57 protein-coding genes and 2 tRNA genes (2 of these 59 only partly in view) are annotated in these 57,671 nt (G+C 30.1%); 25 read left to right on the top strand and 34 right to left on the bottom strand.

Features of this window, described 5'->3' with window-relative positions:
- The 9 genes in view from B5L73_RS00925 to B5L73_RS00885 are tightly spaced (at most 53 nt apart) and all read right to left on the bottom strand, a layout consistent with a single transcriptional unit that may run on beyond the window.
- Positions 1-363, bottom strand: the 5' portion of a protein-coding gene (locus B5L73_RS00925) for a hypothetical protein (RefSeq protein ID WP_085146892.1). The gene continues 429 nt to the left of window position 1, outside the view; only the first 363 of its 792 coding nucleotides appear in the window; it begins with the start codon at positions 361-363; its stop codon lies beyond the left edge, outside the window.
- A 2-nt stretch (positions 364-365) separates the two neighbouring features.
- On the bottom strand, positions 366-2,171 hold the full coding sequence (lepA, locus tag B5L73_RS00920) for a translation elongation factor 4 (RefSeq protein ID WP_085146890.1): 1,806 nt from the start codon (positions 2,169-2,171) through the stop codon (positions 366-368).
- A gap of 7 nt (positions 2,172-2,178) precedes the next feature.
- Positions 2,179-4,584 carry a phenylalanine--tRNA ligase subunit beta gene (gene pheT / locus B5L73_RS00915; RefSeq protein WP_085146888.1) on the bottom strand — a complete coding sequence of 802 codons (2,406 nt, stop codon included), beginning with the start codon at positions 4,582-4,584 and terminating at the stop codon, positions 2,179-2,181.
- A complete protein-coding gene (gene pheS / locus B5L73_RS00910; protein ID WP_085146886.1) occupies positions 4,581-5,648 on the bottom strand; it encodes a phenylalanine--tRNA ligase subunit alpha in 1,068 nt (355 codons plus the stop codon). Before pheS ends, pheT begins: the two co-directional genes overlap by 4 nt.
- A gap of 43 nt (positions 5,649-5,691) precedes the next feature.
- The gene (rplT, locus tag B5L73_RS00905; protein WP_085146884.1) at positions 5,692-6,048 is read right to left on the bottom strand and encodes a 50S ribosomal protein L20; all 357 of its coding nucleotides are present in this window, start codon (positions 6,046-6,048) and stop codon (positions 5,692-5,694) included.
- Between the two features lies 1 nt (position 6,049).
- Positions 6,050-6,256 carry a 50S ribosomal protein L35 gene (gene rpmI, locus B5L73_RS00900; protein ID WP_085146883.1) on the bottom strand — a complete coding sequence of 69 codons (207 nt, stop codon included), beginning with the start codon at positions 6,254-6,256 and terminating at the stop codon, positions 6,050-6,052.
- A gap of 53 nt (positions 6,257-6,309) precedes the next feature.
- The gene (gene infC / locus B5L73_RS00895) at positions 6,310-6,855 is read right to left on the bottom strand and encodes a translation initiation factor IF-3 (protein WP_085146881.1); all 546 of its coding nucleotides are present in this window, start codon (positions 6,853-6,855) and stop codon (positions 6,310-6,312) included.
- Entirely contained in the window at positions 6,856-8,775 is a 1,920-nt protein-coding gene (thrS, locus tag B5L73_RS00890) for a threonine--tRNA ligase (RefSeq protein WP_085146879.1), read from the bottom strand. It abuts the gene before it with no gap.
- The gene (locus B5L73_RS00885) at positions 8,776-9,930 is read right to left on the bottom strand and encodes a glycosyltransferase family 4 protein (RefSeq protein ID WP_085146877.1); all 1,155 of its coding nucleotides are present in this window, start codon (positions 9,928-9,930) and stop codon (positions 8,776-8,778) included.
- A gap of 42 nt (positions 9,931-9,972) precedes the next feature.
- Between B5L73_RS00885 and B5L73_RS00880 the strand changes: the two genes are divergently transcribed.
- Positions 9,973-10,719 carry an alpha/beta hydrolase gene (locus B5L73_RS00880; RefSeq protein WP_157101063.1) on the top strand — a complete coding sequence of 249 codons (747 nt, stop codon included), beginning with the start codon at positions 9,973-9,975 and terminating at the stop codon, positions 10,717-10,719.
- On the opposite strand, the gene gltB is transcribed toward B5L73_RS00880, so the two are convergent.
- On the bottom strand, positions 10,712-15,217 hold the full coding sequence (gltB, locus tag B5L73_RS00875; protein WP_085149559.1) for a glutamate synthase large subunit: 4,506 nt from the start codon (positions 15,215-15,217) through the stop codon (positions 10,712-10,714). The genes B5L73_RS00880 and gltB overlap by 8 nt on opposite strands.
- The gene (locus B5L73_RS00870; protein WP_085146875.1) at positions 15,217-16,656 is read right to left on the bottom strand and encodes an NAD(P)-dependent oxidoreductase; all 1,440 of its coding nucleotides are present in this window, start codon (positions 16,654-16,656) and stop codon (positions 15,217-15,219) included. Before B5L73_RS00870 ends, gltB begins: the two co-directional genes overlap by 1 nt.
- A gap of 183 nt (positions 16,657-16,839) precedes the next feature.
- Between B5L73_RS00870 and B5L73_RS00865 the strand changes: the two genes are divergently transcribed.
- Entirely contained in the window at positions 16,840-17,613 is a 774-nt protein-coding gene (locus B5L73_RS00865) for an undecaprenyl-diphosphate phosphatase (RefSeq protein ID WP_085146873.1), read from the top strand.
- On the opposite strand, the gene B5L73_RS00860 is transcribed toward B5L73_RS00865, so the two are convergent.
- From B5L73_RS00860 to B5L73_RS00845, 4 genes are all read right to left on the bottom strand, one after another.
- Positions 17,587-18,483 carry a DMT family transporter gene (locus B5L73_RS00860; RefSeq protein WP_085146871.1) on the bottom strand — a complete coding sequence of 299 codons (897 nt, stop codon included), beginning with the start codon at positions 18,481-18,483 and terminating at the stop codon, positions 17,587-17,589. The two genes, B5L73_RS00865 and B5L73_RS00860, sit on opposite strands and share 27 nt — an antisense overlap.
- Positions 18,484-18,491: 8 nt before the next feature.
- Complete coding sequence (locus tag B5L73_RS00855; RefSeq protein ID WP_085146869.1) at positions 18,492-19,757, bottom strand: 2-oxo acid dehydrogenase subunit E2; 1,266 nt, start codon at positions 19,755-19,757, stop codon at positions 18,492-18,494.
- Complete coding sequence (aceE, locus tag B5L73_RS00850; protein WP_085146868.1) at positions 19,757-22,795, bottom strand: pyruvate dehydrogenase (acetyl-transferring), homodimeric type; 3,039 nt, start codon at positions 22,793-22,795, stop codon at positions 19,757-19,759. The genes B5L73_RS00855 and aceE overlap by 1 nt, the downstream gene beginning before the upstream one ends.
- A 212-nt stretch (positions 22,796-23,007) precedes the next feature.
- Positions 23,008-24,183 (bottom strand): acetyl-CoA C-acetyltransferase, encoded by a 1,176-nt coding sequence (locus B5L73_RS00845; protein WP_085146866.1) that lies wholly within the window; start codon positions 24,181-24,183, stop codon positions 23,008-23,010.
- A gap of 72 nt (positions 24,184-24,255) precedes the next feature.
- Here B5L73_RS00845 and B5L73_RS00840 point away from each other — a divergent pair.
- The 6 genes from B5L73_RS00840 (at position 24,256) to B5L73_RS00815 (ending at position 29,052) form a co-directional block, all read left to right on the top strand.
- Positions 24,256-24,332 (top strand) — tRNA-Arg (locus B5L73_RS00840).
- Positions 24,333-24,452: 120 nt separating this feature from the next.
- Positions 24,453-24,857 (top strand): PaaI family thioesterase, encoded by a 405-nt coding sequence (locus B5L73_RS00835; RefSeq protein WP_085146864.1) that lies wholly within the window; start codon positions 24,453-24,455, stop codon positions 24,855-24,857.
- A 175-nt stretch (positions 24,858-25,032) separates the two neighbouring features.
- Positions 25,033-27,510, top strand: a complete 2,478-nt coding sequence (locus tag B5L73_RS00830) for a helicase-related protein (RefSeq protein WP_085146862.1) — start codon at positions 25,033-25,035, stop codon at positions 27,508-27,510.
- Between the two features lie 4 nt (positions 27,511-27,514).
- Positions 27,515-27,919 (top strand): tellurite resistance TerB family protein, encoded by a 405-nt coding sequence (locus tag B5L73_RS00825; RefSeq protein WP_157101062.1) that lies wholly within the window; start codon positions 27,515-27,517, stop codon positions 27,917-27,919.
- A gap of 1 nt (position 27,920) precedes the next feature.
- Positions 27,921-28,247, top strand: a complete 327-nt coding sequence (gene fdxA, locus B5L73_RS00820; protein ID WP_085146858.1) for a ferredoxin FdxA — start codon at positions 27,921-27,923, stop codon at positions 28,245-28,247.
- Complete coding sequence (locus B5L73_RS00815) at positions 28,204-29,052, top strand: CarD family transcriptional regulator (RefSeq protein WP_445082224.1); 849 nt, start codon at positions 28,204-28,206, stop codon at positions 29,050-29,052. The genes fdxA and B5L73_RS00815 overlap by 44 nt, the downstream gene beginning before the upstream one ends.
- A 338-nt stretch (positions 29,053-29,390) precedes the next feature.
- On the opposite strand, the gene B5L73_RS06505 is transcribed toward B5L73_RS00815, so the two are convergent.
- The 3 genes from B5L73_RS06505 to B5L73_RS00805 all read right to left on the bottom strand — a co-directional run bounded on the left by B5L73_RS06505 (position 29,391) and on the right by B5L73_RS00805 (position 31,187).
- Positions 29,391-30,068, bottom strand: coding sequence for an AMP-binding protein (locus tag B5L73_RS06505; protein WP_250638077.1), 678 nt, complete (start codon positions 30,066-30,068; stop codon positions 29,391-29,393).
- Complete coding sequence (locus B5L73_RS00810; RefSeq protein ID WP_250638076.1) at positions 29,953-31,098, bottom strand: AMP-binding protein; 1,146 nt, start codon at positions 31,096-31,098, stop codon at positions 29,953-29,955. Before B5L73_RS00810 ends, B5L73_RS06505 begins: the two co-directional genes overlap by 116 nt.
- A 4-nt stretch (positions 31,099-31,102) precedes the next feature.
- Positions 31,103-31,187, bottom strand: a tRNA-Leu gene (locus tag B5L73_RS00805).
- A 58-nt stretch (positions 31,188-31,245) separates the two neighbouring features.
- Between B5L73_RS00805 and B5L73_RS00800 the strand changes: the two genes are divergently transcribed.
- The 3 genes from B5L73_RS00800 to B5L73_RS00790 are packed head-to-tail and all read left to right on the top strand — an operon-like array spanning position 31,246 to position 32,843.
- Entirely contained in the window at positions 31,246-31,851 is a 606-nt protein-coding gene (locus B5L73_RS00800; RefSeq protein WP_085146852.1) for a YqaA family protein, read from the top strand.
- A complete protein-coding gene (locus B5L73_RS00795; protein WP_085146850.1) occupies positions 31,844-32,329 on the top strand; it encodes a disulfide bond formation protein B in 486 nt (161 codons plus the stop codon). The genes B5L73_RS00800 and B5L73_RS00795 overlap by 8 nt, the downstream gene beginning before the upstream one ends.
- Entirely contained in the window at positions 32,313-32,843 is a 531-nt protein-coding gene (locus B5L73_RS00790; RefSeq protein WP_085146849.1) for a demethoxyubiquinone hydroxylase family protein, read from the top strand. Before B5L73_RS00795 ends, B5L73_RS00790 begins: the two co-directional genes overlap by 17 nt.
- 2 nt (positions 32,844-32,845) lie before the next feature.
- Here the strand turns inward: B5L73_RS00790 and B5L73_RS00785 are convergent, their stop codons facing one another.
- Together B5L73_RS00785 and B5L73_RS00780 are read right to left on the bottom strand one after the other, a co-directional pair.
- Positions 32,846-33,415, bottom strand: a complete 570-nt coding sequence (locus B5L73_RS00785) for an HNH endonuclease (RefSeq protein WP_085146847.1) — start codon at positions 33,413-33,415, stop codon at positions 32,846-32,848.
- 45 nt (positions 33,416-33,460) lie between these two features.
- Entirely contained in the window at positions 33,461-34,114 is a 654-nt protein-coding gene (locus B5L73_RS00780) for an alpha/beta hydrolase (protein WP_085146843.1), read from the bottom strand.
- 49 nt (positions 34,115-34,163) lie between these two features.
- On the opposite strand from B5L73_RS00780, the gene B5L73_RS00775 reads away from it, so the two are divergent.
- Positions 34,164-34,367 carry a twin transmembrane helix small protein gene (locus B5L73_RS00775; RefSeq protein WP_085149556.1) on the top strand — a complete coding sequence of 68 codons (204 nt, stop codon included), beginning with the start codon at positions 34,164-34,166 and terminating at the stop codon, positions 34,365-34,367.
- On the opposite strand, the gene B5L73_RS00770 is transcribed toward B5L73_RS00775, so the two are convergent.
- Positions 34,364-34,846, bottom strand: coding sequence for a TlpA family protein disulfide reductase (locus B5L73_RS00770; protein ID WP_232309669.1), 483 nt, complete (start codon positions 34,844-34,846; stop codon positions 34,364-34,366). The genes B5L73_RS00775 and B5L73_RS00770 overlap by 4 nt on opposite strands.
- A gap of 51 nt (positions 34,847-34,897) precedes the next feature.
- On the opposite strand from B5L73_RS00770, the gene argH reads away from it, so the two are divergent.
- Genes argH through B5L73_RS00755 form a run of 4 tightly spaced genes read left to right on the top strand, consistent with a single transcriptional unit; the run spans position 34,898 to position 38,344 of the window.
- Positions 34,898-36,289: an argininosuccinate lyase gene (gene argH / locus B5L73_RS00765; protein WP_085146839.1), complete on the top strand. Its 1,392-nt coding sequence runs from the start codon at positions 34,898-34,900 to the stop codon at positions 36,287-36,289.
- Positions 36,286-36,420: a hypothetical protein gene (locus B5L73_RS06515; protein WP_257788356.1), complete on the top strand. Its 135-nt coding sequence runs from the start codon at positions 36,286-36,288 to the stop codon at positions 36,418-36,420. Before argH ends, B5L73_RS06515 begins: the two co-directional genes overlap by 4 nt.
- On the top strand, positions 36,417-37,631 hold the full coding sequence (lysA, locus tag B5L73_RS00760) for a diaminopimelate decarboxylase (RefSeq protein WP_085146837.1): 1,215 nt from the start codon (positions 36,417-36,419) through the stop codon (positions 37,629-37,631). The genes B5L73_RS06515 and lysA overlap by 4 nt, the downstream gene beginning before the upstream one ends.
- A gap of 11 nt (positions 37,632-37,642) precedes the next feature.
- A complete protein-coding gene (locus B5L73_RS00755; RefSeq protein ID WP_085146835.1) occupies positions 37,643-38,344 on the top strand; it encodes a lysophospholipid acyltransferase family protein in 702 nt (233 codons plus the stop codon).
- Here B5L73_RS00755 and dnaN read toward each other — a convergent pair.
- The 4 genes from dnaN to mutM form a co-directional block, all read right to left on the bottom strand.
- On the bottom strand, positions 38,341-39,453 hold the full coding sequence (gene dnaN, locus B5L73_RS00750) for a DNA polymerase III subunit beta (RefSeq protein WP_085146833.1): 1,113 nt from the start codon (positions 39,451-39,453) through the stop codon (positions 38,341-38,343). The genes B5L73_RS00755 and dnaN overlap by 4 nt on opposite strands.
- Positions 39,450-40,850, bottom strand: a complete 1,401-nt coding sequence (dnaA, locus tag B5L73_RS00745; RefSeq protein ID WP_085146831.1) for a chromosomal replication initiator protein DnaA — start codon at positions 40,848-40,850, stop codon at positions 39,450-39,452. The genes dnaN and dnaA overlap by 4 nt, the downstream gene beginning before the upstream one ends.
- Positions 40,851-41,122: 272 nt before the next feature.
- Positions 41,123-41,383, bottom strand: coding sequence for a 30S ribosomal protein S20 (gene rpsT, locus B5L73_RS00740; RefSeq protein ID WP_085146829.1), 261 nt, complete (start codon positions 41,381-41,383; stop codon positions 41,123-41,125).
- 51 nt (positions 41,384-41,434) lie between these two features.
- Positions 41,435-42,298, bottom strand: coding sequence for a bifunctional DNA-formamidopyrimidine glycosylase/DNA-(apurinic or apyrimidinic site) lyase (gene mutM, locus B5L73_RS00735; RefSeq protein WP_085146827.1), 864 nt, complete (start codon positions 42,296-42,298; stop codon positions 41,435-41,437).
- A gap of 33 nt (positions 42,299-42,331) precedes the next feature.
- Between mutM and ubiE the strand changes: the two genes are divergently transcribed.
- Genes ubiE through B5L73_RS00705 form a run of 6 tightly spaced genes read left to right on the top strand, consistent with a single transcriptional unit; the run spans position 42,332 to position 47,435 of the window.
- Positions 42,332-43,036: a bifunctional demethylmenaquinone methyltransferase/2-methoxy-6-polyprenyl-1,4-benzoquinol methylase UbiE gene (gene ubiE / locus B5L73_RS00730; RefSeq protein WP_085146825.1), complete on the top strand. Its 705-nt coding sequence runs from the start codon at positions 42,332-42,334 to the stop codon at positions 43,034-43,036.
- On the top strand, positions 43,036-44,601 hold the full coding sequence (gene ubiB / locus B5L73_RS00725; protein WP_085149551.1) for a 2-polyprenylphenol 6-hydroxylase: 1,566 nt from the start codon (positions 43,036-43,038) through the stop codon (positions 44,599-44,601). Before ubiE ends, ubiB begins: the two co-directional genes overlap by 1 nt.
- An 8-nt stretch (positions 44,602-44,609) precedes the next feature.
- Positions 44,610-45,809: a bifunctional phosphopantothenoylcysteine decarboxylase/phosphopantothenate--cysteine ligase CoaBC gene (gene coaBC, locus B5L73_RS00720; protein ID WP_085146824.1), complete on the top strand. Its 1,200-nt coding sequence runs from the start codon at positions 44,610-44,612 to the stop codon at positions 45,807-45,809.
- A complete protein-coding gene (gene dut / locus B5L73_RS00715; RefSeq protein ID WP_085146822.1) occupies positions 45,809-46,246 on the top strand; it encodes a dUTP diphosphatase in 438 nt (145 codons plus the stop codon). Before coaBC ends, dut begins: the two co-directional genes overlap by 1 nt.
- Positions 46,243-46,980 carry a HesA/MoeB/ThiF family protein gene (locus B5L73_RS00710; RefSeq protein WP_085146820.1) on the top strand — a complete coding sequence of 246 codons (738 nt, stop codon included), beginning with the start codon at positions 46,243-46,245 and terminating at the stop codon, positions 46,978-46,980. The genes dut and B5L73_RS00710 overlap by 4 nt, the downstream gene beginning before the upstream one ends.
- Positions 46,981-46,994: 14 nt before the next feature.
- Positions 46,995-47,435, top strand: a complete 441-nt coding sequence (locus tag B5L73_RS00705) for an SH3 domain-containing protein (RefSeq protein ID WP_232309667.1) — start codon at positions 46,995-46,997, stop codon at positions 47,433-47,435.
- A gap of 32 nt (positions 47,436-47,467) precedes the next feature.
- Here B5L73_RS00705 and B5L73_RS00700 read toward each other — a convergent pair whose 3' ends face one another.
- From B5L73_RS00700 to B5L73_RS00680, 5 genes are all read right to left on the bottom strand, one after another.
- Positions 47,468-47,647 carry a hypothetical protein gene (locus B5L73_RS00700; protein WP_085146817.1) on the bottom strand — a complete coding sequence of 60 codons (180 nt, stop codon included), beginning with the start codon at positions 47,645-47,647 and terminating at the stop codon, positions 47,468-47,470.
- Between the two features lie 119 nt (positions 47,648-47,766).
- Positions 47,767-48,009, bottom strand: a complete 243-nt coding sequence (locus B5L73_RS00695; RefSeq protein WP_085146815.1) for a DUF2061 domain-containing protein — start codon at positions 48,007-48,009, stop codon at positions 47,767-47,769.
- Complete coding sequence (locus B5L73_RS00690) at positions 48,009-48,605, bottom strand: aspartyl/asparaginyl beta-hydroxylase domain-containing protein (RefSeq protein ID WP_085146813.1); 597 nt, start codon at positions 48,603-48,605, stop codon at positions 48,009-48,011. The genes B5L73_RS00695 and B5L73_RS00690 overlap by 1 nt, the downstream gene beginning before the upstream one ends.
- Before the next feature lie 23 nt (positions 48,606-48,628).
- The gene (gene katG, locus B5L73_RS00685; protein ID WP_085146811.1) at positions 48,629-50,866 is read right to left on the bottom strand and encodes a catalase/peroxidase HPI; all 2,238 of its coding nucleotides are present in this window, start codon (positions 50,864-50,866) and stop codon (positions 48,629-48,631) included.
- A 96-nt stretch (positions 50,867-50,962) separates the two neighbouring features.
- Positions 50,963-51,361, bottom strand: a complete 399-nt coding sequence (locus tag B5L73_RS00680; protein WP_232309666.1) for a Fur family transcriptional regulator — start codon at positions 51,359-51,361, stop codon at positions 50,963-50,965.
- 93 nt (positions 51,362-51,454) lie between these two features.
- Between B5L73_RS00680 and fabA the strand changes: the two genes are divergently transcribed.
- From fabA to B5L73_RS00665, 3 genes are read left to right on the top strand one after another with little or no spacing between them, the layout of a single operon-like run.
- Positions 51,455-51,955: a bifunctional 3-hydroxydecanoyl-ACP dehydratase/trans-2-decenoyl-ACP isomerase gene (gene fabA, locus B5L73_RS00675; RefSeq protein WP_085146807.1), complete on the top strand. Its 501-nt coding sequence runs from the start codon at positions 51,455-51,457 to the stop codon at positions 51,953-51,955.
- Positions 51,955-53,166 carry a beta-ketoacyl-ACP synthase I gene (fabB, locus tag B5L73_RS00670; protein ID WP_085146805.1) on the top strand — a complete coding sequence of 404 codons (1,212 nt, stop codon included), beginning with the start codon at positions 51,955-51,957 and terminating at the stop codon, positions 53,164-53,166. The genes fabA and fabB overlap by 1 nt, the downstream gene beginning before the upstream one ends.
- A 2-nt stretch (positions 53,167-53,168) precedes the next feature.
- The gene (locus B5L73_RS00665) at positions 53,169-53,954 is read left to right on the top strand and encodes an enoyl-ACP reductase FabI (protein WP_085146803.1); all 786 of its coding nucleotides are present in this window, start codon (positions 53,169-53,171) and stop codon (positions 53,952-53,954) included.
- A 138-nt stretch (positions 53,955-54,092) separates the two neighbouring features.
- Here the strand turns inward: B5L73_RS00665 and pnp are convergent, their stop codons facing one another.
- The 4 genes in view from pnp to infB are tightly spaced (at most 57 nt apart) and all read right to left on the bottom strand, a layout consistent with a single transcriptional unit that may run on beyond the window.
- A complete protein-coding gene (gene pnp / locus B5L73_RS00660; protein ID WP_085146801.1) occupies positions 54,093-56,165 on the bottom strand; it encodes a polyribonucleotide nucleotidyltransferase in 2,073 nt (690 codons plus the stop codon).
- 57 nt (positions 56,166-56,222) lie between these two features.
- On the bottom strand, positions 56,223-56,471 hold the full coding sequence (rpsO, locus tag B5L73_RS00655) for a 30S ribosomal protein S15 (protein WP_075485648.1): 249 nt from the start codon (positions 56,469-56,471) through the stop codon (positions 56,223-56,225).
- 12 nt (positions 56,472-56,483) lie between these two features.
- Complete coding sequence (gene rbfA / locus B5L73_RS00650) at positions 56,484-56,852, bottom strand: 30S ribosome-binding factor RbfA (protein WP_075485631.1); 369 nt, start codon at positions 56,850-56,852, stop codon at positions 56,484-56,486.
- Positions 56,852-57,671, bottom strand: the final stretch of a protein-coding gene (gene infB / locus B5L73_RS00645) for a translation initiation factor IF-2 (protein WP_085146799.1). Its footprint extends 1,352 nt past the window's final position; 820 of the gene's 2,172 nt are visible here — the last part of the coding sequence; the start codon falls outside the window, past its right edge — the gene reads right to left on this strand; it ends in the stop codon at positions 56,852-56,854. The genes rbfA and infB overlap by 1 nt, the downstream gene beginning before the upstream one ends.

The following is a 57,671-nucleotide window of genomic DNA, read 5'->3' as shown; positions in this document are numbered from 1 at the left end:
TCTTTTATCTATAAGCACTTGGTTAATTTCTTCCAAATTTGGTATTTCATCAATGTCTGAAATAATTATGTAATCTTCTTGATGTGTATTTTCTAAAGCTTTTAAAATATAATTTCGATGATAATTCTCTCTTTCCCAATTATTAAAACCATTTGGAAAATCTTCTAATTTTAAATAAATGATTTTTTCTTTAAACTTTTTAAAGTTTTCTATATTGAAATTATAATTTTCTTTTATTACTCCACTGTGATTATATCTTGCCTCAATGATCACAAACTTATCAATATGTTTATCTAATAAATTTAACCTTAATTCTAATATTAGATCCTCATTATTATAAAGAAAACAATCTATGATATTCATTTTCAATCTTTGTTGATTTTTAAAACTCCTATAAAAGCTTCTTGCGGTATCTCTACTCTACCAAACTGTTTAGATCTTGCCTTTCCCTTTTTTTGTTTCTCCAATAACTTTCTTTTTCTGTCAATTGCGCCTCCCCCATGAATTTTAGTTAATACATCTTTCTTAAATCCCTTGATTGTTTCTCGCGCAATAATTTTGCCTCCTATAGCTGCTTGAACTGGTATCATAAAATTATGTCTAGGTATCAAATCTTTAAGTTTCTCACATACTTCTCTTCCAGTTTTTTGTGCGAAATCTTTATGTATCATCATGGCTAAGGCATCTACTGGTTCACCATTTACTAAAATTCCAAGTTTGACTAGATCACCTTCTCTATGATTAATAATCTCATAATCAAAACTTGCATATCCACTAGTCATTGATTTTATTCTATCATTGAAATCAAAGACAACTTCATTAAGAGGTAATTCATAATTTATTACAGCTCTATTCCCCGAATAAGAAAGGTTTGTTTGAATACCTCTCTTATCCTGACATAACTTAATTAGTGAACCTAAATATGTGTCTGGAGTTATAATTGTGGCTTTAATCCAAGGCTCCTCGATTGACTTGATTAATGTGGGATCTGGAAGTGAAGTGGGATTCTGTAAATCTATACTCTTTCCATTATTCAAATTCACTTTGTATACAACACCTGGGGTAGTTGTTAAAAGATTTACGTCAAATTCTCTTTCTAATCTTTCTGATATTATCTCCAAATGAAGCAATCCCAAAAATCCACATCTAAAACCAAGTCCTAAAGCTGATGAGGACTCAGGTTCAAAAGAAAAACTTGCATCGTTAAGTTGTAATTTAGCTAGACCATCTTTTAGTTTTTGATATTCAGAACTATCTACCGGAAATAAACCACAAAACACAACTGGTTTGCTGGGTTTAAAACCTGGCAAAGGATCTACCAATTCTTTGGTAGCATCACAAATAGTATCACCAACTTTTGTTTCTGATAAAACTTTAATTCCAGTTGTAATGAAGCCTATTTCACCAGTATTTAGTTCATCTATATTTTTTGCTTTTGGAGTAAATACTCCAACTTTTTCAACAATATAATCTTGATTTGTAGAAAGCATTTTTATTTTCATATTTTTTTTTAGTCGACCATTTATAACTCTTACCAAAATTACAACACCAAGATAAGTGTCATACCAGCTGTCAACCAGTAAACATTTTAAATCTTTATCAATTTCTCCTTCAGGACCAGGAAGTTGGTTAATTATTTGTTCTAAGATTTCACTTATACCTTCTCCAGTTTTGCCAGAACAAGGGACTGCTTTATCAGTATCAATCCCTATAACATCTTCAATTTGCTTTTTAGTTCTGTCTAGGTCTGACGCTGGTAAATCAATCTTATTAAGAACTGGAATAATTTCATGATCAATGTCTAAAGCTTGATATACATTAGCCAATGTTTGAGCTTCGACACCTTGTGTGCTATCAACAATTAATATTGATCCCTCACATGCATATAACGATCTACTCACTTCATAGCTAAAATCGACATGACCTGGTGTATCAATAATATTTAATATGTAATTTTTTCCATTTTTAGATTTATAATTTAATTTAACAGTTTGGGCTTTGATTGTAATTCCTCGCTCTCTTTCGATATCCATTGAGTCTAGAACCTGCTCTTTCATTTCCCTCTCTGTCAGGCCTCCACACTTATGGATAATTCTATCTGCTATCGTTGATTTACCGTGATCGATGTGCGCAATTATTGCAAAATTTCTAATATTATCAATAGTGCTCATTTGAGTATTAGGATCGAATTTTAGCGCCAGTTTTATTTTCAACTGTCTTTATTATCAAGTTATTAATTTGTTCTAAATCAGCCTCATTTAAAGTTTTTTCAGATGACTGTATTGTTACACTGATTGCAATTGATTTTTGGTTTTCGGGGATATTATCACCTTGATAAAGGTCAAAAACTTTAACATCTTTCACTAAACTTTTATCAATATTAGAAATACAATTTATCAAATCTTGGGCATTCACATCTTTGTTTACTAAAAATGCAAAATCTCTTTCTGACTTTTGATAGTCAGAAAACGAAAATTTTACTTTAAGATCATTTAGAGTTTTCTCCGGTAATTTTAAATTATCCATAAAAATCTCAAAACCAACTAAAGCCTCAGTTTTCATATCAATCTGCTTTAAAATATTAGGATGTATTTCTCCAAAATATGCAGCCATTTGATCTTTTCCATTATCTAAAAATAATCTTCCTGATTTACCAGGGTGATAATAATCAGGTGTTTTGTTATCAACAAAAAATTTTTGAGAGTCATAACCAGCTTCAACTAAAGTTTGGATTACGTCTCTTTTCGCATCAAATACATCTATGTTTCTATCTTTTTCAATCCAAGATAATCTTGATTTTTTTCCTGCTGACAAACCACAGATTACTGTATTCTGTTCACCAGGATTAAGACCGTTAAAAATAGGGCCTATTTCAAATATTGATAAATCCTTAAAACCTCTATCGAGATTTTTATTCATGTACATGATTAAATTAGAAAATATCGAATTCCTTAAAACTCCTAATTCCGAACTTATAGGATTAATAATTTTAATCTCTTTTTTTGTATCTCTAAAATAGTCATTATAACGTTGGTCTGTGAACGACCAAGTGATTGTCTCCAAATAACCTTTGGAGGCAATTGATCTTTGTAAAAAATGAAATAATTTCTGAAATTTATTTAAAGTAGGTTTTTTTCTTTGTTTAATTGGCTCTATATACTTTATCTTTTCATAACCACTTATTCTTACCAACTCCTCAACAATATCTACTTCCTGTGAAATATCTGGTCTCCATGAAGGGACGGCTAATTTGAGTCTTTTCTTATCCTTTTTAACTTCAAAACCAAGATCCTCCAAAATTTTAATCATTTCTTTAAAAGAGATTTTAAAACCAGATATTTTTTCAAAAATATTTGGGTCAAATACTATTTTTTTTGTTTTGTAAGTCTCTAATTTTTGAATATCAATTTTGCTAATTTCGCCACCACAAATCTCTTTTATTAATTTCGCAGCTTTATTTAAACCATCTTCGATTGATAACGGATCTACACCTCTTTCAAATCTAAACTTTGCATCAGTTTCGAGATTCAATATTTTTGCTGTCTTTCTTATTGACCCTGGTTCAAAATAAGCTGACTCAAGTAATATATTTTTTGTATCAAGTTCTGTACCAGATCTTGTGCCACCAATAATTCCTCCAAGTCCTAAAACACCTCTATTATCGCTAATAACACACATGCCACTCTCCAATTTATAATTTTTATTATCAAGTGCTGTGAACTCTTCTCCAGGCTGAGAGTTTCGAACAATTATACCTTTTTCAATTTTATCAGCATCATAAGCATGCAATGGACGATTAATATCAAGCATAACATAGTTTGTAATGTCAACTATTGCTGAAATAGGTTTTTGACCAATAGAAATTAATTTATCTTTAAGCCATTGAGGGCTTTCTGAATTTTTTACATTTGTTATTAAACAACTTCCAAACGCAGTGCATCCTTGTCCTTTTTCTTTATTAATTTTTACATTTAAGGTGTGTTTGTTTTTTGAATGAATTTTTTTTTCATTAAAATCTACTAATTTTCCAAAACCTGATGCGGCAAGATCTCTTGCAATTCCTCTAATTCCAAGACAATCTGGTCTATTGGGTGTTATAGATAAATCAATAAGGTTTGATTTTGATTTTGAAAAATAACTTTTACCAATATTCTTTTTATATCCCATTGGTAATTCGGTAATTCCATCGCTCTGATCAGACAAATTTAATTCAGATTCAGAACAAAGCATTCCGTAAGAGGTAATACCCCTAATTTTAGCAACTACTAATTTCATCTTTGTTTTGGGTATTACTGCACCTGGAGGAGCATATATAGTAAGTAACCCCTCTTTTGCATTTGCAGCACCACATACAACTTTTTTAATTTCATTTTTTCCAATATTTACATCACACACTTTTAGTCGATCTGCATTTGGGTGTTTTTCAGTTTTTATTATTTCAGCTACTTTGAATAATTCGTTATCAGCAGAGAGATTTTCTACACTTTCTACTTCTAGACCAATATTGGTAAGTTGCTCTAAAAGATTTTTTTCTTTCAAATTTGTCTTTAAATGATCTTTTAGCCAATCAAATGTTACTTTCATCGACTAAGACCTCTGTAATTTGTAGGTACATCTAAAGGGTCAAATCCAAAATGATTTAACCATCTATAATCACAATCAAAAAAAGCTCTTAAATCGTTTATCCCATATTTCAACATAGCAAGTCTATCAATCCCAATACCAAATGCGTATCCCTGAAACTTCGTTGGGTCTACTTTAACGTTTTTTAAGACGTTCGGATGAACCATTCCACATCCTAAAATCTCTAACCATTGATTGCCTTCTCCTATTACAATTTTTCCATCCTTCATCTCATACCCAATATCAACTTCAGCAGATGGTTCTGTAAAAGGAAAATGGCTCGGTCTAAATCTCATCTTAATTTTATCTACTTCAAAAAATTCTTTGATAAAATAATTTAAACATCCCTTTAGATGACCCATATTTATATTCTTATCTATATGAAGTCCCTCAACCTGATGAAACATTGGTGAGTGAGTTTGATCACTATCTGATCTGTAAGTTCTTCCAGGTGCAATAATTTTAAATGGCGGCTTACCTTTTAACATAGTCCTTATTTGAACTGGGGAGGTATGTGTTCTCAATAATTTCTGTTTTTTTTCATCTAGATAAAAAGTATCATGCATGTCTCTAGCTGGATGATTTTCAGGTGTATTTAGTGCTGTAAAATTATTATATTCATTCTCAACGTCTGGCCCTTCCTCAACGCTAAAACCTATTTCAGAAAAAATTGATGATATTTCGTCGATCGTTTGTGAAACTGGATGAATTTTTCCTCGAACAAATGGTCTCTCAGGTAAAGTAATATCAATTTTCTCTTTTTCTAATTTTTTGTTAATTTCAGCATTTTCTACTTCATTTATTTTTGAGTTTATTAAATCTTGGAGTTCATCTTTTATAGTGTTTAAGTCAGAGGCAAATTTTTTTCTTTCTGACTCTGCTATTGTTCCAATTTTTTTAAATTGAGTTGAAATTAATCCACTTTTACCAAATAGATCAGATTTAATTTGGTTAATTTCTGAAATATCTAATTTTCCCTTTAATTTTAAGAGAAATTCATCTTTTATTTTTTTAAGATCTGACATTTTTACAGATTATTTCTTCAGAGAAATAAAACAATAGTGAAGATTAATTTAAAGCAGATTGAGCTTTTTGAACGATAGTTTTAAAGGCTTCCGGACTATCAAACGCTATCTCAGCTAGAATTTTTCGATCAATTTTTATTCCACATTTATGTAATCCGTTAATAAACTTAGAATATGTCAAACCTTCTGCTCTCACCCCAGCATTTATTCTTTGTATCCACAGTGATTTAAAATCTCTTTTCTTATTTCTACGATCTCTGTATGCATATTGCATAGCTTTTTCCATAGCTTGCTTCGCAACTCTGATGGTATTTTTTCTTCTGCCCCATTGGCCCTTAACAGCTTTTAAAACTTTTTTATGTTTTGCTCTACTAGTTACACCTCTTTTAACTCTTGCCATATTAACCCCTTAGACTGTAAGGCATATATGACTTAACAATTTTACTGTCTTGTTTCGACATAGTTGTAGTGCCCCTTAATTTTCTTATTTGAGAATTTGTTCGTTTTATCATGCCATGTCTTTTACCAGCTTGGGCCATTATTACTTTACCCTTTGCAGATATTTTAAACCTTTTTTTTGCAGAGCTTTTTGTTTTTAATTTTGGCATAATTTTGCGAGTTTATACAAAGAATGTTATTAATTTACAACTACTATTAAAGCTTATAAAGGCTGAATTACCATAATCATTTGCTTTCCATCAAACTTCGGGTGCAATTCTACCTTACCAATTTCTTTCATATCCTCTTTTATCTTAGTCATTAACTCATTGCCTAAATGTGAATGTTGAAGTTCTCTTCCCTTGAATCTTATTGTAAATTTTACTTTGTCACCTTTTGCAATAAATTTTTTTGCATTTTTGACCTTGAACTCATAATCATGTGTTTCGGTTACGGGTCTCATCTTAATTTCTTTTAGTGCAATAATTTTTTGTTTTTTTTTTGCAAGGTTTGCTTTTTTTTGCGCATCATACTTATACTTTCCCATATCCATGATTTTGCAAACTGGTGGTTTGGCATTTGGAGCTATCTCAATTAAATCTAAACCCTGATTTCTTGCCATCGATATTGCCTCATTTGTGCTTATCACACCAAGATTTTCTCCATCACTACCTATAACTTGAACTTCTGGAGACGAAATTCTGTTGTTAGATCTTGGACCTCGATCTTTAATTCTTCTCTGAAAATAATTTTGCTTAAAATCTGTCACTTAAATTGAGGGTGCTTTATTTAAAGCAGAAAATGTTTTTAAAAATTTATTTAATTCCATATTTTCTTGTTTATTAGAATCCAATCTTCTAATAGTTACCGAGTTACTGTCAACTTCTTTTTTACCACAAATTAATAAAATAGGGACTTTTGCAAGGGAATGTTCTCTTATTTTATAATTCAAATTATGATTTTTTAAATCGACTGTTGAACTCATCCCAGCTTCTTTTATTTTTTTTGAAACTTTTATTGCATATTCCTCAAAATCTCCTGAGATAGGAATTACTACTATTTGTAATGGAGATATCCAAAATGGAAACTTTCCAGCATAATTTTCAATTAAAATTCCAATAAATCTTTCAAGTGATCCAAACAATGCTCTATGTAACATCACAGGAACTTTTTTTGTTCCATCTTTATCTACATAAGTAGCATCTAATCTTCCAGGTAAGTTTAAATCTACTTGTACTGTTCCACATTGCCAATCTCTACCAATTGCATCTCTTAAAACAAATTCTATTTTTGGACCATAAAAGGCTCCTTCTCCCTTATTAATACTGTACTCTAATTTAGTTGCTTTTACTGCCTCCAGTAATGAAGCCTCAGCTTTATCCCAAACTTTATCTTCGCCCACTCTTACTTCTGGTCTGTCAGCATATTTCAAAACCACTTTTTCAAAACCTAAATCTTTATAAATATCTAAAATTAAATTAGTTACATTTAAACACTCACTAGTGATTTGATCTTCCGAACAAAAAATATGAGCATCATCTTGTGTAAAAGCCCTTACTCTTAGAAGTCCATGCAAAGCACCTGAGGGCTCATATCGATGTACTTTGCCAAATTCTGTTATTCTTAATGGTAAGTCTCTATAACTTTTTAAACCTTGATTAAAAACTTGTATATGACCTGGACAATTCATAGGTTTTATCGCAAAAACTTTTTCATCAGGAGTCTCGGATGTATACATGTTTTCTCCATATTTTTCCCAATGTCCCGATTTTTCCCATAATAATCTATCTAATACCTCTGGGGTATTTACTTCCTTATATCCTGCTGCATCTTGCCGAGCCCGCATGTAGTTAATCAATTTTTGAAATAATGCCCAACCCTTCTCATGCCAGAAAACAGATCCTGGGCTTTCCTCTCTGAAATGAAACAAATCCATTTCTTTACCAAGTTTTCTGTGATCTCTTTTCTCTGCTTCCTCAATTCTTTTTAAATAATCATCTAAATCTTTTTGAGCGGCCCAGCCAGTTCCGTAAATTCTTTGTAACATTTCATTATTTGAATCTCCACGCCAATATGCTCCAGCAACTTTTGTAAGTTTAAAAGCTTTACCAATTTTGCCAGATGAAACTAAGTGTGGACCTCTACATAAGTCATACCAAGTATCACCATGATGATAAACAGTTAGTTCTTCGCCCTCAGGTATACTCTCTATTATCTCTGCTTTATAGTTTTCACCAATTTCTTTAAAATGGCTTATTGCTTTATCTCTTTTCCAAACCTCTCTTTTTGTTTTTATATCTTTGTCAACTATTTCAGACATTTTTTTTTCTATTTTTTCTAGATCATCCTCTGTAAAGGGTTCTTTGCGAGCAAAATCATAATAAAAACCATTTTCAATTACAGGTCCAATAGTTACTTGCGTACCAGGGTATAATTCTTGAACAGCCATCGCCATGATATGAGCGGTATCATGTCTAATAACCTCAAGTCCTTCAGGGTCTTTTGCAGTAAAAATTTTTACTGAACAATCTTTTTTAATTGAAAAATATAGATCTTTTAGCTCACCGTTCACACTCATTATCAATGCTTGTTTTGATAATGACTTACTTATTTTTTCTGCAATATCTAAACCTGTAACCTCTTTTGGAAATTCAATATTTTTTCCATCTGGTAGTGTAATTATAGGCATTTAGTTTAATAGTCTTTTATACTCTGAATATGTAGAAAAACACATTTTTTCAACATTAAATTTTTTAATTATATTACTTCTTCCCTCTTTGCCCATTAGATTTATAGATGTTTCATCCATTGTTAATCCACGAATTATTTTTTTACTTAAAGACTCTGCATCTCCTGATTTAAACAAAAAGCCTGTTTTTTCATCATTAATTGTCTCGTTAGATCCTCCAATATTACTAGCTATAATTAATTTTTCCATTGATTGTGCCTCTACTGCTACTCTTCCAAAAGCTTCTGGTTCTATTGAGGCTGATATAATTATATCCGAAACTTTATAGGCTAACGCCATATCCTCACAATGATCTATAAATCTTATTTGGTTTGTTAAACGATATTGCTCTGTAAGACGAATTAATTTTTTTTTATATAGATCTCTTCCTTGATCATTTCCAAGTATAACCGCGTGAAAAGCTTCATAACCTAATTCAATTTTAACTAAGTTAATTGCCTCAATAAACAATTCTTGTCCTTTCCATGAAGTAAGCCTACCAGGCATTAGAATTATTTTTTTTTCATCATTTATATTCCATTTTTGAAGTAAATTTTTTTCATCATTTTCTAATTTTGTAGAAGAGTCAAAATAATCAACATTTATTCCTCTAAAAATAACTAAAAATTTTTTTCGGCTTGTCAAAAATTCAGAATAGTTTTCTTTAATATGAGAAAAAATAAAATTTGATCCCGCAATTATCAAATCAGATCTTACCATGACAGAATTGTAAAATTTTTTAAGCTTACCACTAAAATTGTAAGTTCCATGAAATGTGGTTACAAACTTTCTATTTGTTAACTTTGTTGCAAATAAACAAGACCAAGCTGGTGCTCTACTTCTTGCGTGAACAATTGAGATTTTAAAAAACAAAATTATCCCAATTAATAAAATTGTATTGATCAAAATCAATAAAGGATTTTTGCTGTGTACTGGAAGTTTAATTAATTTTACTTTTTTTTTATCCACAAATTTTGTTAATTCCCCTCCACTAGTTACTATAAAAGACTCACACCCATTTTCTGGTAAATAATGAGCAATATCATAACATCCAGTTTCTGCACCCCCATAACCTAATTTTGGTATCACTTGTAAGACTTTTATATTAGATGACATGTAAAAAGATTATATAATAATAGAGATAACTAATAAACTTTTATGAACAAATTCAGTTACCTTAAAATAAATAAATTTAAAAAAATCAGGTACTCAAAATACAACCAAAAAAATGCAACTTACATTGTTTTTTTACACGGATTTATGTCTGATTTAGAGGGAAAAAAACCTAAAGCATTTCTAAATTTTGCAAAAAAAAATAAACTTGGTTTTCTTGCACTAGAATACTCTGGTCACGGCAAATCGTCTGGTAAATTTACTAATGGGAACATCACAAAATGGACCAGAGAAACAACTATATTAATTAAAAAAATTGTTAAAAAAAATAGAATAATATTAGTTGGTTCAAGTATGGGATCTTGGATTTCCTTAAATCAATTTAAATTTTTTAAAAAACAAATTATAGGGTTTTTAGGAATAGGTTCTGCGCCTCAATTTTTGGATGGGTTAATGTGGAATAAATTTTCAAAAAAAATGAAAAAAGAAATAACACAAAATAAAATAATCAATTTAAAACACGGCAATTATGAATACCCAATTTCTTTACAATTAATTAAAGATGGCCGAAAAAATAAAGTATTAAATAAAAAAATTTATGACAGATTAAAAGTTACCATGGTTCATGGGGAAAAGGATGAGTCTGTTCCTATCAGTTATTCAAAAAAAGTTTTAAAGATTTTCGTTAATTCTGAAAAAAAACTAGTTATCGTTAAAAATGGTGATCACAGCTTATCTTCTTCAAAATGGTTAAATATTTTAAAAAAAGAGTTAGAAATAATTATTAACTAACTTCTTTTATCTTAGACTTTAATGTAATAGGATTTTTAAGTTTATTGATCATCTCTTTTGGACAAACTTGAACAAAATTTTTAATTTCAACTTTAAAGTTTTCAAAAATATTTTTTGATATCAAAGAACCTGTTTCTGATGAATGTTCCAAAATTAATTTCTTTAAATAACTGATCCAATAATCTGTCTCAACATTTTGCCAGATAACTGAGTCTGGATTTACTTTTTTTTCAAATTCATTAAATTTATCGTAAATAAATGCCATACCACCAGTCATACCGGCTGCAAAATTATCTCCAACACCTCCCAAAATAACCACCGTTCCCCCAGTCATATATTCACAACCATTTGAGTCACATCCCTCAATAACTGTAGTTGCACCAGAATTTCTCACGGCAAATCTATCGCCTGCTTGACCTGCAGCAAAAAGTTTACCTGATGTAGCTCCATAAAGTACTGTGTTTCCAATGATTGTATTTTCATTAGAAACTAAATTACTTTCATCTGAAAGTTTTATTGAGATTGTAGCACCTGACAATCCTTTACCCACATAATCATTTGCATCACCTTTAAGATTTAATCTTAATCCTTTCGATGAAAAAGCTCCAAAAGACTGACCTGCAGAGCCTTTAAAATTTAGTGTTAAAAAATTTTCATCTAATTTTTCATAACCATACTTTTTGTAAAGATGGTGTGAAATTCTTGTACCGACTGCTCTGTTTGTATTTTTGATAATGAATTCTTTCTCAATCTTTTGCGAATTGTCTAAAGATTTTTCAATTTCAGGCCAAATTTCTTGATCTAATGTTTCAGGTACTTTATTTATCTCTAAAGACTCACAATATCTTTTATTATTTCCAGGGTCTGCCTGAACAAATAATGGGTTTAGGTCTAAATCATCTAAATTTGGTGATGCTTTATTAACTTGCATTAGCAAATCAGTTCTTCCAATAATATCGTTCAGTGATTTAAAGCCTAGTCCAGCTAAAATTTCTCTTACTTCGGAAGCGATAAAAGTGAATAAATTAACAACCTTGTCTGGGGTGCCAGTGAATTTTTCTCTTAATTTTTCATCTTGTGTACAAACACCTACCGGACAAGTATTTGAGTGACACTGTCTAACCATTATACATCCCATTGCCACCAGAGCCGTTGTAGCAACTCCATATTCTTCTGCTCCCATCATTGCAGCCATAACAACATCTCTTCCAGTTTTAATACCACCATCAGTTCTCAATGTAACTTTGTGTCTTAAATTATTTAGTGTTAAAACCTGATTTGCCTCAGTCAAACCCATCTCCCAGGGTATTCCAACATATTTGACACTTGTTTGAGGGGTTGCTCCCGTTCCTCCATTATGGCCTGAAATTAAAATAATATCTGCTTTTGCTTTAGCTACACCTGCAGCAATGGTTCCAATTCCAGATGATGCAACTAACTTAACACCAACTCGTGCTTTTGGATTTGTTTGCTTCAAATCATAAATCAGTTGTGCCAAATCTTCTATCGAGTAAATATCGTGATGTGGAGGTGGAGAAATTAATGTTACTCCTGGTGTGGAATGTCGAAGTCTCGCTATTTCCTCTGTTACTTTAAAGCCGGGTAATTGTCCTCCCTCCCCTGGTTTAGCACCTTGAGCCATTTTAATTTCTATTTCATTGCAATTATTTAAATAATTTACAGTCACGCCAAATCTAGCTGATGCAATTTGTTTAACTCTAGAATTCGCACTGTCACCACTATCCATCACCTTAAATCTTTCTGCATCTTCTCCTCCCTCACCACTGCAAGACGCTCCTTTAATTCTATTCATTCCAATAGCAAGTGTTTCGTGTGCTTCTTTAGATAAAGCACCATGAGACATACTTCCGCTACCAAATCTTTTTAATATTTTTTCTATTGGCTCTACTTCAGATATGTCTATTGAGGGACCTAGTTTCTTTTTTCTAAAATCAACTAAATCTCTCAAATTAATCGGTGGTAAATTATAAATTCCCTCAACATATTTTTTATATGCGTCATATGAATTTGAACCTACTGCACTCTGTAATAAATGAATTAGCCTCCCTTGATATTGGTGCGTTTCTCCATTTTTTCTATATCTATAAATACCTCCAATCGGCAATACGGTTTCTGTGCTTTCAAATGCTTCTTTGTGAATTTGTCTTATTTTTTTTTCAATTCCAACTAAACCAATACCTGAAATTTTTGATGTAACTCCAGTAAAATAATCATCTACAACTGTTCTGCTTAATCCAACAGTTTCAAAATTACATCCTCCTCTATAAGAACTCAAAACAGAAATTCCCATCTTAGACATAATTTTCAACAAACCTGCATTCACTGAATTTATATATCGTTGCACACACTCATCAAAACTAAATTGACCAAAAAGTTTTTTTTTATATCTTTGATATAAACTATCAAAAGCAAGATATGGGTTTACTGTTGTTGCACCAACTCCAATTAATGTTGCAAACGAATGTGTATCAATAGCTTCACCAGACTGGACATTGATAGAAACATATCCTCTTAATTTTTTTTGTATTAAAAATGTGTTTATAGCTCCAACACATAATAGCATTGGCATTGGTAATCTTTGAGAGGAGATATTTTTATCGCTCAAAATTAACTGGGTAACACCTTGTCTAACAGCAATTTCTGAGTCTTTTTGAATCCTGTTAATAGAGTTAGCTAAATTATCGTCTTTTGAAAAAGAACAATCAATAGTCACTGAATTTTTACCAAAAAAATTAGTGAACTTATTAAATTGTGAATTAGATAAAATAGGGCTGTTTAAAACATAAATATTCTCTTTTGTTAAAGTATCAAAATCAAGAATGTTACCTAAATTTCCAAATCTAGTTTTTAAGCTCATTACTTTATTTTCCCTCAAGGAATCAATTGGTGGATTTGTTACTTGACTAAAATTTTGTCTAAAAAAATGATAGAGAGGTCTGTACTTATCAGATAGCACCGCTAATGGAGTATCATCACCCATTGAGCCAGTTGCTTCTTTTGCATCTTCTGCCATTGGATGTAAAATAAGCTCGAGATCTTCTAAACTTATTCCGAAAGTATATTGTCTTCTCCTTAAACTTTCGCCATCAAAATTATGTTTTTCATTAGAGATTGATAATTTTTCATCTAAATCAATTATTTGAGAATTAAAATGTTTAAATTCTTTTGCTAAATAATCTTTGATTTGACTATTTGAAAAAACTTTACCCTTTTCAATTCTAACTCCAATTATTTCACCAGGACCTAACCTACCTTTGGTTAAAATTTTTTTCTCATTTAGTTCTATCATTCCAGTTTCAGAACCTGCAAAAAGCATTTTATCTTTTGTTATTGCGTATCTTAAAGGTCTAAGACCATTTCTATCATTTGCAGCTATAACCCACTCATTGTCTGTGGCTGCAATGGCAGCAGGTCCGTCCCATGGTTCCATTGTGCTATTCAAAAAATTAAATAATTGTTGATGACTTCTTGATAATGTCTTATTTTTTTTTGACCATGCATCAGGTACTAACATCAATTTAGCTAATGGTGCCGATTGACCTGATTTATTTAATAATTCAAACACATTATCTAAAGCTGCGGAATCAGAAACTCCCTTTTGGATAACTGGTTTTAAATTCTCAATATTATCAAAAAGTGGGCTGCTCATCTCCTGTTCATGAACTTTCATCCAGTTTTTATTTCCTTTGTAAGTATTTATTTCACCGTTGTGAGCTATGGCTCTAAATGGTTGAGCCAAACTCCAGCTTGGAGCAGTGTTTGTTGAAAATCTTTGATGAAAAATTGCATATCTTGAAATGAATCTTGTATCATTAAGATCTAAATAAAAATCAGATATTGCTTCTGCTAAATATAGCCCTTTATAAATTATAGATTTTGAACTAATTGAACAAATATAAAAATTATTCAATGAGGCATCAAAAGCTTTATTTTCAATTCTCTTTCTTGTTTCATAAATTTTTCTTTCTAAGTTTTTATCTAATAAATTTGGATCGTTAGATTTAAAAAGAACTTGTATAATTTCTGGCATAGTTTGAAGAGCTTTTTCTCCCAAAACTTTTGGATTAACTGGCACTTGTCGCCAACCATATATACTAAAATTATTCTTTGTTAGTTCACTCTCAACAATTGTTTTACAGCTCTCTTGCGCTGAGTAGTCATTTCTGGGTAAAAAAATCATTCCTACACAGATTTCAGAATTATCATAATCGTGTCCAGTAACTTGTATTTTTTCTATAAAAAAATCTTTTGGAATTTCGACATGTATTCCAGCTCCATCGCCCGTTTTTCCATCTGCATCAACAGCACCTCTATGCCAAACTGCTTTTAGAGCTTCAATTCCATACTCAACTATAGCCCTAGATTTTTTTCCCTCTGTAGATGCGATTAAGCCCACTCCACAAGCATCATGTTCCATCTCTTTTGAATAAACATGATTTTTTGTAAGTAACTCTAAATTTTTTTTATAATTTTCCATTAAGCCACTTTTGTTTTTTTTAGTTCCATACTTTCTAAATATTTTTTTATAGAAGAGGCTGCATCTCTCCCATCTTTGATTGCCCATACTACTAACGAAGCTCCTCTTACAATGTCTCCTGCAGCAAAAACACCTTTTAGATTTGTTTCCATCGAATTAAAATCAGTTTTGATTGTTCCCCATTTCGTTACTTGTAAATCTTGTGCATCAAACAATAATGGTAAATTTTCTGGATCAAATCCAAGAGCTTTGATTACCATATCAGCTTTAACCGTAAATTCTGAACCCTCTTTTATCTCTGGTTTTCGTCTTCCTGACTCGTCTGGTTCACCTAATTCAATTCGATTAACAACTAAATTTTCAATTTTGTTTTTTCCTTTAAATTCTTTTGGACTAGAAAGCCAAACAAATTCTACACCTTCCTCCTCTGCATTTGCAACTTCTCTAGCAGATCCGGGCATATTTTCTTTATCTCTTCTATATAAACATTTTACCGATTTTGCTTTTTGTCTTACCGAAGTTCTTACGCAATCCATAGCTGTGTCGCCACCACCTATCACAACAACATCTTTTCCTTCTGCATTCAAAATTCCTTTATCAAACAACTCCACTTTATCACCCAGGCCTTTTTTGTTTGATGCTGTCAAAAATTCCATTGCAGGAAAAATATTACCTAGATCATTACCAGGTAATTCAACTTCTCTTGGTTTATATACACCTGTAGCAATTAAAATTGCATCATGCTTTTTTCGTAACTGTTCTAAGGTTGCATCTTTACCAACTTCAAAATTCTGAATAAATTCTATTCCACCATCTTTTAATAATTTTATTCTTCGCTCAACTACATGTTTTTCAAGTTTGAAATTTGGAATACCATAAATTAATAATCCACCTGCACGATCATATCGATCATAAACAGTAATTTTATATCCGTTTTTTCTTAATTGCTCAGCAGCTGCTAAACCTGCGGGACCGGCACCAATTATTCCAATACTTTGTTCTTTCTCATGTTTTAAAGAAATTGGTTTAACCCAGCCCTGTTCCCACGCTGTATCATTAATATATTTCTCAACTGCACCAATAGTTACTGTTCCATGTCCAGATTGTTCAATAACGCAGTTACCCTCACACAGTCTATCCTGAGGACAAATTCTTCCACATACCTCTGGCATATTGTTGGTACTTTGAGATAGTTCGTAGGCCTCTTTTAATCTTCCCTCAGCTGTAAGTTTTAACCAATCTGGTATATTGTTGCTTAAAGGACAGTGTACTTGACAAAAAGGAACCCCGCATTGAGAACATCTACTCGATTGTTCTTCAGCTTTTTTGGTAACAAACTCGTCATAGATCTCATTAAAATCTTCTCTTCTAGTACCAATCTTCCTTTTAGGTGGAGTTTGTTGACCTATTTTCACAAATTTTAACATTTTATCAGTCATAGAATTTTTTAATTTTCGGCAAATTATACATTGTTTTTATTAATAAAAGTATTATTTAGGTCAATAACTATGACCTATAATTAACTTTATTTAGCTAGAAATATATGAAATTTATTTTTTGCATACCTATTATGATGAAATCGAATTGTTTGAAATGAATATTTTTTGAGTTACGACGTATATATGTTTCGAGATTTTATAGAAATCCTTATTCTTTCTGCAGTACAAGGAATTTCTGAATTTTTACCTATTAGCTCTTCAGCACATCTAATCTTGATATCAAATTTTTATGATTTTACCTCAAGCTCTTTATTTATCGATATTGGCCTGCATTCAGGTTCTTTGTTTGCAATAATCTATTACTTTAGAAAAGATTTACTTAATTTAGGAAACAATCAAAAACTATTATTTTTGATTTTAGTTGGCTCGATACCCCTTATAATTTTTGGGTATATAATATATTCGACTGAAATCATTAGTCTTTTAAGAAGCATAGAAATAATTGCATGGACGACTTTATTTTTTGGTTTGCTCCTTTTTTTATCAGACAAAAGAGATATCAATCAAAATATCTCAAATAACTTAAATATAAAAACAGTATTATTTATAGGACTATTTCAAATTTTAGCTCTTGTGCCAGGGGTAAGTAGAGCAGGAATAACTTTAACAGCTGCTCGATTTCTAAAATTTAACAGAGTCGACTCAAGTAAAATCGCTTTTTTACTATCTATACCTGCCTTAGCTGGTGCCAGTTTTTTAGGTCTGAAAGATGCCGTACAACAATCTGTTGAATTCAATTATTTACTATTAATTGCAATCACTTTTTCTTTTATTTTCTCATTTTTGACAGTCAAATATTTTATAAAATACGTCAGTAATTTTTCTTTAACTGTATTTGTAATTTATAGATTATTTGTCGCTTTAATTTTATTATTGGTAATTTACTTTCCTCATTAAGGGTAAAAGTTGAGAAATTAAAACACCACATAATATAAACAAACACCCTAATATATTATTAAAATCTAAAATTTGACTTAATAAAAACCATGCTGCAATAGTTGCAAAAACACCTTCTAATGAAAAAATTATGGCTGCTGGTGCAGGTGTTATATTTTTTTGAGCATAAATTTGTAAAACGAATGCAAAACCACCCGATAAAATTCCTGCATAGAGTATAGAGTCTATCTCGTTGAGAATATTTTTAATTACAAATTCTTCATAAATCAAACCAATGATAAAAGAAAATAAAGCCACTAATAAAGTTTGGATTGCACCTAGTGTTAAGGGTAAGTTATATGTTTTAACAATCATTCCAGTAAATATAATGTGAGTACTCCAGAATAATGCTCCAAGAATAACCAATGTGTCTCCAAGTCTAACTGTGGCATCATAAAAATTGGTTAAAAGATATCCACCAATTAAACATAAAATAACTGAAGGCCATACACTCCAATGTAATGAGTCTCTCTTAAATATAAAAATGATAATTGGTACCATCGGAACATAAAAAATCGTAAAGAAAGCAGCATTAGCTACATCTGTGTATAGCAGAGCTACTTGTTGCAATGCAGATCCTAAAAATAATGATAATCCTATTAAAAAAGATAGAATAACAAAATATCTAAAACCAGTTTTAAATTCTAATTTAAATTTTTTAGTCTCAAATAACAATGCTAAAGGAAGAATTGCCAAAAAACCCACAAAAAATCTTACTGCATTAAATGTAAACGGACCAATATCATCCATGCCAGTGTCTTGAGCAATAAATGTAGTTCCCCAAATAAATGTACACAGCAAAGCACTAAACAATGAAACGCTTTTAGACATAATTTTTATCAAACGGCTAACTTATAAGCAAAATTTTTACCAAGATTTTCTTTTAAATCATTATTAAATCGAGCTGCCTCCGCACCATCAATAATTCTATGATCATAAGATAGTGAAAGTGGCAACATAGTACGCGTTACAAATTTTCCATCCATGAATACTTGTTTTTTTTCTGCTCTCCCTACTCCTAAAATAGCAACCTCAGGATAATTTATAATTGGTGTAAAAAAAGATCCCCCAATTCCCCCTAAGCTAGTTATCGTCATAGAACCTCCGAATAACTCTTTTTTATCAATTTTAAGATCTCTACATTGCTGACTGATTTTTTTTAATTCTGTGCTTATTAAAGAAATATTTTTATTATCTGCATTTCTTAATTTAGGAACCATCAAACCATGTGGTGTATCCACTGCTATGCCAACATGATAATACTTTTTAACAGTCATTTTACCGTTTTCAATTTGATCAATTGAGGTATTAAAATTTGGAAATTTTTTTAATGATGTTGTTAATGCTTTTACAATGAAAGCTAATGGTGTAATTTTTTTTTTTTCACCAGTATATACGTCCGTAAGAGAAGTTCTAAATTCCTCTAATTCGGTTATATCAGCTTCATCATGATTGGTTACATGAGGAATTTTTGTCCAAGAGTTCATTAAATATTTAGACGACAACTTTTTCACTCTAGGAATGTCTTTAATGTCTACTTCTCCAAAATCTGAATGGGAATACTCTATTTCAATTTTTTGTTCAGTTGTATTTTGATCTTTGAAATTTTTATCAGATTTAGTTGCAACAAATAACTTTACATCGCTCTCGGTAACCCTACCTTGTCTTTCACTACCTGGGACTTGGTTGATATTAACTCCAAGTTCTCTTGCAAATTTTCTAACTTTTGGTGAAGCAGAAGCTTTTGTAGAAAAATCTTTAACTATTATATTTTCAGACTTATTGGTTTTTTTTACATCATTTTTTTTTATTTCTTTTGGTAATTGACTTTTTGGTAATTCTTGAGCACTTGTTTCTTTTATTTCTTTCTCACTTTCAATTTCAATAATTTTATCACCTTCCGATACCTTGTCTCCAATTTTAACATTCAAAGAAATTATGGTTCCATCATCGGAGGATGGTATTTCCACACTTGATTTATCACTTTCTATAGTTATCAGTGGATCATTCTTTTTTATTTTTTGACCTTTTTTAATTAAAACTTCGATGACTTCCACATCTTTGAACTCACCAATATTTGGAACTTTTATATCTTTCTTTGACATTATAATTTTGTCGGCATTGGTTTATCTTTATCAATTTGATACTTCTTTATTGCCTCTTGAGCATATTTAGATGCAATTAATTGTTCTTTAGCTAAAACACTTAGTCCATATGCAACGACATGTTCTTTATCAACCTCAAAGAACTTCCTCAAATTTTTTCTGGTATCACTTCGACCAAATCCATCTGTTCCTAACGAGTAAAAGCTCTTGTTAATATAAGGTCTAATTTGGTCTGAATTCATCCTCATATAATCTGATGCAGCCAAAATTGGACCTTCAGTTTTGCCTAAACAGCTTTCAACATATGATTTTTTTGGTTCTTTTTCAGGATTTAATAAATTATATCTTTCTACCTCTAAGCCATCTCTTCTTAATTCATTGAAACTAGTTACGCTCCAAACTTCACTATCAATTTGATATTCCTTTTGTAGAATCTCCGCACCAGCTATCATTTCTCTTAAAATTGTGCCTGATCCTAGAAATTGAATTTTGGTTTTTTTATATTTGTTAAATTCTTTAATTTTATACATTCCTTTTAAAATACCTTCTTCACATGATTTTTCAGTTGGCATGGCAGGATGAGGATAATTTTCGTTCATTGTTGTAATGTAATAAAAAATATTTTCTTTCTTCTCGTGCATTCTTTTCAATCCTTCTCTAAAAATTGTTGCTAGTTCATAATGAAATGTTGGATCATAAGACTTACAGTTTGGAATAGTTGATGCCATTAAATGACTATGTCCATCTTGGTGCTGTAAGCCCTCTCCCGCTAATGTTGTTCTCCCAGCAGTAGCACCAATTAAAAACCCTCTTGATTGACTGTCTGCTCCCGCCCAAGCAAAATCACCTATTCTTTGAAAACCAAACATTGAGTAAAAAAGATAGATAGGGATCATTTCAATATCATGATTTGTGTATGAAGTGCCTGCAGCAATCCATGAAGACATTGCACCTGCCTCGTTAATTCCTTCCTCCAAAACTTGTCCGCTTTTTTCTTCTCTATATGAACTTAATTGTGCTGAGTCCTCGGGTTCATATTTTTGTCCTTCGTGAGCATAGATACCAATTTTTTGAAAAAAACCCTCCATACCAAATGTTCTTGCCTCATCAGGAATGATTGGTACTAATCTCGAGGCAACATTTTTATCTCTCAGAAGATTAGTAAGCATTCTTACTAATGCCATCGTAGTCGACATTTCTTTATCTCCTGTAGACTCTTTCATATTATCAAAAATGTTTTTCGGAGGGGCTTTAATGGGTTTTGCATAAGTAGTTCTCTCTGGGATAAATCCTCCTAATTGAAGTCTTCTTTCTTTGATATATTTTATTTCAGGTGAGTTTTGGTCTGGCTTATAATACTCAATATTTTGCACCTGTTTATCAGTTAAAGGAACATCAAACCTGTCTCTGTAATACATTAAATCGTCTATATCTAATTTTTTAGTTTGGTGAGTTGTGTTTACACTTTCTCCACTTTTACCCATACCATAACCTTTAATAGTTTTGGCTATTACAACTGTAGGACTCCCAATGTTTTTTGAAGCTTTATCGTAGGCTGCAAAAACTTTGTGTGGATCGTGGCCACCTCTATTTAATCTCCAAATATCCTTGTCTGAGAGACTCGAAACTAATTCTTTTGTCTCTTGATATTTGCCAAAAAACTTTTCCCGCACATAAGCTCCATCTCTTGCTTTCATCGCTTGATATTCTCCATCGACAGTTTCATTCATAACTTTAATTAAATGGCCAGTTTTATCGTTAGCCAATAACGGATCCCAATAAGAACCCCAAATTACTTTGATAACATTCCATCCAGCTCCTCTAAAGATACCCTCTAATTCTTGTATGATTTTTCCATTACCCCTTACAGGCCCGTCCAATCTTTGAAGATTACAATTGATCACAAATATTAGGTTATCTAAATTTTCTCTAGCTGCTAAACCGATTGCTCCTAAAGACTCCGGTTCATCCATTTCCCCATCTCCTAAGAAAGCCCAAACTTTTCGTCCTTCATCTTTGATAAGACCCCTGTTAATCAAATATTTCATATATCTTGCTTGATAAATAGCCAACATTGGTCCTAAACCCATTGAGACTGTAGGGAATTGCCAAAAGTTTGGCATTAACCAAGGATGTGGGTAAGATGACAAACCACCTGAATTGACTTCTTGTCTAAAACTATCTAATTGTTTTTCATTAAGTCTTCCCTCAAGATATGCTCTTGCGTACATACCTGGAGCGCTATGTCCTTGAAAATAAATCAAATCTCCGCCAAATTTATTATTTTTCGCTCTCCAGAAATGATTCATACCTACATCATAAAGTGTGGCTGCAGATGCAAATGTTCCAATGTGTCCTCCAAGTTCAGGAAATTTTTTGTTTGCACGAACAACCATCGCTGCAGAATTCCATCTTATAAGAGACCTAATTCTTCTCTCAATATTTTGGTCACCGTTCGACTTCTTTTCCTCATTTGCTGGAATAGTATTTATATAAGGTGTATTTTGCGTGTAAGGAATATTTGCGCCCTCCATATAAGCTTTATTAATTAATTCCTTTATTAAATAATGGGCTCTTTGATTTCCATCTTTTTCAATTACTGCAGTAAGTGATTCTAACCATTCACTAGTTTCTAATGGATCGATATCGCTGTCATTAACTACTTGAATTATCTCTGGTTTTTTTCTCTCAATATTATTTGTATGGATGATTTGTTCTTGTTTTTTTTCTAATGATTTTTCTGCTTCTTTAATCAAATTTTCAGTGTCTTTTGGAATAGTTTTTGTTGTAGAATATTCTTCATTTGACCCTAAAATATTCAAAATTAAATCACCTTTTGAAACTTTATCACCTACTTTAACTTTTATTGTCTCGATAATGCCTGATAACGTTGAAGGTATTTCAACACTCGATTTATCACTTTCTATAGTAACTACTGGATCATTCTTGGCAATTTTTTGCCCTTCTTTGACAAGCAATTCAATGACCTCTACATTTTCAAAGTCACCTATATCAGGAACTAATAGTTTTTCGCTCATTTAATATTTAGATCTTATACACTATATAATTTTACTTAATTGCTAATTTTAACACATTCTGCTCAATTTTTTGACACTCTTCTAAGTATCCTTTAAAAAATGATTAAAAAGTTATTAAATACACTCTTGCAACCAAAAGAAAGCACTTACATTGATGCTAAAATTTGGATACAAAAAATTCTACTTGAAGAGAAATTTAAAAAAATTAATTCTTAAATTCTCTCAACACATATGGCTATGCCCATTCCACCACCTATGCATAGTGTAGCGCAACCTTTATCTTTTTTCTGTTTTATCATTTCATGAATGAGAGTGACTAATATTCTAGCACCTGATGCTCCTATAGGGTGACCTAAAGCTATAGCTCCTCCATTAACATTGACTTTATTTTCATCAATGTTTAACTCGCGTATTACTGCAATGCTTTGAGCGGCAAAAGCTTCATTAATTTCAAAAAGATCTACATCATTTAAATTCCATTTTGCTTTTTTAACTGCTTCACGTACAGCCTCAATTGGTCCAATACCCATCAAAGTTGGATCAACTCCAACTGAGGCCCATGAGATTATTTTTACTAAAGGTTGAATTGATTTTTTTTTTGCCTCTGCAAAGGTTGTTAATAATAAAGCGGCAGCACCATCATTAATTCCTGATGAGTTTCCAGGTGTCACGGTCCCATCTTTTAGAAATACTGCTTTTAACTTTTCTAAATCTGATTTATTAAGATCTTTTCTTGGGTGTTCATCTTTCTCAAGATTGATACCAGATTGATTTATTTTAATTAGTTCTTCCTTAAATCTATTAGTATTAATTGCAGTTTCTGTTTTTTTTTGAGAATTTAATGCAAAGTCATCTTGTTCAACTCGTGAAATATTAAATTTCTTTGCAACATTTTCAGCAGTTACACCCATATGATAATTATTAAATGCATCTATCAATCCGTCATTTATCATTGTATCTACCAAATGTTTCTCTAAAATTTTTTTATTATCTCGATAGAAAATTGAATGTGGGGCTAATGACATATTTTCTTGGCCACCAGAAATTATATTTTTTGCCTCTCCTAATTTAATTGATTGATAACCTGAGATCACGGCTCTAAGTCCAGAACCACAAACTTGGTTTACTAGGTGGGCTGGTTTAGAAATATTAATACCCGCATTTATTGCGGCCTGTCTTGCAGGATTTTGGCCTCCACCAGCCGTGAGTACTTGGCCCATAATCACCTCATCAATGTCATCTTTATCTATTTTACTTTTTCTTAAAATTTCTTTAATGACAATTGATCCTAACTTATCAGCACTTAATTCTTTAAGAGAGCCTTTATAAGCTCCAATTGGAGTTCTAATAGCCTCTATAATTACAACATCATTCATTGAATTATTCATAATAATTTAAATTTGTCTTAGCATTAAAATACACTAAAAAATGATATAGAATAATAAATAAAATTTAAAAATGCGCCTGTAGCTCAACTGGATAGAGCGCTTGGCTACGGACCAGGAGGTTCTGGGTTCGACTCCTAGCAGGCGCACCATTAATAAGATAAATTATGATGAAATGGCTGATTAAATCTTCTCTTCAAATGTCTGTTATTTATTTTTTCGTAATTATTCTTATAGTTTTAATTATTTTAACTTTTATACTTTAACGAATTATGTCTAATTCATTTGAACAAATAAGTTTAAAACATGGGTTCATGAAACATAATGGTGGTGTTATGTTTAGAAATGTCTCTGAAAGTGAATATGAATTCAAATCAGTCATAAATGAAAACCATTTGAATGCGGCAGGTATAACTCATGGAGGATACTTGGCAGCTTTAATTGATGCTGGAGCAGGAACCGCAGCACATCGTAGTGCTCAAAATGCACCTTGTGTAACAATTTCATTAGATCTTAAATATATCGGTGCTTCAAAAATTGGTGATGAAATTATTGGAAATGTAAAAATTCTAAAAAAAACAAAAACTTTAGTATTTTTATTTTGTGAATTGAAATGTAATGACAAAATTATTACTTCTGCATCTGGAGTTTGGAAAATTCTTAAAATTAAATCTTAAAACTTTGGTTTTAATAGTAATTTGGACAAAAAATCTAATTATGTTAGACTTCACTTTTTAGGAACCTGAAATGAGAACTTTTTTTAGAACGATTCGGTCATGTTTTAGTCTATTTTTGTTCTTTACGAGCAACTACATCTTGTAGGTTAAATATTAAACATACCAAAGATAGAAAATGAATAAAAATAAAATTACAGCAGTACTCGGCCCAACAAATACTGGCAAAACCCATTTAGCAATAGAAACGATGCTTTCTTTTGATACTGGAATGATTGGTTTTCCATTAAGACTTTTGGCTAGGGAAGTCTATGACAAAGTTATCAAAAAAACTAGATATGATGAAGTTGCTTTAATAACCGGTGAAGAAAAAATTATACCTTCAAATGCAAAATATTTTTTATGTACAGTAGAGTCAATGCCAATAGACAAAGATTTAGAATTTGTAGGTGTTGATGAAATTCAAATGTGCGCAGACCATGAACGAGGGCATATTTTTACAGACAGATTACTTAATATGAGAGGAAGTAAACTTACAATGTTTATGGGTTCAAACACAATTAAAGGAATAGTTTCAAAATTAAATGACGATGTAGAGTTCATTGATAGAAAAAGATTATCTAAACTTACTTACTCAGGTCACAAAAAAATTTCACGTATAAATAGAAAAACAGCAATTATAGCTTTCTCAACTGAAGAAGTTTACGCAATTGCAGAATTAATAAGAAGACAAAAAGGTGGGGCTGCAATTGTTATGGGATCTCTTAGTCCAAAAACAAGGAATGCACAAGTAGAATTATACCAATCAGGTGATGTAGATTTTTTAGTGGCGACTGATGCAATTGGAATGGGTATTAATATGGATTTAGACCAAGTGTATTTTTCAAACCTAAAAAAATTTGATGGAAAAAAATTAAGAAAACTTAATCTATCCGAGATAGGCCAAATTGCAGGAAGAGCAGGTAGATATCTCAATGATGGTAATTTTGGTATCACAGGTGATTGTAAAGAAATTACAGCTGAAGAAGTTGAGCTTTTAGAAAATCATAAATTTGAAAATATTAAAACATTATTTTGGAGAAATTCAGATTTAAATTTTAATAACCCCACTTCATTATTAAGATCACTTGAAGAAAGGCCAAACAAAGATTGGCTTAGGAAAATTCATGAGTGTGAAGATGAGAAAGTTTTAAAGTATTTTTTAAAGAAGTTAGACTTATATAATTTACCTAATGCAAAAGAAACACTGACATTATTATGGGAATGTTGCCAAATTCCTGACTTTGTAAAAAAAACTTATGGAAATCATATTGAAGTTGTCGAAAAGGTATTCAATTTTTTAAACAGTGATAAAGGGGAAATAACAGATAATTTTATGCATTTACAGCTCATGAAACTTAATAAATTGGATGGAAATGTAGATTCTTTAGCAAATAGAATTGCAAATGTTAGAACTTGGTCATATGTTTCAAATAAAAACAATTGGGTTGAAAATCAAAATTACTGGATTGAAAAAACTAAATTCTTAGAGGATAAACTTTCAGATAGACTTCATGAAGAACTCACAAAAACATTTATTGATAAAAGAGCAAGTGTGCTTGCTAGAGGCTTAAAACAAGATATGGAATTTGATACTAAAATTTTAGAAAATAATAATGTTATGATCGATGATCAATTTATAGGTAAAATTAATGGACTTAAATTAGAACTTGATCTTAAGAAAGGAGCCCTAGAGACTGATATTAAATCTCTAAAAAAAGCTGCACGAAAAACGATAGGGCCAGAACTAGAAAAGAGAATTCAAATTGTAATTGATACAGGTCTAGTTGAGTTAAAAAATGACTCTAAGATATATTGGAATAATGCAACAATTGGTAAATTAATTCCTGGTAAAGATTATTTGAGCCCTAACATAGAATTATTAGTAGATGATATGTTAGAGCAAAATCCAAAAAGTAAATTAATTAATTTTTTAGAAAAATGGGTAAAAAATAAAATTTCATCAGTTTTAAAAAGTCTCTATGATTTAAAAGATCTTAAAGATAAGAACTCATCGATAAAAGCCTTGGCTTATCAACTTTATGAAAATAATGGTGTTCTTAAAAGAGATGAGGTATCCGAATATCTAAATAAGTTAGATCAAAATGATAGAAAAATTTTAAGAGACCTCGGCGTAAAATTTGGTAGATACCATATCTTTTTATTTAAATTGATAAAACCAGAACCAGTTTCATTAAGAACCCTTTTGTGGAAAAATTATAATCAAAAATACTTTAATTTGCAGCCCCCAACTTTCGGTTTAAATTTTTTAAATGATAACAAAATTCATAATAAAAATTTTATGTTACTTTGTGGATTTGAAAAATTTAATAATTTCTATATTAGAATAGACATTTTAGAGAGGTTATTTGTGCAAATAATAAATTCTGATACAAAAGATATGAATGAAATAAAAATGATCCCAGAAATGTTAAATTTATTGGGATGTAAAAAAGATGACTTTAAGCAACTACTTAAAGCTATGAGTTATAAGGTTTTGGAAAAAGATAAAGAAGTTTTCTTTAAATATAATCCAAAAAAGAAGGCAAAACCTCAAAATAAAGAAAATATAAAAGAAAATCCTTTTGGTGTTCTGAAAAATTTAAATCTTAATTAAAAGTATGTTTTTTAAAAAAGATAAAAACAAAAATAATAATTTCTCAAAAGTAGCCGCACTTTTAATTCATGCAGCTAAAATTGACGAAAACTTTTCAAAAAGCGAGGAAAAAATTATAAAACAAGCTCTTTTACAAATAGGTGTAAACAGTGAAAATTTAGATGAAATATTTTTAGAAGGAAAAGAAATTGAAGAAAACTCAAATCAAATTCTAGAGTTTACGAAAGAAGTAAAAAACATGGAAGAAAATGATAAGATAAAAATAGTTGAGACACTTTGGAGAATAATATACTCGAATAATGAGGCAGATATTTATGAGACGAGTTTAATGAGAAGACTAGGTGGGCTATTATATATTGACAGTAAATTAATGGGCGATATTAAAGAAAGAATTAAAAGTAAAATATGACATGACTTACATTGTAAATGATAAATGTATTAAATGTAAATTAATGGATTGTGTTGAAGTTTGTCCTGTAGATTGTTTCTATGAAGGAAAAAATATGCTTGTAATTAAACCTGATGAGTGTATAGATTGTGGCGTTTGCGAGCCTGAGTGTCCTGTTGATGCAATAAAAGCTGATATAGAGCCTGGGAGTGAAAAGTGGTTAGAAATCAATAAACAGTATTCTGAGATCTGGCCCAACATAAGCGAGAAAAAAGATCCACCTTCGGATCATGAAAAATATAAAAATGAGCAAAATAAGTTTGAAAAATATTTTAAAGAAAACCTTTAAAAAAAAAACAAAGTCAAAAGTCAAAAAAAAAACAATTAAAAAAGTTAAAAAAACAAAAATTATTAAGTTAAAAAAAGAAAAGAAAATTCCAAAAAAAGTTGAAAAAAAGAGCAAACACAAAACTGAATCTCAAAATGAAAACCTGAGAATTCCTAAGAGTAGTGAAATTAAACCTGAAATCAAAAAAGTAAAAAAACAAAATACTGAAAAAAGAGAATATAAAATTAAAGATTATGTTGTATATCCTAAACACGGTGTTGGTCAAATTACAGAATTTAAGAAAATTAACATTGGCGGAATAGATGTTGAAACCTATATTATAAAGTTTGAAAAAGACAAAGCAAACGGTATGGTACCAGTCAATAAGCAATCCCATTTACGTCCACTTTCAACAATAAATCAAGTTAACAAAAGTATTTCGATTTTAAAAAGTAAACCAAAAATTAAAAGGTCTATGTGGAGTAGAAGAGCACAGGAATATGAGACAAAAATTTCCTCTGGCAAAATTTATGAATTGGCTGAGGTGGTTAGAGATCTAAATAAGGGTGATGATCTAATGATTGATCAATCATATAGTGAAAGACAACTTTTTGAAAAAGCCTATGATAGAATTCTTTCAGAATTCCAAATTGTTTTAAATGTTTCAAGAGAAGATACACAAAAAAAACTTGATAAAGCTCTTAAAAGAAACCTTAATAATGAAGTAAAAGAAGAAAATAAAAGTACTAAAACATCAAGTACAAGCACAAGTGATTTAACTGTCGAAGAGCCGATTTCAGAGGATGATGGGCAAATAGAGGAATAAAAAAAAACGCCTCTCACACAAAAAGTTATGAGAAGCGTTTTTTATAAAGAATACTAAGTTATTATCTTCTTCTTCTTTTTTTAGCTTTTTTCTTAGCTTTTTTCTTAGCCTTCTTTGCTTTTTTTCTTCTCTTAGGCATCTTTAGCTCCCTTTTTAGTTAAACGAATCAAATTGATTCGCGATTAACTTATTTTTATTTTTTTATACACGTTATGTCAATTCTTTAATTAAAGTAAAAAATTTTGAAAAAAAATTTTATAAAAATAATATTTTTATATTTTTTTTAAGTGTAAAAAAGTTAATGTTTATGCGCTTTATAATCAAATATTATTAATAAATTAATAAAGTTTTTCTAAATCACCTTTATATTTATCCAAAATTTTTTTTCTTTTTAGTTTTAATGTTGGTGTTAACATTCCATTGTCGATTGTAAATTCTTCTTCAATTAATTTAAATTTTTTAACTTTTTCCACTAAAGATAAAGTTTTATTTATATTTTCTAAAAAAATTTCAATTTCTTTTCTATTTTCACAACTTTCAGAAACAATTAAAGCAACTAAATAAGTTTTTTTGTCTCCGTAAACAAAACTTTGTTTAATTTTTTCATTTAAACATAATAAATTTTCAATTTTAGACGGTGAAATGTTATCTCCACCAAGGCTAACTATTATTTCTTTCTTCCTATCTGTAATTTTTAAGTTTCCATCCTTTGTGATTTCCCCAATATCACCAGTATGTAACCAGCCATTTCTTATTACAGCGTCTGTTTCTTTTTTCATATTCCAATAACCAAGCATGACATTTTCACCTTTTACTAAAATTTCACCATCTTCAGCTATATTTACCTGGTTTGTTTTAAAAGGAGGCCCAACTGTGTCGATTCTGATTTTTCCAGGAATATTACAACTCACAACAGGTGAGGCCTCGGTAAGACCGTAACCTTGAAGAGTGGGTAATCCTATAGCGTTTAAAAATTCTCCAATTTTTTGGTCTAAGGCACCCCCCCCCAGATACAAAGGCCTTTAGTTTTCCACCAAACTGATTCTTAATCTTTTTTCTAACTAGTTTTTCACAAAAAAAATTAATTAATTTTTCCCTCAATGTAAAACTCTTATTATTAAGTTCTTTAGTTCCTAGTGAGATAGTTGATGATATCAATTTTTTCTTAAAACCTTTTTGCTTTGAAAAATTCATTGAAATTTTACTGTACAGATTTTGATAAAATCTAGGAACAGCTGTCATAATCGTAGGTTTTGCAATAGACATATTGGATAGTAACTTCTCTAGGCTTTCAGCATAATAAATTTTTGCACCAAGTGAGATTTGGACAAATTGAACTGCATGTTCATATGAATGAGATAAGGGTAACCATGTCAAAAAGGTGGGTTCACTATCTTGAACTAATTGATTTAATATTTCTTGGGCTCCTTCACAATTTGATAAAATTCCCCCATGACTAAGCATCACTCCTTTAGGATTACCAGTCGTACCAGATGTATAAATAATGCAGGCAAGATCTTTTCTTTCAAGATTTTGATTAAAACTTATATGAGGATTTGATTTATTTTTTTTTGAATGTTCATTGAAAATATTTTCTATGTTCTCAACTCTTTCACTACTTATTATCTTTTCAATAGAAAGAACTTTTATCTCATCAGAGATAAATTTTTCAATTTTTTTTAATTGGATTTCATTCGAGACGACGCAAATTTTCGGTTTACAATCATTAATGATGTATTCATAGTCTTTCTCTGAATAAGTTGTAAATAATGGCACTGTGACACCACCTGCATTCATTATTGATATATCAGAGATAAGCCATTCAGGTCGATTTTCAGATAATAGTATGCACCGGTCTCCTTTATTTAACTTGGTTCTTAAGTACTCAGAAAAAATTTGAATTTTTAATGCAACTTGTTGCCAAGTTAAAAAATCTTTTTCATTTTCTTTTAACCATTTTAAAAATCGCTTATCACCAACTGAGTTTATTTCCTCATACTTTGTAAAAAAAAGTTCTACTAAATTGTTTATTCTACTTAATTGCATAAAATGGTGGGCGAAGAGAGAATCGAACTCTCACTTCTTGCGAAACACGATTTTGAGTCGTGCGCGTCTACCAGTTCCGCCATTCGCCCTGATTGTTTATTAATTTATTAAATAGTATAAGAACTAAAATTATATTAAAACCAAAAAATGTTTAAAAATCTTTACAAAAAATGTTTAGATTTGGCGGGTCACAAAAGTTCTAAATATTACTTAGCGATTGTGTCATTTGTCGAAAGTTCATTTTTTCCTATTCCCCCAGACGTCATGGTTGTTCCAATGGTAATCTCCAAAAAAACTGATTTTAAAAAAATCTTTTTTATAACAACAATATTTTCAGTTTTAGGTGGTATGCTTGGTTATGTAATTGGAGCATTCTTTTTCGAATTTGGAGCACATATTATGAATTTTTATGGTTATGAGGATAAACTATATAATTTAAAAGAAAGCCTGATTAAAAATGATGGTTTTTATGCTTGGCTAGGAATACTTTTTTTAGCAGGCTTTACTCCTCTCCCTTATAAAGTTTTTACAATCGCAAGTGGTCTCATCGGATTTAATTTTGTAATTTTTGTTTTAATAAGTTTAATTTCTAGAGGGTTAAGATTTTTTTTAGTTTCATATCTCTCTTATAAGTTTGGACACTTATTTAACGAATTTATGGATAAACATGGGTCAAAATGGTTTACGATAATTGGAATATTAATTGTTATTATTGGATTAGTAGTTTATCTAATTTTTAAATCTAATGTTTGATATAAAGACTGAATTTTACTTAAAAGTAATTTTTCTATTTAGCTTTATTGTTCTAATTTCTGCTTTTTTTATAGAACATGTTCTTGGACATCAGCCATGTAATTTATGTTTAATAGAGAGAATTCCTTATGGATTAAGTATTATGATAATATTCATGATTTTTTTAATTAAAAAAAATCATGAATTCTTTCTTTTATTATTAATTCTTACTTTCATCTTCTCTTTTGCCATTTCATTTTATCATTTTGGAATTGAACAAGGTTTTTTTCAAGAGTCATCTATTTGTGGAGTAAAGAGTTTAACTGAAAGTATTACTAAAGAGGATTTACTAAAACAATTAAGTAAGAAAATAGTAAGCTGTAGAGATGTGACATTTAGGGTTTTTGGATTATCACTCACAAGCATTAATATTGTAATTAGTTTATTGTTTATTATAACGCTTTTAAAAATTTTTAATAAATATGAAAAAAAAAGATAAAAGAGTGCAAGAGTTTATTAGAGTTGATCATGCTGGTGAGAGAGGCGCTGTGAAGATCTATGAAGGTCAATTGTTAGCTTTAAATACTATTGTAAAAAATGAAAGTTTAAAAAAAACAATTGAAGATATGAAAGAACACGAAATAGAGCATTGTCAATTTTTTGAAGACGAAATAAAAAAAAGAAATATCGAACCAACAAAATTTTTGCCTTTATGGGACTTATTAGGTGTTGGATTGGGTTTCGGCTCTACTCTATTAGGTAAAAAAGCTGCAATGCTATGTACGGCATCTGTTGAAGAAGTTATTGATAAACATTATTTAGATCAAATTAATCAACTAGGTCCTGAAGAAGAAGAATTAAAAAAGAAAATAACAAAATTTAGACAAGATGAATTGGATCATAAGGACATTGCTTATGAAGAGGGTGCAACAAAAAAAGGGTTTTATGCTATAATGGATAGAATTATCAAAACTGGATCTAAATTAGCAATAAATATCTCTGAGAAAATTTAATTTTAAGCTTCTAGCTCAACATCCCAATATAAATAGTCCATCCAACTTTTGTGTAAATAATTTGGAGGGAAATTCTTTCCGTTTCTATGTAAATCTTCAGTTGATGGTTGATAAGGATACTGATTGAGCTTCATTCCTGAAGATTTTAACAATTTTCCACCTTTCTTAACATTGCATGCTGAACATGCTGTTACAACATTATCCCAGTGTGTTTCTCCACCTTTTGATCTTGGTAACAAATGATCAAAAGTTAATTCCTCTCCACTTCCACAATATTGACAAGAAAATTTATCCCTTAAAAAAACATTAAATCTTGTGAAACTTGGTTTAGATTGTGGAACTATGTAATCTTTAAGAGCAATAACACTTGGAAGCTGCATTTTGAATGATGGACTTCTTACAATTCTATCATAACTACTTACTATAATTACTCTATCTAAAAAAACTGACTTTACTGTATCTTGCCAAGACCACAATGATAAAGGGTAATAGCTTAAAGGTCTATAATCAGCATTTAAAACTAATGCAGGACATTTTTCTAATGATACATCTTGTTCAATGAAGTTGTTCATAAATTAATTTTAACTTAAATAAAAAATGATTTCAATATTAAGAACTCATTTTATTTTTTTTAAAATATAATTTAATGCTATGCTGGAAGCTTCGATTGGAATATGATGGTCACAATTCTTAATTAAATGGGTCTCTATTTCAATATTAGATCTGATAAAGAAATCTTTTGCCTCTAACATATAATTGGGTGAGACAACTTGATCAGAATCACCATGAATTAAAAGAATATTTGTTGATGTTCTCTTTCTTTGCTTGAGATCTTCTTGATTAATAATCTTGCCAGAAAAACCTACTACACAACTAAATTTATTTTTAGATGTAAGCCCTAAATTAATTGACATCATACATCCTTGACTAAAACCAGATAAACAAATTTTATCGTTTTCTAGATTATATCTATTTTTTACTTCATCTATGAATTGATTGAGTTTTTTTTCAGCCTTGATTGTTTCATCTAAAATGTATTTTGGATCATCTTTTGTAAGATCAAACCATTGATACCCAGATGGATTTATTGGACAAGGTTCATGACCATTCGGGCAGAGAAAAATTGTATTTGTAAGGTGTCTTTTCCAATTTAATGAAAGCATACTTATATCTTTGCCATCACCTCCGTAACCGTGTAGTAAAATGACTGCGTTTTCAATTTTTACATCTTTTTCTGGTTTTATAATGGTTGTATCAAGGCAAAATGTCATAGTAATTGATTTATGTTTTTTTATCTATAAAACAGCCTACTATAATTTTATGATTTCTGGAATATTAGTAAAAATTTTATCTATAATCTTACTAGTGGCTGTTGGTTTAGTTCTAATTCTTGGTATTGGAACTTTATTCAAAGGTGGAGAAACAAGTAAGAAATACTCTAATAAATTAATGCAGTTAAGAGTCTTGTTACAATTTATAGCAATTATAGCCTTAGTTGCTTTTGCATATTTTTTTAAAAATTAATTAAAATTACTTAACCACTCAATAAATTTTTCATCAACAAAGTCGATTGATCCAATTATTCTCGCAAACTCTAGTCCATCTTTGTTAAAAAGTATAGTTGTGGGAAGACCTCTTAATTTAAATTTTTTTGCCAATGTATTGGGTGAATCAAAATAAATTTCTAAATTTTTTATCTTCAAATCTTCAAAGAAAGTTAAAGATTTTTGACTAGTATCTTTACCAATATTTATAGGAAATATCTTCAGATTATCTAAATTTGGATTTTCAGCTAACAAATCTAAAGATGGCATTTCATCTTTACATGGAGCACACCAAGTTGCCCAAAAATTCAATAAAATTAGATTTCCTTTATAATCATTTAAGTTTAATTCTTTATTTTTAATGTTTAAAAACGTTATATCACTGTAATTTTTTAACTCTTTATTAATGACTAAATTTTTTATACCGGAAGCGTCACTAGCAAAAGAATTTGATAGCATTAAAATAAATATTATTAATAATCTCATGTTTAATGGGTATAATTAATTATCATGGTAAAAAATAAAAACAACCAGACAATATGGAATACAAGAATTAAAAATAATTCTTCTAATCTCTCACAAAAAATAGGTAGCTCTATTGATGTGGATAAAAGACTGTATAAAGAGGATATAAATGGTTCTATTGCTCATGTAGAAATGTTATTTAAACAAAAAATAATTTCTTTTAGAACAAAAAATAAAATTATTTATGGACTAAATAGAATTGAAAAAGAAATATCTAATAAAAAATTTGAATTTAATAAAAAATACGAGGACATTCATATTAATATTGAAAACCGGCTGTTTCAAATAATTGGTGAAGAAGCGGGATATGTTCACACAGCAAGATCTAGAAACGACCAGGTAATAACCGACTTTAAGATCTGGATTAAATCAGCAAATCAAAAAATTAGTGTGATGTTAAATAATGTAATTAAAAATTCAATTAATTTAGCTGAAAAAAATGTAGATACTATTATGCCAGGTTTTACTCATTTAAAAAATGCACAAGCAGTTTCATTTGCACACTATCTAATGGCGTACGTAGAGATGTTTAAAAGAGACAAAGACAGATTTGAGAACAATTTAGACAGTTTAAATGAAAACCCATTAGGTGTTGCTGCATTAACCGGAACTTCATTTAATATTGACAGAAACTATACGACAAAAAAACTTGGTTTTAAAAGACCTACAAATAATTCAATCGATACTGTAGCAGATAGAGATTTCGTTTTAGATTTTCTTTATAGTGTTTCTGTTTGTTCATTGCATTTATCAAGAATTTCTGAGGAATTAATTATCTGGAATTCTGACGGATTTAATCTAATTAACCTCTCAGACAAAATAGTGACTGGTTCATCAATAATGCCACAAAAAAAAAATCCTGATCTTTTAGAGCACTTAAGAGGTAAATCAGGAATTACCTTTGGCAATTTATTTTCAATGTTTACTATATTAAAGGGATTGCCTCTTTCATACTTCAAAGATCTTCAAGATGATAAAGAAATTATTTTTAAATCATATGATGTTCTGTTTGAAAGTTTAAAAATATTTAATGAAATTCTTAAAAATGTAAGTCCTAATAAAAAAAGAATGCTTGAATTAGCATACTCAGGTTACATTACTGCAACAGATTTAGCAGATTATCTTGTTAAGAATAATTCAATGTCTTTTAGGAAAGCTTACCAAAAAACAGCTTTACTAGTGAATTTAGCTGAAAAGAAAAAGAAAAAACTAAATGAATTATCCTTAGAAGACTTAAAAAAGATAGAGCCAACATTAACAAATGATGTGCTAAAAGTGTTTGATTTAAAGAATTCTGTCAATTCCAAAAAATCTTATGGTGGAACATCTTTTGATAATATCAAAAAGATGATAAGGAAATATAAAAAATTAAAATGATTAAAAAAATTACATTTGTTATTTTAGTTTGTTGTATTTTAGTTTCTTGTGGAAAGAAAAGTGACCCTGAATATAAAGCTTTAAACAAAGAAATTGAAATACCAACAATTATAATTAACAAAACTTCATGAAATATATTAATAAAAGACTAACAATGGAAAAGGTCAATTTCCAGAGAATAGCTAAAAAATTTGGAACACCTTTTTATTGTTATTCATATTCAAAATTAAAAGAAAATGTAAGTAATTTTAAAAAAAATTTTAAATCTTTTTCACCTTTAATTTGTTTTGCAGTGAAATCTAATACTAATGTTAATTTAATTAGAGAAATTAAAAAATTTGGTTTAGGAGCTGATGTAGTTTCTTTAGGTGAGCTTATGATGGCCATAAAAGCAGGAATAAAGCCAAATAAAATAGTATTTTCTGGAGTTGGGAAAACTTCTAGTGAGTTAAATTTTGCAATAAATAAAAAAATACTTCTCATTAACGCTGAGTCATTAAGTGAAATAATGGAAATCAATAGACTTGCAAAATTAAAGAACAAAAAAGTGAGAGTTGGAGTTAGACTTAATCCTAATACAGATGCAAAAACACTAAATCAAATTTCTACTGGAAAAAAAGAGAATAAATTTGGAGTAAATAAAAATACATTTCATAAAATTGTAGATTTTTGTAAAAGTTCAAAAAACATAGACTTAAAATGTTTGAGTGTTCACATAGGTAGTCAAATTTTAGATCATCGACCCTATGGAAAAATGCTAAAAGCTGTTAGTCATATCTTAGACAAGACTAATCATCAATTCGAATTTATTGATTTAGGAGGAGGTATGGGAATTAATTATTCTGATAAAAACAAAGAACTTAATTATAAAAAGTATAACACTGCAATTAATAATTTTCTCAAAAAACATAAAGTAAAAATTATTTTTGAACCTGGTAGATCTATAATTGGCAATACTGGCATATTAATTAGTAAAGTCATTTATATTAAAGACAGTGGTAGGAAAAAATTTATAATTTTAGATGCTGCTATGAATGATCTCATGAGACCCGCATTATATGGGGCATTTCATATGACATTGCCAGTAATAAAATCTAGTAAAATATCAAATAAACCTTATGAATTTGTTGGTCCAATCTGCGAAAGTACTGATAAATTTATAACGTTAAAGAAATTTCAAAAATTAGAGGAAAATGATTTAATAGCTATATGCGATGTTGGCGCCTACGGTATGTCTTTAAGCTCAAATTATAATTTAAGACCTAAGCCAATAGAATTATTAATTAAAGGTTCAAAGATTAATGTAATTAGAAAAAGACAAAAGTACACGGAAATAATCTAGCTTTTAACACAATGTTAAGAAACTTTATATTTTCATTATTTTTTTTTACTGGAATTATTATTGTTTTAATAATTTTTTTGCCCTCATTTTTCTTACCTAAGCAAGTAGTGTTATTTGGTGGTAAGTTAATGGGTTACTGGACTGGTTTTTGTTTAAAATTTTTTCTCTCAACAAAAATAATAATCAAAGGAACTGAAAATATTATTAATGATGAAAAATTTTTTATTGCTGCATCACATCAATCAATGTTTGAAACCTTCTTTCTTCAAACTTTGTTTAATTCCCCAGTATTTATTCTTAAGAAAGAATTACTTTTCATACCTATATTTGGATGGTATCTTAAAAAAATTGGGTCCATTTCAATTAAAAGGAGTCAAATTACAAAAGATAATCTTAATTTTTATGATGAAATCTCGAGTACAGTCAAAAATTCAGACAGGCCTCTAATAATTTTTCCTCAAGGAACTAGGGTTTTACCAGATGAGAGACCACCTTTCAAAAAAGGAGCCTCTAGAATTTATGAGAAACTTAAAATTGCTTGTCAGCCAGTTGCAATTAATTCTGGATATGTCTGGCCAAAATCAGGAAGAAAAATTAGCAATAAAACTATTACAATATCTATAATGCCTAAAATAAATAACGATTTAGACAAGCAAATTTTCCTCAGGACTTTAGAGGATAAAATTTATTCGGAATTAAATCTAATGAATTAGCCTTTCATGGGCATCACCACATAGATGCTATCAAAATCACTAGGATCTTTTATTAAAGCTGGAGATCCAGTATCATTTAAAAAAAACTCTATTTTTTCACCGTCAAGCTGTGAGGCAACATCGATTAAATATCTTGAATTAAAACTAATTTCTAAATCATGATCAAATTTAACACCTAGAGTTTCATTACCGTCTCCACTAGTAGTATTATTAACTGAAAGATTTAACGTATCCTTAGATAATTTAAACTTAACTCCATCTTTTTTATCTAACGATACTGATGCAACCCTATCAATAGATCCTAAAAATGATTTTAGATTCGACTCTAATTTTTTTTGGTTATTTTTGGGAATTACTTGAACATAATTTGGAAATTTTCCATCAATCAATTTAGAAATTAGAATACTATTAGTTAATTCAAACTTAATTTTTGATTTTAAGTTAGATATTTTAAGATCACCATCATAATTATCTAGTAAAGAGCAAAGTTGGAAAATAGTTTTTTTTGGAAGAATAATTGGGTCAAAATTTATTTTTTCACTTAATCTTATTTTTGAGATTGACATTCTGTGACTATCGGTTGCAACGGCGGTTAAATAGATCTTATCCTCGACTTCAGTCTGATGAAAATATATTCCGCTTAAGTAATGACGTGTTTCATCATTTGATATTGAAAATTTACACTTATTAAGTAATTTTAAAAAATGTTTGGAATTTATTACAAAAGTATTATCATTAAAATTTTCCTCAGTGAGTGGAAACTCTGAGGAATCTATACAATTTAAATTAAAAATTGATTTTTCAGACTCTAGTTGAAGTTTATTTTGACTATTCATAGATAAGTTTAATTTTTTATCTGAAGAAAATTTCCTAACAATATCAAACATGATTGAGGAAGTAGTAGTTGTATTTCCCTCTTCTAAAATTTCAACATTTTCTATTTGATGAATGAAAATCAAATCGAGATCTGTGGCTGTGATAGTTAATTTTGAATTACTTGCGTTCAGTAAAACATTAGAAAGTATTTGTAATGTGCTCCTTTTTTCTATAACACCCTGACAGTAGCTTAGGGCTTCCTGGAGCTCTTTTTGATTAACGTTAAATTTCATCCTTCTTTATTGTATAAAATAATATTTTTTAATTTATTTATATTATCATTCATATCTGGATTTTTTTCTTTTAATTTTTCTATTGTTTTCACAGAATGAATTATAGTTGTGTGATCTCTGTTTGAAAATTCTCGTCCAATTTCTGGTAATGACTTTGTAGTTAAAATTTTTGTTAGGTAAATAGCTGTCTGTCTTGGTCTAACTAAATATCTAGATCTTCTTGAAGATAACATTTCATTTTTACTAATTTTGAAAAACTTACAAACAATAGTTTGAATCGAATCTATTGTTACGTTATTTTCTGCTAGATTTAATAAATCTTTCAAAATAATCTTTGTCTCAGATAGGCTTGGTAATTTGTTGTAAATCCTCGAGAATGAAACTACACGATTTATTGCTCCAACTAATTCCCGCACATTAGTAGTAATTTTATTACCAATAAAATCTTGAATTTCGTCTGAGATATTTAATTTATCTGTATGAAGGGTCGTTAATTCATTTATCTTGTGATTAATGATCTTTCTTCTTAAGTCATACTCAGGTTTTTGAATATCTACAACTAAACCTCCAGAGAATCTTGATTTAATTCTTTCTTGAATTCTAGATAACTTATTAGGAGGCCTGTCCGCTGAAACAATTATTTGTGACTCTTTATCCAAAAGTGCATTAAAAGTATGAAAAAACTCCTCTTGCATTGCCTCTTTACCATTCATGAACTGAATATCGTCAATTAATAAAACATCTGTATTTCTAAAATACTCTTTAAATTTTACCATATCGTTAGATTTTATTGACTTTACAAATTGATACATGAAACGTTCAGCGGAAATAAACATTACTTTTTTATCTTTACTCATTTCATGGCCTATTGAATTTAGAAGGTGAGTTTTTCCTAGACCTACGCCCCCGTATATATAAAGCGGATTATAATGAGAAATATTCTCTGATACTTTTAAGGATGCCTCATAAGCAATCTTATTACTTGAACCAATTAGAAAATTTTCAAATCTTTTATTGGGATCTATTCGACTGTATTGGAGATGAGAGTCTTTGATAAATGAGATATTTTGAGTTTTGTTTATCTGATTAAGATCATTCAAATTTTCTCTATTATCGTTCTTTTTTTCTATAATTTTAAATTCTATTCTAACAATTTGTTTTTTATGTTTTTTGATAGTTTGCAGAATTTGGTCTAAATATCTTGATGTAATCCAGTCACGGATAAACCTTGTTGGAACAGTTAATAAAATATAATTATTAAACTCTTCAAGTAAATCAATTTTTTTTATCCAACTTTCGTAAACCTCTATTCCCAATTTAAGTTTTAATTCAGATTGAATTAGTTCCCAATCAAGATTAATCTTATCAAAACTTTTATTTATATGTGTATTGTTCATTTTTATGGAGAGGGTCCACTTACATCAATAATGACAGTTATTGCAACAAATTATTTTCCAAAACTGAAAATAAATTAAATCTGGGATTGTGTAAAAAATTTTTTTTAAAAATTTCTTTGACAATTTTTTTTTATGTGTATTAAAAAAAAAATAAAATTTATGATTGAATAAAATATAATATTTTTTTACTAATTCTAAATATTGTAATTAAAAATCAAACATTCATATATGAAGCGTATTCTTTTGGTTGAATCAACTTGAAGTATAAAGAATTATAAGGAACTTATTTTTTTTGTAATTCTCGATACATTTCTGGATGCATTCTGTTTTTTTATAATTCCAGTTTTGGCAATTTTCATTAACTCAGAATTCAACTTAGGTAAGAACTTTAAAGCCTCTGACTTTTTTTTATTTTCAATTAGAACGTTCATCTTTTTTAATGCAATTTTGTATCTACTTTTTCTCGCCTTGTTAACAGCGGTCTGTTTAGATATTCTTCTAATTCTTTTAATTGCCGATTTTGTATTAGCCATAATTTTGCAGGGGTATAACTACTTAAATAGGCCTAGTCAATAATATATTGATTATTTTTGACATATTTCACACAAAAATGTCGATCTATTTGATTGAGTTATTTTATTGATTGTTCCCGAACAACTAAATCTTTTGCAGTTTTGTTTATCTCTACCATAAACCTTAAACTCTTTTTGAAAATTACCTTGATCACCTTTAGTATTTTTAAAGTCTCTTATGGTTGATCCTCCTTTTCTAATAGCATTTTGTAAAATTTTTCTTGAATTTATAACTATATTTTTGCATTGATCTTGTTTCAAATATTTAGCTGATAGCGAAGGATTAATTTTTGATAAGTATAAAATTTCACTTGCATAGATATTTCCAATCCCTGATACAAAATTTTGATCTAGTAAAAAATTTTTTATACTCTTTTCTTTTTTTTTAAAATAATTAATCAAATACTTTGAATTAAACTTTTTATTAAAAGGTTCTGGACCAAATTTTTTAAATTTTTTTTTCAAACTGTTAAAATCATTAAAAATTTGAAAGTAACCAAATCTTCTTGGATCATTATAAATTAATCTCATATCCTTAAAAAAAAATTCAACATGATTGTGATTTTTAGGCAAATTTGGTGTATTATAAAAACTGGTATTGGTAGGTAGATTGTCTTTTTTATTTTTAATAATATGAATTGTTCCTGACATGCCTAAATGAACTATACAAAAATTTTTATTTTCCAATTCAATAATCAAATATTTTGAGAATCTTTTGATATTTGAAATAAATTTATTTTTTAGCTTTTTTTCAAAAGCAGTTTCTAATTTTAATCTTAAGTTTCTATTTCTAACTAAAACTTTATTGATTTTTTTGCCTTTTATATTTTTTAATAAAGATTGTCGGACAATTTCTACTTCTGGTAATTCTGGCATTTACTATTATATTAAATGAATTATTAATTAAAAATGCAACAACATCTTCAGAATAAAAAAGGGTTAGTTCAAGGCGTATTTAATCAAGTTTTTGATAAATATGATTTAATGAATGATTTTATGTCATTTGGAATACATAGGCTATGGAAGAAAAACTTAATCAATATGATGGGGCCATCAAAAAATAAAAGCTTGGTTGATATTGCCTGTGGTACTGGGGATATAGGAAAACTTTACCTAGATAACACTGATATCAATAATCATATTACTTGTATTGATCCTAATAAAGGAATGATAACTAAAGGAAAAGAAAAGTTAAAAAATTATAAAAATATAAAATGGATAATTTCCAGTGCAGAAAAGCTTCCCCTTAAAAGTAATTCGTTTGATTTTTATACGATTAGTTTTGGATTAAGAAATACAAAAGATTTAGATAAATCCTTATCCGAGGCATACAGAGTTTTAAAAAAAGGCGGACGATTTTTTTGTTTAGAGTTTTCGAAAATACAAAATAAAAACTTAGAATTTATCTATAAAAAATACTCAAAATTAATTCCTTTAGTTGGTAAATACGTTGTTGGACAAAGAGAACCCTATGATTATCTTATTGAAAGTATTGATAATTTTGTCAATCAAGAGGAACTTTTAGAATATATGAAAATGAATAAATTTCAAAAATGCAATTACAGGAACTTCTCTAATGGAATTGTATCCATACATAGTGGTTGGAAAATTTAATGATTAAAAAACTTATAACTTTATTTAAAATTGGAAGAAAAATAGCTAATTCAGATATATTAGAAATAATCTCAAAATTTCAAAAACCACCATTCGCAATAACATTACTATTTAAATTTTTATCAATATCTTTTTCACCTAAAAAAAAAAAATCAATTAAAAGTGAGGGTGAACGCTTATCAGACACCTTAGAATCTATGGGCACAACTTTTATAAAACTTGGACAATTTTTAGCTACAAGACCAGATATAATTGGGGAGGATCTCTCAAAACAATTAGAGAACCTTCAAGATAAGTTGCCACCATTTTCACTTATACAAGCTAAAGAAATCATTAAAAATGATTTAGGAAATGAGACATACGATACAATTATCAATTTAGGCGAGCCTGTTGCAGCAGCCTCAATAGCACAAGTTCACAAAGCACAAATTAACGATAATGGGACTATTAAGGATGTTGCTATAAAGATTTTACGTCCAAACATTAAAAAAGTTTTTAATGATGAAATTGATGCAATTATGCTTTTTGCTTTTTTAGTTGAGTCTTTCATCAAAAAAACAAAAAGATTAAAGTTGGTTGAAGTAGTTTTTTTACTTAAAGAAATAACAAATCTAGAAATGGATTTAAGATTTGAAGCGGCTGCAGCTAACGAATACGCAGAAAATACTAAAAATGATGCTGGGTTTAGAGTGCCTGAAATTTATTGGAATTTTACAAGTGAAAATGTAATGACATTAGATTGGGTTGATGGAATTTCTATTAGAGAAACTGAGGAATTAAAAAAAAGAAATTTAAATACTGAAAAAATTGCAAACGACATTATTCAAAATTTTTTAAGACATGCAGTTAGAGATGGATTTTTTCATGCTGATATGCATCAAGGAAATATATTTATAGATAATAATGGTCATATAGTTCCAATTGATTTTGGAATTATGGGCAGACTTGATAAAATGAGTAAAAGATTTTTGGCGGAAATATTATTTGGTTTTATCCAAAGAGATTATCGTAAAGTGGCGGAAGTGCATTTAGTTGCCGGACTAGTTCCTAAAGAGGTTCCAATAGACGACTTAGCTCAAGCTTTGAGGTCTATCGGGGAACCAATTTTTGGTCAAACAGTTAAAGATATTTCAGGTGGAAAATTATTAAAACAATTGTTTGATGTTACAGAAAAATTTAATATGCAGACCCAACCTCAACTTCTTATGCTACAAAAAACAATGGTTGTTGTGGAGGGGGTAGCTAGAAAATTAAATCCAAATACAAACATTTGGACTACGTCTAAACCTGTTTTGGAAAATTGGTTGAGAGAAACAAAAGATCCTATGACCACAATTAATGAGACAATTCAAAGTACTTCTGAAGTAATTAAAAGATTACCAGAATTTCCAGAAATAATGGATAAAGCTAACCAAGCTCTATCATATTTGGCTAGTGGTCAAATTCCACAAAATTCAAACTCTTATACCGCTTTGAATACAAAAAAATCAGAAATGATCGCTTTTAGAAACCAATCTATTATTGGCTTTTTAGTCCTTGTAATTTTTGGTCTATTGGTATTTTAATTCACTACATGAGTAACTTGAATAATAAAAAAATCTTATTAATAATTTGTGGAGGTATAGCTGCATATAAAAGTCTTGAATTAATCAGACTTTTAAAAAAAGATGGTGTAAGTATAAAAACAATTCTTACTAAGAATGGTGCTGAATTTGTAACACCTCTTTCAATTAGTTCGTTATCTCAATCCAAAGTTTATCAGGATCTTTTTAGTGTGGAAAATGAAGCAGAAATGGATCATATTAGTCTTTCAAGATGGGCAGACCTCATTTTAATTGCGCCTGCAACAGCTAACACGATATCTAAACTTGCTAATGGAAATTCTGACGATTTAGCCTCAACTGTTGCTCTTGCGTCAAATAAAAAAATTTTTATTGCTCCTGCGATGAATGTAAGAATGTGGGAACATCAGTCTACTAAACAAAATATAACGAAACTTAAAACCTATAATTATGAATTAATTGGTCCTGAGGTTGGAGATATGGCGTGTGGAGAATATGGTGAAGGCAAAATGTCAGAGCCAAAAGAGATAATAAGTAAGCTAAAAATTTATTTCAAAGATTTAAAACTAAAAACTAAATTAAAGGCAGTCGTAACTGCAGGACCAACCAAAGAGTACATCGATCCGGTAAGATATATATCTAATAAATCGAGTGGTAAACAAGGTTATGAAATTGCGAAATCATTATCAAAAAAGGGTTTTGAAACAACTTTAATTTCAGGGCCAACTAATTTAAAAGTAAATAATGATGTTAATTTGATTGAGGTTGAAACTGCTGAGGAAATGTTTCAATCGACACTTAAAAGTTTACCAGTGGATGTTGCAATATTTTCAGCAGCAGTGTGTGACTATAAAGTGAAAGAAACCTCTAAAATAAAAATAAAAAAACAAGATAAAATTAGTTTAGAATTAGAGAAAAATGTTGATATTCTTGATTGTATCTCCAATCATAACTCCTTAAGACCAAAACTTGTGGTGGGTTTTGCAGCTGAAACGAATAATTTAGAGAGCTATGCTAATAAAAAACTAAGTGAAAAAAACTGTGACTGGATAGTTGCAAATGATGTATCAAATGAATCAATTGGTTTTGACTCAGATTTTAATGAAGTTTCGATTTTTTATAAAAATAAAAAAATTGATAAACTTAATTATAAATCCAAATCAGAAATTTCAGATGAATTAGTTGAAAAAATTATTGATCATTTAAACTAATGATTAAAGTTTTAGTTAAAAAATTAAAACCTTCTGTAAAATTACCTTCATATAAAACTGACGGTGCATCTGGTATGGATCTAATGGCAAATATAGATAAAACAATTGAATTAAAACCAGGAGAATCATGCCTTATACCAACTGGATTATCAGTTGCATTTCCCAAAGAATATGAAATTCAAATTAGACCAAGATCAGGATTGGCGGCAAAAAATAATATAAGCGTTTTAAATACACCTGGCACAATTGATAGTGATTATAGAGGAGAAATAAAAGTTATTTTATTTAATCATGGTAACAAAAGCTTTAATATAAATAACAATGATAGAGTAGCTCAAATGATTTTAACTCCAATTATAAAAATGGATTTAGAAGAAACAAATGAACTTCCAGAGTCTGTAAGAGGAGCAGGAGGTTTTGGTTCGACTGGTAAATGAGAGAAACTCTAAACAAATCTCAAATTGAAAGGTTCTCAAGACAATTAGTTTTAAAAAACATAGGAGCGAAAGGTCAAAAAAAAATTTTATCCTCTAAAATTTTAATCGTTGGTGTTGGAGGTTTGGGTTGTCCGGCTGCAGAAAATCTAGTAAGAGCTGGTATTGGAAATATTGGCCTCATCGATAACGATATTGTTAATCTTTCTAATATACATAGACAAAGCTTATTTACCTCTAAAGATATAAAAAAATCAAAGGTTAATGTAGCTGCAAAAAAACTAAGAGAAATAAATCCTTCTACCAAAATTAAAACTTATAAAGCAAGGCTTGATAGGAATAACATTAAAAAAATAATTAAAGATTATGAAATCATAATTGATGGGTCAGATAATTTTAAAACTAAATTTTTAATTAATGATTATTGTAAAAAATTAAAAAAAAAATTAATAACAGGAGCAATTAGCAAATTTGATGGTCATGTATTTTCATTTGACTTTAATGATAGAAAAACTGCTTCTTTAAAAAGTTTCTACCAAGAAAATGAGATTTCAGACGATAACTTAAATTGTGAATTTGAGGGTGTTCTAGGCACAACTGCATCAATTGTGGGAACAACCCAAGCAAATGAGGCATTGAAAATGATAATGAAAATTGGGCAAAACTTGAAAAATCAAATATTAATTATTGATCTTTTAAATCTTAATTTTAGAAAAGTTAAATTTAATAAGAAATAAGTTGTCGCTAAATAATGAAAAAACTATATTTTTTAATTTTAATCTGGATTTTTTTTCCATTTTACGTTTTTGCAAATGAAACTTTCCTTTCATTAAAAAAAAATAAAGTTAATGTTAGATACGGTCCAGGATTTGAATATCCTATTAAATATATCTATAAAAAGATCAATTTACCCATAAAACAGATTGATAAAAAAGAAAATTTTAGAAGGATTATTGATCTCAAAAATAATAGTGGGTGGATACATGTTTCTCAACTTAAAAAGGTAAATTCAATAATACCTAAAACAGATAAAGTTTTATTTAGTAAACCAACAAATTTTTCAAAACCTTTGGCGAAAATAAAAAAGGGTAGAGTTTTGTTAGTTCAGAAATGTAATAATAATTGGTGCAAGATTAAAACTGGTAGTTTTAAAGGCTGGATTAAAATAGAAAATTCATGGGGCCTTAACTAATTTTTATCACCCTTATTTAATTTTATCCTAAACTATTTTTGTTGCTCACAAACATCCTTGATTACCGGAGCATTTGCACAATCTAAACATTTTGTTTTCTGGACAATACAACCATCATCAAGGACTTCAACATCAACAATTTTATCACACTTAGAACAAGTTGAAGAAATTGTCAGTCCACATTTTTTACAATTATAATTTTCTATTTGCATAATTAAAAATTAATCATAAATAAAATTTTTTCAATAATTATCCATGCGAATGATTATTATTATCGTGATTTTTTTTTGCGAATGATTACTAATTGCTTTTTTTTAGTTAATATTATGAACTAGTTATTTTTTGATTTGCTTGTCCACCATTTATCTAAAATAAAATACCAAATTGAATTTGCAATTGGTTCAACAATTGCATCAGTTAGAGCAACTTTAAAAGATACATCCGCAACCAACATTAAAACAGTAATTGCAATTGCAAAATGTCCAATTGTATAAATTACTGTTCTAAGTAATGAACCTTTATTATTTTGATAAATATTTTGAGATGCTTGAAATATGCCTTTAGTAATTTCCATCAGTTTTTAAAAGGACTCTCAAGAACACAAGCTACAAGGTGTATTCTAGCCTGTTCACCTCCATTAAAAAAATTATGATATTTAGTGTTATTTGTAATCCAAACTTTACCATCTGCGGGTAAATGTTTAGCAACATTCTCTATAACCATTGAACACCCTTTATTTGTGATTATAGGCACATGAAGCCTACATTCTGGATCTTTGTGCCAACTCAAAGTTGATCTAGGCTCTTTTAATAAGAGCCTAACCCTTCCCAATTTAAATCTCTTGCTTAAAACTTCGTAAACTTTTGCAAAGTATGTATTTTCAAATTCAGGTATTAATTGTGTATATTTAGACTCATCTATATCAACATCTCTTGAAACCTCTTTTCCAGTTTCATCTGCAATTGTCCAATATTTTCCTCTAATATTGCTCCCTTCAATCGAGCTCTTATCGTCTGGAATTTGGTTTAATGGAATTGCACCAAAATGTGTAACACCTGGTGTATTAAATTTTTTTAATTTCAAAATTTTATCTAAGTCGTCTTTTAACTTTGAAATGTCAAAATTTAAATTTGGAACTTCGTAAAAATCCTCAAAATTTGCTGTTGCCATATAACTTTATCTTTTTTTCAAATTTAATTTAATTTTAAATCAAATCGATCAGAATTCATAACTTTTACCCATGCAGCTATAAAATCTTTAACAAATTTTTCACTTGAGTCCTCACAGGCATAAACTTCCGCAAGAGCTCTTAATTGAGAATTTGAACCAAAAATTAAATCAACTCTTGTTGCTTTCCATTTAGTTTTTTGAGTTTTTCTATCTTTTCCAACAAAAGTTTGTTCTGATTTATCTTCCTCTTTCCATGTAGTATTCATGTCTAATAGATTTACGAAATAATCATTAGTAAGAGAACCAGGTTTACTTGTAAATACACCATAATTTGAACCATCATAGTTAGTATTTAAAACTCTCATACCACCTATAAGTGCTGTCATTTCTGGTGCAGTCAGACCCATTAGTTGCGCTTTATCAACCAATTTTTCTTCTGCTGAGACATTTGAAGCTCCGCCATTAAGATAATTTCTAAAACCATCTGCCTGAGGTTCAAGAAGACCAAAAGAATGAATATCGGTTTGATCTTGTCTTGCATCTCCTCTACCTGCTGAAAATGGAACATTAACTTTATGACCTGCTTTTTTAGCTGCCATCTCAATACCAACGCCACCTGCCAAAACAATTAAGTCTGCCATTGATACACTTTTCTTTTTATTATCAAATTGATCTTTAATTTTATTTAAAGCTTTTACCACAGTTGATAATTTCTTAGGATTATTCACAGCCCAGTTTTTTTGCGGTTCTAGCATTACTCTTGCACCGTTAGCACCACCTCTTTTATCTGATCCTCTAAAAGTTGAAGCTGATGCCCATGCAGTAGAAACTAAATCTGAAATTGATATTTTTGATTTAGAAATTTTGTTTTTTAAATCTTTTATATCTTTTGATTTTAGTTTGTACTTTGGTTTATCAATTGGGTCTTGCCAAATTAATTGCTCTTTTGGAACTTCACTTCCCAAGTAACAAACTCTAGGACCCATATCTCTGTGAGTTAATTTAAACCATGCTCGAGCAAATGCATCATGAAACTCTTTAGGGTTTTGATGAAAATGCTTTGTAATTGGTCCATAACTCGGATCAACTTTCATTGATATATCTGTTGTTTGCATCATTGGCGGATGAAGCACACCTTTTTGGTGCGCATCAGGAACCATTTTAATTTTTTGACCATTTTTCTTTGGAGTCCATTGATGAGCTCCAGCTGGACTTTTTGTTAACTCCCAATCATGACCATATAAACAATCCAAATAACCCATATCCCATTTTGTAGGATTTTGAGTCCAAGCACCTTCAATACCACTGCTTATTGTATCGACGCCTTTACCAGATTTATATCCACTATTCCATCCAGTAGACTGATCTTGAAGTTTTGAAGCTTCTGGATCTGGACCCTTGTAAGACTCTGATGCTGCTCCATGAGATTTTCCAAATGTATGTCCTCCAGCAACTAAAGCTGCTGTCTCATAATCATTCATAGCCATTCTTCCAAATGTCTCTCTGATGTCATGTGCTGCTAGTAGTGGATCTGGATTTGCATCTGGACCTTGTGGATTCACGTAAATCAAGCCCATGTGAGAAGCGCCTAACGGCTGCTCCAAATCTCTTTTTCCACTATATCTTTCCACGCCTAGCATTTCTTTTTCTGAACCCCAATAAATATCATCCTCTGGTTCCCAGATATCAGTTCTACCTGCGCCAAAACCAAAAGTTTTAAAACCCATAGAGTCTAATGCTACGTTTCCAACTAATATAAATAGATCAGCCCATGAAATTTTTCTTCCGTACTTTTTTTTAATTGGCCATAAAAGTAATCTTGCTTTGTCTAAATTCACGTTATCTGGCCAAGAATTAAGTGGTGCAAATCTTTGGTTACCAGTGCCGGCACCACCTCTACCATCACCAGTCCTATAAGTTCCTGCAGCATGCCATGCTAGTCGGATAAATAAAGGACCATAATGACCATAATCTGCAGGCCACCATTCTTGTGAGTCTGTCATTAATTTTTTTAAATCTTTTTTAAGCCCCTTATAATTAAGTTTTTTGAATTCTTTTGCATAATTAAATTTTTTATCCATAGGGTTTGATAAATTTGAATGCTGACTAAGAATTTTTAAATTTAAACTATTTGGCCAGAAATCTCTTACTGTTTGACCTCTTCCTGCAGAAAACTTTGCAGGTGTGCCCGCTCCTGTAAAAGGACATTTACTTAATTCATTAGTTTTAAAAGATTTATTTTTAAAATTTTCAGTGCTCATTTATATTCCTATGATTAAATTCAATATATATTGTAGTTTATAATGGTTCTAAATAGCTGTCAATTGGTTAATAATGACGCTCAGCAAGTTAATAGATTAGTCTTCAAGTTTGACCAAAACTTCAATGGACTTGATTTTCTTTCCATTAATTTTTCTTTTAATATTTATAGGTCCTACATCAGAGTTTTCTAGGTCAATTAATTTACCATCTTTCAAATCATAAAAATGATGATGATTGGTAATGTTTGTGTCAAAATAAGTTTGATTCGAATTTATAGGAATTTGTTTTAAATATCCCTTTTTTTCAAAGGCATGGACCGTATTATAAATCGTTGCTAAGGATATTTTATTATCAATTTTATCTTTAATTTTTTGTTCCAGCTCATTTATTGTAAAATGAAATGTTTTTTCTGTATCAAACAGTACTTCGCATATTTGGACTCTTTGTTTAGTAGGTCTTAATCCTGAATTTCTTAATTTTTCTATATATTTCACTATTTAAGTAAATTGTTAGTTAAAATTATTCTAAACTAGCATTATAATTATATTATATAATTTCAAAATCAAGTAAATAAGATACTCAATTTTATGAAAAAAAACTCTTTCTCATATGATGAACTTATAAATTGTGGTGAGGGTAAGTTATTTGGTCCTGGTAATGCTAAATTACCTCTTCCACCAATGCTTATGTTTGATAGAATTACAGAAATTAATGATGACAAGGGAACTTTTAAAAAAGGTTTATTAAAAGCTGAACTAGACATCAAAAATGATCTTTGGTTTTTTGATTGTCACTTTAAAGAAGACCCTGTAATGCCAGGTTGCCTTGGGCTTGATGCTATGTGGCAACTAGTTGGGTTTTATTTGGGCTGGATAGGAAAACCTGGGAAGGGAAGAGCACTGGGAGTTGGAACAGTAAAGTTTACAGGTGAAGTATTACAAAATGTTAAGCTAGTAACATATGAAATTGATATGAAAAAAATTATGTCCCCAGGCGGAACTACTGTTGGCCTAGCTAATGGGATTGTTTTGGCTGATGGAAAAAAGATTTATTCAGCAGAAAGTTTGAAAGTAGGATTATTTAAATAATGAGAAGAGTAGTTATTACAGGGCTGGGCATTGTTTCTTGTTTAGGTAATAATCAAGAGGAGGTGCATCAATCACTTTTAAACTCAAAATCAGGAATCTCTTTTTCTGAAGAGTACAAAGAACACAATCTTAAAAGTCATGTTCATGGAAAACCTAATATTAAACTTGAAGATCATGTAGATAGAAAAACAATAAGATTTATGGGTTCAGGCTCAGCTTATAATTATATTGCAATGAAGGAGGCAATTAAAGACTCGGGCTTAGAGGAAAATGAAGTTAGCAATTTCAAAACTGGAATTGTAATGGGCTCTGGGGGTCCCTCTATCGAAAATGTAATTTTAGCCGCGGATAAAACTAGAGCCAAAACTCCAAAATTAATGGGCCCATTTATTGTTCCAAGAACAATGGCAAGCACTGCCTCTGCTACACTTGCAGTTCCATTCAAAATAAAAGGAACAAACTATACAATGAGTTCTGCCTGCGCGACTAGCGGCCACTGCATTGGAAATTCTATGGAATTAATACAAATGGGCAAACAGGATATTGTATTCGCTGGAGGAAGTGAAGAGATTCATTGGGCGATGACTGCTATGTTTGATGCTATGACTGCTTTATCATCAAAATATAATGATAAACCAGAAACAGCATCAAGAGCATACGACAAAACCAGAGATGGATTTGTAATAGCAGGTGGTGGTGGAGTTTTGGTACTTGAAGAATACGAGCACGCAAAGGCTAGAGGGGCTAAAATTTATGCAGAATTAACTGGTTATGGAGCTACTTCTGATGGATATGATATGGTAGCACCCTCAGGTGAAGGAGCTGTAAGATGTATGCAAATGGCAATGGCTACAGCAAAAAATAAAATTGATTACATCAATACACATGGAACGTCAACTCCAGTTGGAGATATTACAGAATTAAATGCAGTAAAAGATACTTTTGGAGAGAATATTCCAAAAATAAGTTCAACGAAATCTTTATCGGGTCATCCGTTGGGTGCTGCTTCTGTTCATGAAGCAATTTATTGTTTAATTATGATGAAAAATAATTTCATTACAGGATCAGCAAACATTAACGAAATGGATGAGCAAGCTAAAAAATTCCCAATAATTGCAAAAACAGAAACTGGGGCAACTTTAAACACAGTTATGTCTAATAGTTTTGGTTTTGGTGGGACTAATGCAGCATTAATTTTTGAAAAGGTTTAGTTATGAGTTTAATGAAAGGTAAAAAAGGATTAATAATGGGTGTTGCCAATGAGAGATCTATTGCGTGGGGCATCTCTCAAAAATTAGCTGATGCAGGAGCAGAACTAGCATTTACTTATTTAGGTGACGCACTTAAAAAAAGAGTAGTTCCTTTAGCAGAAAAATTAAATTCAAACGTTACATTTAGTTGTGATGTTGAAAAAAAAGATGAAGTAATAAAATTATTTGAAGATATCAAGTCCCAATGGGGTGAAATTGATTTTGTAGTTCATGCAGTAGCTTTCTCTGACAAATCAGAATTATCAGGTGAATATTTAAATACAACTAGAGAAAACTTTTTAAGAAGTATGTTAATCTCATGTTTTTCATTTACTGAAGTAGCAAAAGAAGCTTCAAAGGTAATGAAGCAGGGTGGAAGTTTATTAACTTTGACTTACGAGTCCACTAAAGCAATTCCAAATTATAATGTGATGGGTGTTTGTAAATCTGCTCTTGAAGCGAGTGTTAAATATCTTGCAAGAGATTTAGGTACAAAAGGAGTAAGGGTAAATGCTATAAGTGCTGGGCCTATCAAAACATTAGCAGCATCAGCAATAGGTGATGCAAAATTTTTGTATAAATGGAACGAAGATCACTCTTTTTTAAAAAGAAATGTAGATATTCATGATGTTGGTAATTCAGCATTGTATTTGCTTAGTGAACTTGCGAATGGTGTAACAGGCGAAATCCATTATGTAGATGCCGGATATAATAAGGTTGGAATGCCGGATCCTAAAAATATAAGTTAATTGTAAATTTAAAACCCACCTCGCCAATTACTTTTATCGTTAAATTGATCCTTTTCTTTTTTAGAAGTAGGCCTAAATAGATAATAAATCACAAATACTAAACAAACTAAAAATATAAATATCTCCATAATTTTTAATCTATTCAGCTGCTTGTTTCATAGATAACTTAACTTTACCTCTATCGAAACCAATCACTTTAACTTTTACCTCGTCACCTTCTTTGACAACGTCAGTTACTTTAGCTACTCTTTTATCTGCAAGTTCTGAAATATGAACAAGTCCATCTTGTTTTCCTAAGAAATTAACAAATGCACCAAATTCCATAATCTTCATAACTTTTCCTGAATAAATTTTATTTAATTCAGCTTTGGCAGTAATGTCTTTGATCATTTGCATTGCAATATTTCTCGATTCTTCATCCGGAGCAGCAACTGTAACTACGCCTTCATCGTTTACATCTACTTTTGCACCTGATTTCTCGACTATCTCTCTAATCGTTGCTCCACCTTTTCCAATCACAGCCGCAATGTCTTTTTTATCGACATTTATTTTTTCCATTTTTGGAGTGTGTTTTCCAACATCTGCTCTTGAAGCTGATAATGCTTTATTCATTTCTCCCAAGATATGAACTCGTCCATCTTTAGCTTGACTTAATGCTTGCTCCATAATTTCAAATGTAATACCAGTAATTTTAATATCCATTTGAAGAGAAGTAATTCCATCTTTAGTTCCTGCAACTTTAAAGTCCATATCTCCTAAGTGATCTTCATCACCTAAAATGTCTGATAAGACACTAAAATCATCACCTTCTTTAATTAAACCCATTGCTATACCTGCAACTGGTTCTTTAATCGGAACTCCGGCATCCATTAATGCTAATGATGTACCACAAACGGTAGCCATTGAAGATGAACCATTTGACTCCGTGATTTCAGATACTACTCTAAAGCTATAAGGAAACGCCTCTTTTGATGGTAATGAAGAATGAATAGCCCTCCACGCTAATTTACCATGTCCTATTTCTCTTCTTCCAGTTCCAATCCTTCCCGTTTCTCCAACTGAGAATGGCGGAAAATTATAGTGAAGCATAAATCTCTCTTTTTGTAATCCATCCAAACTTTCAATTCTTTGTTCGTCATCAGAAGTGCCCAAAGTAGCTGTTACAATTGCTTGTGTTTCTCCTCTAGTGAATAGAGCAGAACCATGGACTCTTGGTAAAATTCCAACTTCACAAGAAATAGGTCTAACATCTGATAATCCTCTACCATCAATTCTGTTCTTATTTTTAAGAATATCTGTTCTTACAATTGATTTTTCTATCTTTTTAAGTTCAGAATTTACATCTAGATCTGTGTAATTTTCGTCTTCATCAAAAAGTTTTTTAGCTTTATCAGTGATTTCAGAAATTTGATTTGATCTATCTTGTTTGTCTCTAGTTGCAAAAGCTTTTTTAAGGTCTTCCGTAAAAGTTTCTTCGAGTTTTTTCTTAACTTTAGATAAATCTTTCATTTCTACTGTCCACTCAGGTTTTCTACATTCTTTTGCAAGTTCCTCAATCATTTCAATTACTGGAACAAAACCCTCATGTCCAAATTTTACTGCATTCAACATTTCTTCTTCACTCAAACCATTTGCTTCAGATTCAACCATAAGCACAGCATCTTTTGTACCTGCTACAACTAAATCTAGACTTGAGTTCTCTAATTCAGTTTTAGAAGGATTCAAAACATATTTACCGTCAATAAAACCAACTCTAGAAGCTCCTACTGGACCCATAAATGGCATTCCTGATATAGCTAATGCTGCAGAGGATGCAGTGATTGATAAAATATCTGGTTCATTTTCTTTATCGTATGAAATTACTGTTGGTAATAACTGTACTTCATTTTTAAATTCATCAGGAAACAATGGTCTGATTGGTCTATCAATCAATCTAGAGATTAATGTTTCGCTTTCTGTTGGTCTTGCTTCTCTTTTAAAATATCCACCTGGAATTTTTCCAGCTGCGTAGTATTTTTCTTGGTAATTAACAGATAATGGAAAGTAATCCATATCAGGATCTACTTTTTTTGCTCCTACTACTGTTGCTAGTACGACTGTCTCTCCACATGTTGCGATTATTGCACCGTCTGCCTGTCTTGCTACTTTACCTGTTTCTAAACTTATCTTCTTTCCTGCTACTTTAATTTCCTTCTTATATACTTTAAACATTTCATTTCCATTTCGTTTCGTTCGTTTCGTTCCATTCCGTTCTATCTATTTTGACTTCTATTTTCTTAAATTCAATTTCGACAGTACATTTTTGTAAGAATCCATTTTATTTTTCTTTAGGTATTCTAACAATTTCTTTCTTCTATTTACCGCTCTCAACAATCCAACAGATGAATGTTTATCCTTTTTGAATTGCTTAATATGTTTAGAGAGAGTTTCAATTTTCTCTGTTAGCAAAGCGATCTGTATCTCTGAAGATCCAGTATCTTTATCGTGCATTGCTAATTCTTGTGCCTTTTTGTTCATGCCTCTTTCTTCCTATTTATTTGTTTGTTTTATTAAGTTTTCTATTTTTTCCGCATACTCAAAAGATTCATCTTTTCTAAAAAGTAATTTTGGTAAAAATTTCATAACCACTTTTTGTGATAAAATTTTTCTAATTAAAAATGAGTATTCCTTTAAAACATTAATTGTTTCTTCCGCATCTTTTCCACCCAATGGGAGAACATATGCTTTAGCAATTTTTAAATCAGGACTCATTCTAACCTCGGTCACCGTTATAGTGTTTGTTTCTAAATTCGGCACCTTAGCCTCATTTCTTATAAAAATCATGCTTAAAGACTGCTTTATCATTTCACCCACTCTTAACTGTCTTTGTGACACTGGTTTTCCTATTCTATCTGCCATTAAATTGACCTCTCAGTAGATGTAACACTAAATGCTTCTATTGTGTCGTTTTTTTGAAAATCCATATAATCCTTAACTGTAATTCCGCACTCTTGACCAACACTTACCTGTTTTACCTGATTTTTTTCTCTAAATATTGATGAAACTTTTCCTGTGTAAATAACAGCACCATCCCTAATAATTCTAATATCTGAAATACTATTAATTTCTCCTTCAGTTACTTTTGAACCTGCAACTTTTCCAGCACCTGAGACTTTAAATATTTCCAAAATTTGTGCTGTACCAGTAATTGTTTCTTGAACATCGGGTGCCAATAATCCTGACATTCTTAGTTTAATATAATCTAAAACTTCATAAATAATATTGTATGAGGATATTTTTATTTTCTCATTTTCTGCAAGTTTTTTTGCTTCCTTACTTGGTTTAACATTGAAAGCTATTAATACTGCATTTGATGCTTTTGCTAGAGTGACGTCTGTTTCTGTTACCATCCCTATATCAGCTAAAATTATTTTTGGCTTAACCTCATCATGAGTAATTTGATTGACCGCGTTTTTAATTGCCTCTGAGGATCCATGAACATCTGATTTAATTATAAGATTAAGTTCTTTTGATAAGTTGCTAGAAAAAGCTGACTCTTGAGTTGCAAAAGATAAGGGGTTTTTTCCAACTTTATTTTCTTGAGCTCTATTTTCACTCAGGGTTTTAGCTTCTTTCTCAGTCTCTAAAACAATAAAATCATCTCCTGCCTTTGATGCACCATTAATTCCTAAAATTTCTACTGGGGTCGAAGGTGAAGCAAATTCAATACTCTGACCC

This window comes from Candidatus Pelagibacter sp. RS39 (genome assembly GCF_002101315.1).
Classification (GTDB): domain Bacteria; phylum Pseudomonadota; class Alphaproteobacteria; order Pelagibacterales; family Pelagibacteraceae; genus Pelagibacter.
Note: the sequence above shows the minus strand (reverse complement) of the source record. Positions and strands in the feature narration are given on the sequence as shown.

Bases quoted from the DNA above. Each gene is read 5' to 3' on its own strand.
- fdxA (WP_085146858.1), top strand. From the start codon at position 27,921: ATGACTTACATTGTAAATGATAAATGTATTAAATGTAAATTAATGGAT.
- B5L73_RS00830 (WP_085146862.1), top strand. From the start codon at position 25,033: ATGAATAAAAATAAAATTACAGCAGTACTCGGCCCAACAAATACTGGC.
- B5L73_RS00690 (WP_085146813.1), bottom strand. From the start codon at position 48,605: ATGGCAACAGCAAATTTTGAGGATTTTTACGAAGTTCCAAATTTAAAT.
- B5L73_RS00665 (WP_085146803.1), top strand. From the start codon at position 53,169: ATGAGTTTAATGAAAGGTAAAAAAGGATTAATAATGGGTGTTGCCAAT.
- B5L73_RS00795 (WP_085146850.1), top strand. From the start codon at position 31,844: ATGTTTGATATAAAGACTGAATTTTACTTAAAAGTAATTTTTCTATTT.
- dut (WP_085146822.1), top strand. From the start codon at position 45,809: ATGATTAAAGTTTTAGTTAAAAAATTAAAACCTTCTGTAAAATTACCT.
- rpsT (WP_085146829.1), bottom strand. From the start codon at position 41,383: ATGGCTAATACAAAATCGGCAATTAAAAGAATTAGAAGAATATCTAAA.
- B5L73_RS00785 (WP_085146847.1), bottom strand. From the start codon at position 33,415: ATGAACAACTTCATTGAACAAGATGTATCATTAGAAAAATGTCCTGCA.
- ubiE (WP_085146825.1), top strand. From the start codon at position 42,332: ATGCAACAACATCTTCAGAATAAAAAAGGGTTAGTTCAAGGCGTATTT.
- dnaN (WP_085146833.1), bottom strand. From the start codon at position 39,453: ATGAAATTTAACGTTAATCAAAAAGAGCTCCAGGAAGCCCTAAGCTAC.
- ubiB (WP_085149551.1), top strand. From the start codon at position 43,036: ATGATTAAAAAACTTATAACTTTATTTAAAATTGGAAGAAAAATAGCT.
- thrS (WP_085146879.1), bottom strand. From the start codon at position 8,775: ATGCCTATAATTACACTACCAGATGGAAAAAATATTGAATTTCCAAAA.
- fabA (WP_085146807.1), top strand. From the start codon at position 51,455: ATGAAAAAAAACTCTTTCTCATATGATGAACTTATAAATTGTGGTGAG.
- mutM (WP_085146827.1), bottom strand. From the start codon at position 42,298: ATGCCAGAATTACCAGAAGTAGAAATTGTCCGACAATCTTTATTAAAA.
- B5L73_RS06515 (WP_257788356.1), top strand. From the start codon at position 36,286: ATGATTAAAAAAATTACATTTGTTATTTTAGTTTGTTGTATTTTAGTT.
- coaBC (WP_085146824.1), top strand. From the start codon at position 44,610: ATGAGTAACTTGAATAATAAAAAAATCTTATTAATAATTTGTGGAGGT.
- rpsO (WP_075485648.1), bottom strand. From the start codon at position 56,471: ATGAACAAAAAGGCACAAGAATTAGCAATGCACGATAAAGATACTGGA.
- B5L73_RS00845 (WP_085146866.1), bottom strand. From the start codon at position 24,183: ATGAATAATTCAATGAATGATGTTGTAATTATAGAGGCTATTAGAACT.
- B5L73_RS00810 (WP_250638076.1), bottom strand. From the start codon at position 31,098: ATGCAATTAAGTAGAATAAACAATTTAGTAGAACTTTTTTTTACAAAG.
- B5L73_RS00855 (WP_085146869.1), bottom strand. From the start codon at position 19,757: ATGTCAAAGAAAGATATAAAAGTTCCAAATATTGGTGAGTTCAAAGAT.
- B5L73_RS00880 (WP_157101063.1), top strand. From the start codon at position 9,973: ATGAACAAATTCAGTTACCTTAAAATAAATAAATTTAAAAAAATCAGG.
- B5L73_RS00860 (WP_085146871.1), bottom strand. From the start codon at position 18,483: ATGTCTAAAAGCGTTTCATTGTTTAGTGCTTTGCTGTGTACATTTATT.
- pheS (WP_085146886.1), bottom strand. From the start codon at position 5,648: ATGTCAGATCTTAAAAAAATAAAAGATGAATTTCTCTTAAAATTAAAG.
- lepA (WP_085146890.1), bottom strand. From the start codon at position 2,171: ATGAGCACTATTGATAATATTAGAAATTTTGCAATAATTGCGCACATC.
- gltB (WP_085149559.1), bottom strand. From the start codon at position 15,217: ATGGAAAATTATAAAAAAAATTTAGAGTTACTTACAAAAAATCATGTT.
- B5L73_RS00700 (WP_085146817.1), bottom strand. From the start codon at position 47,647: ATGCAAATAGAAAATTATAATTGTAAAAAATGTGGACTGACAATTTCT.
- B5L73_RS00710 (WP_085146820.1), top strand. From the start codon at position 46,243: ATGAGAGAAACTCTAAACAAATCTCAAATTGAAAGGTTCTCAAGACAA.
- B5L73_RS00790 (WP_085146849.1), top strand. From the start codon at position 32,313: ATGAAAAAAAAAGATAAAAGAGTGCAAGAGTTTATTAGAGTTGATCAT.
- fabB (WP_085146805.1), top strand. From the start codon at position 51,955: ATGAGAAGAGTAGTTATTACAGGGCTGGGCATTGTTTCTTGTTTAGGT.
- B5L73_RS00755 (WP_085146835.1), top strand. From the start codon at position 37,643: ATGTTAAGAAACTTTATATTTTCATTATTTTTTTTTACTGGAATTATT.
- rbfA (WP_075485631.1), bottom strand. From the start codon at position 56,852: ATGGCAGATAGAATAGGAAAACCAGTGTCACAAAGACAGTTAAGAGTG.
- B5L73_RS00775 (WP_085149556.1), top strand. From the start codon at position 34,164: ATGATTTCTGGAATATTAGTAAAAATTTTATCTATAATCTTACTAGTG.
- B5L73_RS00835 (WP_085146864.1), top strand. From the start codon at position 24,453: ATGTCTAATTCATTTGAACAAATAAGTTTAAAACATGGGTTCATGAAA.
- aceE (WP_085146868.1), bottom strand. From the start codon at position 22,795: ATGAGCGAAAAACTATTAGTTCCTGATATAGGTGACTTTGAAAATGTA.
- B5L73_RS00885 (WP_085146877.1), bottom strand. From the start codon at position 9,930: ATGTCATCTAATATAAAAGTCTTACAAGTGATACCAAAATTAGGTTAT.
- pheT (WP_085146888.1), bottom strand. From the start codon at position 4,584: ATGAAAGTAACATTTGATTGGCTAAAAGATCATTTAAAGACAAATTTG.
- B5L73_RS00770 (WP_232309669.1), bottom strand. From the start codon at position 34,846: ATGCTATCAAATTCTTTTGCTAGTGACGCTTCCGGTATAAAAAATTTA.
- B5L73_RS00780 (WP_085146843.1), bottom strand. From the start codon at position 34,114: ATGACATTTTGCCTTGATACAACCATTATAAAACCAGAAAAAGATGTA.
- lysA (WP_085146837.1), top strand. From the start codon at position 36,417: ATGAAATATATTAATAAAAGACTAACAATGGAAAAGGTCAATTTCCAG.
- B5L73_RS00800 (WP_085146852.1), top strand. From the start codon at position 31,246: ATGTTTAAAAATCTTTACAAAAAATGTTTAGATTTGGCGGGTCACAAA.
- B5L73_RS00815 (WP_445082224.1), top strand. From the start codon at position 28,204: ATGAGCAAAATAAGTTTGAAAAATATTTTAAAGAAAACCTTTAAAAAA.
- B5L73_RS00825 (WP_157101062.1), top strand. From the start codon at position 27,515: ATGTTTTTTAAAAAAGATAAAAACAAAAATAATAATTTCTCAAAAGTA.
- rplT (WP_085146884.1), bottom strand. From the start codon at position 6,048: ATGGCAAGAGTTAAAAGAGGTGTAACTAGTAGAGCAAAACATAAAAAA.
- katG (WP_085146811.1), bottom strand. From the start codon at position 50,866: ATGAGCACTGAAAATTTTAAAAATAAATCTTTTAAAACTAATGAATTA.
- argH (WP_085146839.1), top strand. From the start codon at position 34,898: ATGGTAAAAAATAAAAACAACCAGACAATATGGAATACAAGAATTAAA.
- dnaA (WP_085146831.1), bottom strand. From the start codon at position 40,850: ATGAACAATACACATATAAATAAAAGTTTTGATAAGATTAATCTTGAT.
- pnp (WP_085146801.1), bottom strand. From the start codon at position 56,165: ATGTTTAAAGTATATAAGAAGGAAATTAAAGTAGCAGGAAAGAAGATA.
- B5L73_RS00705 (WP_232309667.1), top strand. From the start codon at position 46,995: ATGAAAAAACTATATTTTTTAATTTTAATCTGGATTTTTTTTCCATTT.
- B5L73_RS00870 (WP_085146875.1), bottom strand. From the start codon at position 16,656: ATGACTGATAAAATGTTAAAATTTGTGAAAATAGGTCAACAAACTCCA.
- B5L73_RS00695 (WP_085146815.1), bottom strand. From the start codon at position 48,009: ATGGAAATTACTAAAGGCATATTTCAAGCATCTCAAAATATTTATCAA.
- B5L73_RS00865 (WP_085146873.1), top strand. From the start codon at position 16,840: ATGTTTCGAGATTTTATAGAAATCCTTATTCTTTCTGCAGTACAAGGA.
- rpmI (WP_085146883.1), bottom strand. From the start codon at position 6,256: ATGCCAAAATTAAAAACAAAAAGCTCTGCAAAAAAAAGGTTTAAAATA.